A 56,995-nucleotide genomic window follows, 5' to 3' on the forward strand; every position below is an offset into this window, starting at 1 on the left:
GCAGGGCCACCCGGGAGTGGGCGAGCGGCGCGACGGCGTCGAACACCTTGCTGTCGAACTGCTCCTCGCTCCAGGGGGCGCGGGGGGCGTGCAGCCAGGGCCCGCATGCCTCGGTGAACTCGGGCACGCTCAGCGCACGGATGTACTCGCCGTTGAACGCGGTGAGCTTCTTGATGTCGAAGAACGCCGACGAGGAGTTGATGTCCTCGACCCGGAACCGGCGCACCAGCTCGTCGAACGGGAGGATCTCCTCGTCGTTGCCGGGGGCCCAGCCGAGCAGCATCAGGTAGTTGACCATGGCCTCGGGCAGCACGCCCTCGTCGAGGTAGTCCTCCAGCGCGACCTTGTCGCGGCGCTTGGAGAGCTTCTGGCGCTTCTCGTTGACGATGACGGGCATGTGCGCCCACTGCGGCGGGGTGTGGCCGAGGGCCTCCCACAGCAGCTGCTGCTTGGGCGTGTTGGGCAGGTGCTCCTCGGCACGCATGACGAGGGTGATGTTCTCGTCGATGTCGTCCACGACGTTGGCCAGGAGGAAGACCGGCGAGCCGTTGCCACGCGCGATGACGAAGTCCTCGAGGTTCTTGTTCGGGAACGTGGGGTTGCCGCGGATCAGGTCGACCACCCGCGTCTCGCCGTCGTCGGGCGTGCGGAAGCGCAGCGCGCGGCCCTCGGCGTACTCCAGGCCGCGGTCGCGGCAGAAGCCGTCGTAGCCGGTCTGCTGGTTGCCGGTGCGCGCCATGACCGCGTCGCGGGTGCAGTCGCAGTAGTACGCCTTGCCCTCGGCGAAGAGGCGCTGGGCGGCGTCCTTCTGGATGCCCGCGTTCTCGGACTGGAAGTACGGCCCCTCGAACGCCGGGTCGTCCTTGGTGATCCCCAGGGCCTCCATGGCCGACAGGATCCCGTCCACCCACTCGGGCTGGTTCCGGGAGGCGTCCGTGTCCTCGATGCGCAGCACGAAGGTGCCGCCCTGCTGCTTCGCCACTGCCCAGTTGAACAGCGCGGAGCGGGCGCCGCCCACGTGGAACATGCCGGTCGGGGACGGTGCGAAGCGGACGCGGACGGGCGCGTTCGCCGCCGGGTCGGTCGAGGTGTCGGTTGCTGAAGTCACGGGCCCCAGCCTAGGCGGTGGGGCTGACGGCGGCGTCACGCGCGGCCCGGTTCCGCCGGTCACCGATCAGCAGGCCGACGGCGAACGTGAGCCAGGTGGGGATCTGCACCCCGGCGGCCGTCATGAGCAGGGACATGTTGAACCCTGGGTCGCCGGGCTGCATGGACATGGCGATGCCCGCGTAGATGATGCCCAGGACGACGACGACCAGGCCGAACGCCAGGCCGAGCGCGGCCCAGGCACTCCGGACACCCGCCAGGCGCAGCACGCCGACGGCGACCAGGACCACCGCGAGGACGACGGCCGCCGCCAGGAACGCCACCACGAGGGCGAGGCCGGTCTCCAGGAGCCCGAAGTCGCCGCTGCCGGCCAGGACGTAGGAGCCCAGGAACACCGCCGCGCCGACGACGAGCGCCACCGGGGCCAGGACGAGGAACCGCCGCACGATCTCCATGGCTCATGGTGGCTGGTCCGCGCCGGAATAGCCACGAAACGCCGCAGCGCGGGTCGCCTGCCCGGTCAGGTCGCGCTGCGGCCCGCTCGACGCACCGAGCGGGCCGCCAGGCCCACGGGCTCGGCCAGCTCGGGGTTCGGCAGTGCGCCGACGTCCCACCAGCGCAGGTCCAGGGACTCCGCCGAGATCACGGCCTCGGCGTCCGGGGCCGCCACGGCCACGAACCGCACGTCCAGGTGATGCACGGGGCGTGCGGCGTCGCCGGTGCCCGGCCGGCAGAACGGCACCACGTGCTCGTCCAGGTGCACCGGCACCGGGTCGAGCACGAGCCCCGGGATCCCCGACTCCTCACGCGCCTCCCGCTCGGCGGCGCCGGCCAGCGTGGCGTCTCCCGTCTCCAGGTGTCCGCCGAGCTGGAACCACCGCTTCGCCTTGTGGTGCAGGGTGAGCAGCACCCGCGCGCCGTCGTGCGACAGCACGACGGTCGACGCCGTGAGGTGGTCGGGTACGCAGGCCCGGAACACGCCGTCGTCGTGCGCCTCGAGGTGCCGCACGTACCGTGCCCTGAGCCGCTCCTGCTCCGGCGTCGGGCCGGTCCACGAGCGCAGCACCCGGGACGCGTCGTCGTGCAGCGACGCGTGGTGGTCCTCCGTCACCTCAGCGGCGCCGCATGACCGGGTTGGCCAGGACGCCGAGGCCCTCGACCTCGCACTCGACGCGGTCCCCGTGGTCGATGCGGCCGACGCCGGCCGGGGTGCCCGTGAGGATGACGTCACCCGGCAGCAGGGTCATGGCCTCCGAGATGTACGACACGAGGAACGGCACGTCGAACACCATGTCCCGGGTGCGGCCGTCCTGGCGCGGCTCGCCGTTGACGCGCGAGCGCACGCCGACGTCCTCCGGGTTCAGGTCGGTGTCGATCCAGGGGCCCAGCGGGCACGAGGTGTCGAACCCCTTGGCGCGGGCCCACTGCCCGTCGGTGCGCTGGGCGTCACGTGCCGTCACGTCGTTCGCGACCGTGTAGCCGAGGATGTACGACCGGGCGTTCTCCGGCGTGACGTCCTTGCACACCTTCGAGATCACGACGGCCAGCTCGGCCTCGTACGAGACCTCCTGCGTGAAGTCCGGCAGCACGATCGGGTCGTCCGGGCCGACCACCGACGTGTTCGGCTTGAAGAACAGCAGCGGGCTGGGCGGGACCTCGCCGCCCATCTCCTTGGCGTGGTCGACGTAGTTCTTGCCCACGCACACCACCTTGGAGCGCGGGATCACGGGGGCCAGCAGCCGGACGCCGTCGCCGAGCTCGACACGCTCGCCGGTCGGCATCGCCGGCATGTACAGGGGGTCTCCGCCCAGTACGGCGAGGAAGGTCTTGTCACCCTCCTGCTGCACGAGGGCGAAGCGGGGGTCGTCTCCGGTGGTGAATCTCGCTATACGCACGGGCCCAATCTACGTCCCCCGCGTCGTCTCGGGGTCAGGCGCGGGCCAGGACCTCGCCGTTGAGGACCGCGAACCAGCCGTCCGGAGCCGCCGCCCACTCGCGCCAGCCCTGGGCGAGCTGTTCGAGGGCCACGTCGTCCGCGAGCGCCGAGTCCTTGGCCTGGACCGCGAAGTTGGACTGGGTGCACCGCTCGGCCCACAGTCCGCCCCACCAGGTGCGGTCGTCGGGGGTCGCGTAGCACCAGACGCTCGCGCCGGGCTCGATGGTGGCGGGGTCGAACCCGGCGTCGCGCACCCAGGAGGCGAGCCGGCGGCCGGCGTCGGGCTCGAAGCCGTAGGTGTGCGTGACCTCGTGGTAGAGCATGTTCCACTCGGTGAGCTCCGCGGACTCGGGGTACCAGGCCATGGCCTCGTAGTCGGCGTCGCGCACGGCGACGAACCCGCCGGGCTTGGCGACGCGCTTCATCTCGCGCAGCGCGGCCACCGGGTCGGACAGGTGCTGGAGGAGCTGGTGCGCGAAGACGACGTCGAACGAGTCGTCCTCGAACGGCAGCTCGTAGGCGTTGGCGTGCTCGAAGCTGATGTTCCGGGTGCCGTGCGCGTCCGCGAGGCCGCGGGCGGACTCCAGCACGTCGTCGGACGCGTCCACGCCGACGACGCTGCCCTGCGTCAGCCGCTCGGCGAGGTCGACGGTGACGGTGCCGGGGCCGCAGCCGACGTCGAGCAGCGTCATGTCGGAGAGCAGGTGCGGCAGCAGGAACGCGGCGGAGTTGGCGGCCGTCCGCCGCCGGTGCGAGCGCAGCACGGACTCGTGGTGCCCGTGCGTGTACGACTCGGACTCCTTGGACAGGTCCTTCACCGCACCCGGGTTGTTCAGGCCCGACAGGCTGCTCGGGGCGTCGACCGCGTCGATGGGGTCGGTTCCTGCGGGCTGGCCCTGGTCTCGTGCCGTACCCCTGGGTGTCTCCCGGGACAGGTCGATGGGCGTGGTGCTGCGGGCCGTGTCGTGCTCGTTGGCGCTGCCGGTCATGGGCGCACTGTATGTGCGCCGTGCGGGGCGGCACATCTGCGTTCTCATCCTTCGGGACACTTGTCCAGCACTTCGGTCGGGAACGGGCCGACGGCGTGGCTCGCGCGCGGCGGCGTCGGCGACACGGAAGGATGCCCGCATGCCGACGCTCGCCCAGCCGTCCGACCGACCTGCCGCGCTCTCCGGCGGGGCCGATGGCGGCCAGGTCCGCAGGGTCCTCGGCCGGGTCGGCCGCAACCTGACGGGCGGGCCGGGCCGCGTCGTCGGGGCCGATCTCGCCCGGGGAATCGCCGTTCTCGGGATGTTCACGGCGCACGTGGGCATCACCTCCACGGACGTCGGCACGATCGAGGGCTGGCTGGGCCTGGCGCACGGGCGCTCGTCGATCCTGTTCGCGACGGTCGCCGGGCTCTCGCTCGCGCTGGTCACCGGCGGGACCGAGCCGTTCACGGGGGCGGCGATGCGCACCGCGCGGTCCCGGATCCTGGTCCGGGCGGTGCTGCTGCTGGCGCTGGCCGCGGTCCTCGACCTGTTCGGCACGCGTGTGCTGCTCATCCTCGGCTTCTACGCCGCGTACTTCGTGCTGGCCCTGCCCTTCCTGCGGCTGCCGCCCGCCCGGCTCGCCGCGACGGCGCTGGTCATCGCGGTGATCGGGCCGCTCCTCGTGTACTACGGGCCCGAGGCGCTGGTGCGGGCCGGGCTCCGCGCGCCGCACGACGGTTCCGGCGCCGCCACCGACTTCCTGCTCACCGGCCACTACCCGGCCCTGGTCTGGATGGCGTACGTGCTCGCGGGGCTCGCGGTGGGGCGTTGCGACCTGCGGTCGCCGACGCTCCACCTCGGCCTGGTCGCGGGCGGGTTCGCGCTGGCCACCGTCAGCTCGATCGGCTCGGCGATCCTGGTGGCCGACGCCGGGGGCGCGACCGCCATCGAGGGACAGATCGCCGTGACGACCGCCGAGAACATCGTGCCGCCGCCCACCTGGTCGGACCCCTGGCCGTCACCGGCGGGCCTGTACCTGGAGGGGCCGCACCACGACACGATGTTCGAGGCCCTGGGGTCCGGCGGGTTCGCGCTCGGGGTCCTCGGGCTGTGCCTGCTCGTCGGGTCCGTCGTCACCGGCGGCGCGGGTGGCCGTGGCGGGGCCGGACGGCTCGCGCAGGTCCTGCGGCGCGTGCTGCTGGTGGTCGTCACACCGCTGGCCGCGGTGGGCGCGCTGGCGCTCACCGTCTACTCGGTGCAGATCGTCACCATCTGGTGGTGGACCCGCACCCACTGGGACCTGCTCGACCCCGCGACCAACGAGCCCCTCGGCTGGATGGTGCTCATCACCCTGTCCGTCGCGACGCTCTGGCGCGCGCTGCTCGGCCGGGGCCCGCTGGAGCGGCTCTTCGCCCGGGTGGCGCGGAAGGCATTTCCGGCGCCGGACGGGCCAGCAGCCTAGGGCCGCTCCGACCATCCGCGGGCGGGGCGAGCACGCGCGTCCGGGAGGCCAGGAGGTGACACCACGTCTGCGGAGTGTGTTGCCCTGGGTAGACCGTGTCTACGGAGGGCAACACACCCCGCAGACGTGGTGTCACCTCGGGCCCTGCTCGAGCCGCACGCCGATCGCGCTCGGGCTCCAGGGCCTCCAGCCGCGCGGCCTCCCCGAGCTATCGTGCAAACGGTCCTAGAACGCCACCTGACCGACGATCGTCGTGCCGGTGGCGCCGCCCACCCACACCTCGCCGTCGGGGCCCTTCTCGACGTGCACCCGGCCCGTGCGTCCCAGGACCGTGCCCTGGGACGCGACGTACGACGACGGCAGCACGTCCCCCGCGAGCCACTGCCCGAGACCGGCGTTCAGGCTGCCGGTGACCGGGTCCTCCCCCACGCCGATGGACGGCACGAACGCCCGCACCTCGACCGCCGGCGCGTCGGCGCCCGGCCCTGCCGCACCGGCACCGGCACCAGCACGCCCGTACTCACCGACCACGCCGAGCTTCAGGTCCCCGACCGCCACCAGGTCGGGCTCCAGCGCGAGCACCGTGTCGGCGTCGCGCAGCTGGACCGCCACCCAGCCGGGGCCGTTGTCGACCCACGCCGAGCGGACGACGTCGGACGCCTCGATGCGCAGCGCCCGCACGATCTGCGCGAGGTCGGCGGCGTCGACCGGGCCCGAGCGCCGCAGCGGCGGGGCGGCGAACGCCAGGCGCTGCCCCTCCCCGACGGCGTCGCGCCGCAGCCGCACCAGGCCCACGCCGCACTCCTGGACCACGCCCTGCCCGCCCGGCTCGCCGCCCGCCTCCAGCCACGCGTGGGCGGTGCCGAGCGTCGGGTGGCCGGCGAACGGCAGCTCGCCGCCCGGCGTCCAGATCCGCACGCGGTAGTCGGCTCCGCCGGCGCGCCCTTCCTCGGTCGGAGCGAGGAGGAACGTCGTCTCGGAGAGGTTGGTCCACCGCGCGAAGGCGGCCATCTGGTCGTCGGTGAGGCCGTCGGCGTCATGCACGACGGCGACGGGGTTGCCGCCCGTCGGGACCGGGGAGAAGACGTCGACCTGGCGGAACGGAAGGCTCATGCGGCCCACGCTACCGACCCGACGGGTCAGGCCGGGAAGATCTCGTCCAGCTCGGCGAGGTCCTCCGCCGTCGGCGTCCAGGACCACGCCTTGGCGTTGGCACGCACCTGCTCGGGCCGCGTGGCGCCCGCGATCACCGAGGACACCTCGGGACGGGACAGCAGCCACGAGAACGCGACCACGGTCTCGGTGACGTCGCGCTCCCGGCAGAACGCGCCGAACCGGTCCAGCGCCTCCCACGGAGCCGTCTCCAGCAGGTGCTGCTTGGCGACCACGAGCCGGGAGCCGTCGGGCCGGGCGCCACCGGAGTACTTGCCCGTGAGCAGGCCGTTCGCCAGCGGGAAGTACGGCAGCACACCGATGCCGTATGCCCGCGCGGCGGGCAGCACCTCCCGCTCGATGCCGCGGGACAGCAGCGAGTACTCGTTCTGCGCGGAGACGAACCGGGTGCCGGTGCCCAGCGACCGCGCGACGTGCTCGGCGTCGGACACCTGCCAGCCCTGGAGGTTCGAGTGGCCCACGTAACGGACCTTGCCGGAGCGGACGAGGTCGTCGAGCGCGGCGAGCGTCTCGTCGACCGGGGTCGCGGGATCGGGCGTGTGCAGCTGGTAGAGGTCGATCCAGTCGGTGCCGAGCCGGCGCAGCGACGCCTCGGCGGCGCGCACGATGTAGCGGCGCGAGCCGCGCGCCCCGAAGTCGGTGCCGTTCGCACCACCCATGTCGAGGCCGAACTTGGTGGCGACGAGGACGTCGTCCCGGCGGCCCTTCAGCGCGGCACCGAGCAGCTCCTCGGAGAGCCCGGGCCGGGCGCCGTACCGGTCGGCGGTGTCGAAGAACGTCACGCCGGCGTCGATCGCCGCGTCGACCAGGGCGGTCGCGCCCTCCCCGGTCTCGGTGACGGTGCCGGTCCGGCCGAGGTTGTTGCACCCCAGGCCGATGACGGGGACGGACAGGCCGGAGCGCCCGAGGCGGCGCAGAGGAAGATCGGACATGTTGGCACCCTACGACGACGTCCCGCGGACGTGACTCCCGGGCCGGCGGGCGGCTCCGACGGCTCAGTTCGGCTCAGCCGGCCGCCTTACCCTGGACGGGTGACCGCAACCCTCGACAGTCCGACCGTGCCCGGTGCGCGCGACGGCGTCGCCTCCCCCGCCGGGGCGGCCGCGCTGCGCCCCGAGCAGTGGCGGCCCCTCGCGGACGCGCACGCCGAACGAGCGGACGCGCTGACCGCCGTCTGGCGCGAGGCGCGCGCCGCCGGCCGCAAGCACGCGATCGAGGACTTCCTCTTCACGTACTACCCCACCCGGCTCACGCACCTGCGGCGCTGGCACCCGGGCGCCGGCGTCACGCTCCTGCTGCCCGACGGCGGGGGCGCCACCGCCGAGGACACCACGCCCGACCCGGAGGACCGCCGCACGTGGCGGTGGCACGCGACCACCCGGAGCGAGGCCGGCGACGCACGCACCCGCGACACGGTCACGCTCGACACGGTCACGCTCGACACAGTCACGCTCGACCTCGACGCCTACCTCGCCGACCGCGGTGACACCGTGCGCTACGTGCGCGAGCTGCTGTCGGCAACGGCGTCGCGCCCCGGGACGTTCGGCTGCTTCGGGCTCCACGAGTGGGCGATGGTCTACCGCGACCGCGAGGCGGGACGCGACCAGCGGCACCCGCTGCCGCTCCGGCTGGGGCACGCGGGCACCGACTCCGTGGTCGAGGCGAACCCCGTGCGCTGCTCGCACTTCGACGCGTTCCGGTTCTTCACGCCGGAGGCCACGGGGCGCAACCAGCTGCAGCCCACCCGCGCCGCCCAGGTCGGCATGGAGCAGCCGGGCTGCCTGCACGCCAACATGGACCTGTACAAGTGGTGCCTCAAGCTCGGCCCGGCCGTTCCCGGCGACCTGGTGCTGGACGCGTTCGAGCTGGCCCGCGACATCCGCTGGACCGACATGGCCGCCTCGCCGTACGACGTGTCCGCGTACGGGGTCGACGCCGTCGAGATCGAGACGCCGCAGGGCAAGGCCGAGTACGTGCGACGGCAGCGTGAGTACGCCCAGCGCTCGAACGCTCTGCGCTACCGGCTGATCGAGGTCTGCGACGCGGTGCTCGGCACGGCGCCCGGCGTACCGCCCCGGACGACCAGCGCCGCGACCACCAGCGCCACCCAGCCGAGCACGGTCACAGTCCAGAACGGCACCGGGTCCTGAACCGACGCGTCGGCCAGCAGCTGCAGTGACGAGAGCGGCACGGCGTGGGCGAGCACGGCGGGCCAGACGGTGCCGCGCCGCTCGACCAGGGCGGCGAGGAGCGGCGCCCAGGCCGCGATGCCGAGGGTGGACGCGACGACCTGCTCGCCCGTCAGCACCCCCACCGACAGGTACGTCAGGTGCAGCGGCAGGTGCCAGACCATCCAGATCACGCCCACTAGCAGCGACGACCGCCAGAAGCCGAGCCGGCGCAGCGCCGTCTGGAGCTGGCCCCGCCACAGGACCTCCTCGCCGAAGGTCGAGAGCGCGAACAGGACGGTGCCCAGCACGATCATCGGCACCGCGGCCAGCAGCACACCGGCGGGCTTGAGCTCCGCACCCACCGCCACGCCCGCCAGCGCCGGGGCGACGAGCGCCGGCACCATCACCGCGAGCGCCAGCCCGTAGGAGGCGAACAGCTCGCGTGGCGACGCCGGCCGCAGCCGCCAGAGCCGGACCAGGTGCCCGCGCCCGAGCACCGCGAGGATCGCGACCAGGCTCGCGAGGGCCGGGACGTAGCGGCCGGCCAGGACGACGGCGGTCGGCACGTCCTGGTCGGTGAGCAGGAACGGGACGCACAGCGCGGTCATCAGGACGAACGCGGTGACCACGGCCACCACGGCGGCACGGGACTCGGAGCGGGAGGGCATGGTGCCCAGTCTTCTGCCGGCCCGGCGCCGTCAACATCGGGGACTTCCCTGTGCTGTCCCTGATCTCCCGCGCGGCCGGCGGACTAGGTAGCCGGCTGCCCTGTGTAGGTAGTTGCCCCAATTGTCGTGCGGCCGCTCGCTTCCTAGCGTCGATGACGTCGCACCCCAGCACACAGGAGTACCTCAGGAACTTTCCAACTTCACACACCGAGGTGAGCCCCATGAGAGTCACCGCACTGCGTACGCCCGTCGCCAGAGTCCTGCTCGGCGTTCTCGCCGTCCTGGCCCTGACCCTGACCGCGCTGGTCGCCGCCCCGAGATCCATGACACCGAGTGCCGAGGCCCACGGCTGGGTCGTGTCGCCGCCCAGCCGACAGGACCACTGCGCCAAGCGGACCGTGAGCTGGTCCTGCAACGGTGTCGAGTGGGAGCCGCAGAGCGTCGAGGCCCCGAAGGGGTCGATGCTCTGCTCCGGAGGCAGCCGGTTCACTACCCTCGACAACGGCTCGCTGGCCTGGCCGCGCACGAGCATCGGCAGCACGCACACGTTCCAGTGGACGCTGACCGCCTTCCACCGCACGGCCAGCTGGGAGTACTTCGTGGACGGCCGGCTCTTCAAGACGGTGAACGACAACGGCGCCACACCGCCCCCGACGGTCACCCACACGCTGTCGGGTCTGCCGAGCGGCAACCACACGATCCTCGCCCGGTGGAACGTGTACGACACGGCCATGGCGTTCTACGCCTGCATGGACGTGAACGTCCGCAGCGGTAGCTCGGGCGCGAGTGCCGGCACGACGGCGGTCGACACCGAGCCGCGGAGCCTCAGCGGCCGGCAGCTGGTGACGGCTCTCTGACGCGTCCGCGGAGAAGCCGCTGAGCACGGAGAACGAGGAACGGAGCAGCGCGAACGGCTGGTGCCCAACGGCGGGCGCCAGCCGTTCGCGCTGCCGCCCGCGGGTGACGGCGGCCTGCCGGACCGGCCGTCGAGGAGGAAATACGGGGATCCGCGTACGAATTCACCCTCATTGTCAGCAACGCGAACATTTCCTAGGTTCGGGGCACAGCAATTTCACCCGGTACGGCGGGTCCGCTCCACTGGGGCCGCCGACGCCGTCGGCCCGTAACCGCAGACGGAAGGCATCACCGTGAACCGTGCACGTTCCGCCACCTCCCTGACCCGACCCCTGCTCACCGCCCTCGCGGCCCTGGCGCTCGCCGCCGGGTTCCTCGTCGCCGCCCCGAGCGCCGTCCTGCCGCAGGCGCAGGCCCACGGTTGGATCACCAGCCCGCCGAGCCGCGCGGACCACTGCGCCACGGGCACCGTGAGCTTCGACTGCGGCAGTCTCCAGTACGAGCCGCAGAGCGTCGAGGCGCCCAAGGGTTCGACGCAGTGCTCGGGCGGCAGCGGCTTCACCGTCGTCGACGACGACTCGCTCCCCTGGCCGCGCACGACCGTCGGCAGCGACACGACCTTCCGCTGGCAGATCACGGCCCGGCACCGCACGGCCACCTGGGAGTACTTCGTGGACGGCCAGCTCGTCAAGACCGTGGACGACGGCGGCGCCCAGCCCGGCGCGACCGTCGAGCACACGCTGACCGGCCTTCCCGCCGGTGACCACACCATCCTGGCCCGCTGGAACATCGCCGACACCGTGAACGCCTTCTACCAGTGCGTCGACGTCACGGTGACGGGTGCGGCGGCGGCGCCGTCGCAGACCGCTGCCGACCTGGCGCCGGCCGTGCGCGTCGGGGCCGGGCCGAGCGCCGTCTGACCCGAGGGACCGCACCACCCGGAGGCCGAGTGCCCGACGCCGATGCGCGCCGGGCACTCGGCCTCCCGCGTGGCCGCCGACGCCGCCGACGACGCCGCCTCCGCGAGCGCCGTCCGACCACCCTCCCGCCGCCGAGCCGGCCGGCGTTGCGATGTTGTCCAGTACCCCGCGGTACGACGAATCAGGAGCACTTTTTCACCCGCTCTATGGGACGATGGAGTGGTGTCGAACGCGCTCGTCGGCATCAGACCGACGCCCGTCGAAGTGCCGTCCGTCGTACACGCCTTGGCCAACAGGCTGCGGTCCCGGGCGACGGTCGTACCGGTGTGGCGCAACGAGTACGGCGGCCTCACCGTCCGGCTCGAGGAGACGTGCGCGAGCCGGAGCTCGTACCTCAAGTGGGTGCCCGACGGCGCCCCGTGTCCCGACCCGCTCGCCGAGGCCGACCGCCTGCTCTGGGCCGCCTCGTTCACCCCGGTCCCCCGCGTCCTGGACGCCGGCCGCGACGTCCGGGGCTCGTGGCTGCTCACGGCGGCGGTCGAGATCGGCGGCACGGTGGCGACGTCGGCCATCGAGCCCCGCTGGCGCCGCCTGGCCGAGCGTGCGGCCGTGGCGATCGGCATCGGCCTGCGCCGCTTCCACGAGACGCTGCCCACCGACACCTGCCCGTTCGTCCGCACCGCCGAGACCCGCGTGGCGGCCCTGACGGCGGCGCCGACCGCTCCGCTCGGCACCGCGGAGCGCGCGACGACCCCGCTCCCCCTCGAGTCCCCGCCACCGGTCGACCGGGCGGTCGTCTGCCACGGTGACGCCACGGTGCCGAACACCCTCCTCGACCACGTGGGCCGGTTCGTGGCGCATGTCGACGTCGGAGACATGGGGGTCGCGGACCGCTGGTCCGACATCGCGGTGACCACGCGGAGCGTCACGCGCCGCTACGGCCCCGGGCTGGAACCGCTGGTGCTCGCCGCCTACGGTGTTGCGCCGGACCACGAACGCACCACGTACTACCGCGCGCTGTGGGACGCCGAGGAGGCGCGCCGCCCGTCGTAGACGCGGTGCATCAGCAGCTCGATGGGCCCGCGTGGCCACCGCCGCAGCCAGAGCGGCGCCAGGATCATCAGCGCGAGCGAGATGCCCGCCCAGATGGCCACCGCCTGCCAGGGTCCGCCACCGGCGAGCCCCAGACCCCAGTCGTAGCAGAGCGCCGAGGCCAGCACGTTCTGCAGCACGTAGCACGACAGCGCCGTCCGCCCGACGCCCTCGACACCGCGGCGGAGCAGGGCCCCCGGTCCACGGCCCGCGGCCTGCGCCGCCCCTTGCGGGCGCGCCTCGGTCCGCGTCTGGGCCCTGCTGACGAGCGTGGTGCCCAGCGCCAGGATGCCGAGGGCCACCAGCGGCGGGACCAGGTACCGGTCCACGAGGAACCAGTCCGGCCCGGCCCACGCGGTCAGCGCGTTGAGCGGCACGCCCACACCCAGGCCCACCCACGCGAGCCGACGGCGCAGGCGCGATCCGCCCTCGGTCGTCGTGAACAGGCCCGCGCGCACCAGCCGTGAACCCACCAGGAAGAGGACGGTCGCCGACGGCACGATCAGGATCAGCTCGATCCGGAACACCTCCATGTGCGCGAGCCGCAGCAGCACCTGATCGAACCAGCTGGTCGTCGACAGGGTCGCGGTGTCGGCCTGGGCACCGGCCGCCTCGGCCCCGCCGGTCCCGTCCGACCCGCCGGTCCCGTCCGACCCGCCGGTGGCGACGAGCAGCGCCGTGACACCGACGATCCCGGCCACGAACACCCCCGCCAGCGCCCCGCCCCAGGCGCGCACCACCCGGTCGCTCCGCCCGATCAGGTAGGCGGCCAGCACGGACGCGATCGCGTAGCCCATCAGGACGTCGAACTCGAAGACGAGCACGTAGTGCAGCAGGCCCTCGACGAACAGGATCCCGGCGCGCAGCACGTACCGGCCCGGCCACGGCATGCCACGACGGACCATCGACCGGTACTGGAGCTCGAGGCCGACCCCGAACAGCAGGGTGAGCAGCCCGAGGAACTTCCCGTTGGCCAGCGCCTGCAGCACCCGCTGCACCGGGTCCGCGGTGGCGAAGCCGTCGGAGATCCACTCCGCGGGGCCGCCGGGCGTGGTGAAGATCCAGATGTTGCTGGCGAGCGTGCCGATGATCGCCACCCCGCGCAGCACGTCGAGCGCGGCGATCCGGCCTCCGGTGCTCGTGGGCGTGGCCGCCGGCTCCGACGTCGGCGCGGGTGACGTGCTCGGTGGTGTGTTGGCAGGCATGGCCTGACCCTCGCGCGGCCGGGTCGCCGCGTCGTCGGCCGGACGGGCGATCTCGCACTGGGGGGTGTACATCGTTCGGAGGACGCGGGCGCACCCCACCCTGTGCGCCCGCTCCGGTTCCGCCCCCGGAAAACGCGTCGTGGCCCCGGCACCGGGTCTGGCACGCTGGCGCCATGACGATCCCCACCGACGCGATCCCCGTCCCCGACGTCGTGCGGGAGCTCGCCGGCGAAGGCGTCGTCACGCCGGTCTGGAGCAACGAGCTGGGTGGCCTCACGTTCCGTGTCGACCCCCGTGTCGACCCCCGTGTCGACCCCCGAGCGACGCACAGGAACGCCTACTTCGTGAAGTGGGCGCCGCGCACCGAACGGGCCACCATCGAAGGTGTCGACCTCGCCGACGAGGCGGCACGGATGCGGTGGGCAGCGCCCTACACGCCGGTTCCGCACGTGCTCGAGGTCGGCGCCGACGAGCAGGCGGAGTGGCTGGCGACGGAAGCGATCGAGGCGCGCTCCGCCGTCGACCCCCGCTGGCTGGGCGAGCCCGAGACCGCCGCCCGCGCGATCGGGGCCGGGATGCGCGCGCTCCACGACGCGCTCCCCATCGACGAGTGCCCCTGGTCCTGGAGCATCGGCGACCGGATCGCCGTCGCCGAGGCCCGGGCCGCGGGCGGCCACCCGTCCGACGGCTGGTCGGCCGAGGCACGTGCCCGCCTCGACGACGCCCCGGACCACGACCGGCTCGTCGTCTGCCACGGCGACGCCTGCGCACCCAACACCCTGCTGTCCGACGACGGCAGCTGGGCGGGTCACGTCGACCTGGGCGCGCTCGGTGTCGCCGACCGCTGGGCCGACCTGTCGATCGCGACCTACAGCCTGGGCTGGAACTACGGCCCCGGCTACGACCACCTCGTCTACGAGGCGTACGGGATCGACGAGGACCGGGACCGGGTCGCCTACTACCGGCTCCTGTGGGACCTGGGCTGAGTGCGGTGCCCGGCTGAGCGTGGGACCTGCGCCGACTGCTGGACCGGGCCGAGCGTGCGGACCCGCTACGCCTTCGAGTCGTGCGCCCGGCGTGCCCGGTGGGCGGCCTGGGCGTTGCGGTTGCTGCACGTGCTCGAGCAGTAGCGGCGTGAGCGGTTGCGGGACAGGTCCAGGACCAGCCCCTCGCAGTCGCTGTCGGCGCACACCGCGAGGCGGGACAGCTCGTCATCCCTGATCACGTCGATCATCGCCATGGCGGTCTCCACCAGGATGCGGGTGGCGAACGGAGCGTCGTCGGGCACGGCGTGGATGTGCCAGTCGACGGGCGGGTGCCGCACGAGCTGGGGCACCGCCCCGGCCGCGGACAGCATCTCGTTCACCAGGCGCGCGGCCGGGTCGCGGTCGGCGGTCAGCAGCTCGCGCAGGCGGGGCCGGAGCGCCAGCACCTCGCTGAGCTCGGCCTGCGTGCCGTCCCGCCGTCCCGTGTAGACGTGCTTGACGAAGAACGCCTCGAGATCCGCGACCGTCGCGATCGTGACCGGTGGCTCGCCGCTGTTCACCAGCTCGACGGCCGACTGGAGGGCACCCTCGGTGTCATGAGTGAAAACCACGTTGACACATTACCCCCACCCCCATACTGTCAGGACCTATGAGCGCTGTGACACCTGACGCCGGAGCGAGCACCGGTGCGCCCCTCCCGGCCACCGGCAGATCCGCCGCCGTCCGGACGCCGCCCACCCGCCGCCTGACCACCGGGCTCGTGCTCGCCGGTGTCTCCGCCGCGGCGTTCAGCCTGTCCGGGGTGTTCGCCAGCGGCCTGCTCGACACCGGCTGGAGCCCCGGCGCCATGGTGCTGGTCCGCGTCGCGCTGGCGGCGGTCGTGGTGCTCCCGCTCGGGATCATGTCGCTGCGCGGGGACTGGAGCCCCGTGCGGCGCAACCTCGGGCTCATCGGCATCTACGGCGCGGTCTCGGTGGCGGGCTGCCAGTTCGCCTACTTCTCCGCCGTGCAGTACATGCCCGTCGGCCCGGCCCTGCTCATCGAGTACACGGCACCGGCGGCCGTGGTGCTCTGGTTCTGGCTGCGGCACGGCCAGCGCCCGACGCGCGCCACCATCGCCGGCACACTCCTCGCCGCCGTCGGCCTCGTCCTCGTGCTGGACCTGGTGTCCGGCACGCAGGGCGCCGTCGATCCTCTCGGTATCGCCTGGGCGCTGGTCGCGATGCTGGCGGTCTCCACCTACTTCGTCATCAACGCCAACGCCGACACGGGCCTCCCGCCGCTCGCGCTGGCAGCGGGCGGCCTGACCACGGCCTCCCTGGCGCTGGGACTGCTCGGCGCGACGGGGATCATGCCGCTGACCTACAGCACCGACTCGCCGGTCTACGCCGGCACGGAGGTGGCGTGGTGGCTGCCCCTGGTCGGCCTCGGCGTCGTGACAGCGGCGCTGGCCTACGTGGCCGGGATCGCCGCCGGGCGCCGGCTCGGCCCGCGGCTGTCCTCGTTCGTCGGGCTGTTCGAGGTCGTCGCGGCCATCGGGTTCGCCTGGCTGCTGCTCGGTGAGCTGCCGCGGCCGGTCCAGCTCGTGGGCGGCGTCCTGATCCTCGCCGGGGTCATCGCCGTCCAGGCCGGCGAGAAGCGGTCGGCCGCCCCGTCCTGACCGCGCTTCACCCGCCTGCAAGAATGGGCAGCACCATGACGGCGCCCTCCTCGACAACCTCGACCTCCGCGACAGCCTTCTCCGCCACCAGCGAGCCCAGACCGGCGTCGGCCATCCCGAAGCCCGCCGGGACACTGATCCCGTACCTGCCCGCACCCACGGGCAAGGACCCTGATCCGGACGTCCTGTTCGAGAGCTTCAGCGAGTGGGCCTCAGCGGGCGGGCGCGCGCTCTACCCGCACCAGGAGGAAGCCCTCCTGGAGGTCATGACGGGCTCCCACGTCGTCCTCGCGACGCCGACCGGCTCCGGCAAGTCGATGGTCGCGATGGGCGCGCAGTTCGCCGCCCTGGCGGCCCACCGCTCCGGACGGGGCGGGCGCACCTACTACACGGCCCCGCTGAAGGCGCTGGTCAGCGAGAAGTTCTTCGACCTGGTGGCGGCGTTCGGCTCGAAGAACGTCGGCATGATGACCGGCGACTCCGCGGTGAACCCGGACGCCCCGATCATCTGCTGCACCGCCGAGATCCTCGCGAACGTCGCGCTCCGCCGCGGTGACAGCAGCAGCGGCAGCGGCGTGGACGCCGATGACGACGCCATCTCGCAGGTCGTCATGGACGAGTTCCACTACTACGGCGACCCCCAGCGCGGCTGGGCCTGGCAGGTCCCGCTGCTGGAGCTCACGGACACCCAGTTCATCCTCATGAGCGCCACCCTCGGCGACACGTCCCGCCTCCGTGAGGACATCGAGGAGCGCACGGGCCGTCCCGTCGCCGAGGTCGCGGGCGCCGAGCGCCCGGTGCCGCTCACGTTCTCCTACGTGGTCGAGCCGCTCACCGACGTCATCCAGGAGCTCGTCACGACCCACCGCGCCCCGGTGTACGTGGTCCACTTCACGCAGAAGGACGCCGTCGACCGGGCGCAGTCCATGCTGTCGATGAATGTCTCCTCGAAGGCGGAGAAGGAGGCGATCATCGCGGAGATGGGCGCCTTCCGGTTCGGCACGGGGTTCGGCAAGACGCTCAGCAAGTTCCTGCGGCACGGCGTCGGCGTGCACCACGCCGGCATGCTGCCGAAGTACCGCCGGCTCGTGGAGCGCCTCACCCAGAAGGGCCTGCTCAAGGTCGTGTGCGGCACGGACACCCTGGGCGTCGGCATCAACGTGCCGATCCGCACGGTGCTCCTGACCAGCCTCGTGAAGTTCGACGGCGAGCGCATGCGCCACCTGAGCGCGCGCGAGTTCCACCAGATCGCGGGCCGCGCGGGCCGCGCCGGGTACGACACCGTGGGCGAGGTGCTCGTCATGGCGCCCGAGCACGTCATCGAGAACCGGAAGATCCTGGCGAAGGCGGGCGACGACCCGAAGAAGCTCAAGAAGATCGTCCGCAAGAAGGCGCCGTCGGGCTCCGTGAACTGGACGGACGCGACCTTCGAGCGCCTGCGCGACGCCGACCCCGAACCACTCGTGTCCCAGTTCCGCGTGAACCACGCGATGGTGCTGAACGTCCTGGCCCGCGCCTCGGTCCGCTCCGCCGGTCACGGCCCGTCGGGCTCGGCCACGGGTATCGACCCGGTGGACGCGATGCGCCACCTCCTGACGGCCAACCACGACACGGAGACGCAGCAGGCCGAGCACGTGCGCCAGGCGTTCCGGATCTACCGTTCCCTGCGGATCGCGGGCGTGGTGGAGAAGGTCCGGGTGCCCGACGCCGACGGCCGGCTCCGGCCGTCGGCCCGTCTCATGGTGGACCTCCCCCGCGACTTCGCCCTGAACCAGCCGCTCTCGCCGTTCGCCCTGGCGGCCATGGACCTGCTCGACGTCGAGAGCGCGACGCACGCGCTCGACGTCGTCTCCGTCATCGAGGCCACGCTCGACGACCCCCGCCAGGTGCTCATGGGCCAGCAGAACCGCGCGCGCGGCGAGGCGGTCGCCGCGATGAAGGCCGAGGGCCTCGAGTACGAGGAGCGTATGGAGCTGCTCGAGGAGGTCACGTGGCCCAAGCCGCTGGCCGATCTCCTGGAGCCCGCGTTCCAGACCTACCGACGCACCAACCCCTGGGTGGCGGACGCCGAGCTCTCCCCCAAGTCGGTGGTACGCGACATGGTCGAGAAGGCCATGACGTTCGCCGAGATCGTGAGCGTGTACGGGCTGGAGCGCACCGAGGGCGTGGTGCTGCGCTACCTCGCCGACGCCTACCGGGCCGTGCGCCAGGTGGTCCCCGACGAGCACCGCACCGAAGAGGTGCAGGAGATCATCGAGTGGCTCGGCGAGCTCGTACGCGGCGTCGACTCGTCGTTGCTCGACGAGTGGGAGCGCTTGGCCAACCCCGTGGACGACGATGCCGACCTCGTGACGAACGGCGAGCTGGCCGACGCCGGAGCCGAGGCCCCCGCCCGCCCCGTCACCGGCAACCCGCGGGCGTTCCGCCGGCTGATCCGTAACGCGATGTTCCGCCGCGTCGAGCTGATCGCGCGCGAGTCCTACGGCGCGCTGGCCGCGTTGGGCGGCGGCTGGGACGCGGACGCCTGGGCCGACGCCCTGGACCCGCTGTTCGAGGAGCAGGGTGACGACGCCGTCGGCATCGGCCCCGAGGCGCGGTCGGCCGCCCTGCTGACGATCCTCGAGCCGGGCGCCGAGCTGCCGGGCAGCGCCGGCGGGGACGCCGCACGCGTCGAGCCCGGAACCTGGTGGGTGCGGCAGGTGCTCGACGACGCCGACAGCAACCGCGACTGGGCCTTCACCGCACAGATCGACCTGGCGGCGAGCGACGAGGCGGGCGAGGTCGTGCTCACGGTGCTCGGCGTCGGTCAGATCTAGGACCCACCCCACCGCCCTCACACCACGGACGCCCGGTCATCCCGAGGACCGGGGCGTCCGGCCGCTCCCCGCGCGCGAATTAGATTTGCCACTCGTTTACCTTTTTACTCCATTGGCGTAAACTTCCTTTATTAGAGTTCCGGTCAGCAGCGCCACCAGCGCTGCCTGGACACAGGAGTGCCAATGACGACGCACCTGCGCAACCGAAACCCCGACCGCCGCCTCCGCCACCTCACCCCGCTCGTGGCCGCCTGCCTCAGCGTGTTCGGCCTGCTCGCCGGCCTCGTGCTCACGACGACCCCCGCGTCCGCCGCACCACTCGCGGCCGACGGTCCCGGCGTCGGGACACCGTGGGTCGTCACACTCGGTGACTCCTACATCTCCGGGGAGGCCGGCCGCTGGGCCGGCAGCTCCAACGCCGACCACCGGCGCGCCGACGCTCTCGGCTCGCACGCCTACCACGACGACCCCAGCGGCACGCGCGAGGTCATCGCCCGCTGCCACCGCGCGTCCTCCGCCGAGGCCCACATCGGCGGCGGCGTGAACGGCCTGAACCTCGCCTGCAGCGGGGCGACGACCGCCACCTCGACCGGCACGTACTTCAAGCCCGGCATCGACTTCTACGACGGCTCGGCGGGCAAGGGCCAGGCCCTCCTGCTGCAGGAGGCCGCCGCCACCCGGAACGTCCGGATGGTCGTGGTCTCGATCGGCGGGAACGACTTCGAGTTCGCGAGCGTCGTCCAGTCCTGCGTCGTCAACTTCCTCACCTCGCCGTCCTGGTGGAAGAACTACTGCCACGACGACAGCTCCGTCGCGAGGAACTTCAGCGCCGCGAACGTCGCCGCCGTCCGGACCCGCGTGGCGGAGTCGCTCGGGAACGTCGCGACCGCCATGAGCAACGCCGGGTACCGCACCGACCAGTGGACGCTCGTGGTCCAGACCTACCCGTCACCCGTGCCGAACGGCTCGGGCTTCCGGTACTCCGAGTCCGGTTACACGCGCCAGTCCGTCGGCGGGTGCGGCATCTGGAACCGGGACGCCGACTGGGCCAACGCCACGGCGCTGCCCACGATCAACGGTGCGCTGCTCGGCGCCGCGGCCGACGTCGGGCTGCCCAACGTCCGCACCCTCGACATGACGCACGCGTTCGACGGCAAGCGGCTGTGCGAGAACGGCGTCGGGCTGTACGAGGAGGTGGGCCTGCCCAGCTGGCAGTCACCCGGCGCTGTCGACCGGACCGAGTGGGTCAACCAGATCCGCACCGTCTCCACGATCGGCGGCTCGCCGTACTCCGTCCAGGAGTCCCTGCACCCGAGCTACTGGGGGCAGCTCGCGATGCGCAACTGCCTGCGCCAGGTCTGGAACGCCGGCGACCCGCGCAGCGGGAGCTGCACCGTCGGGAACCTCGGGGCGGCCAGGCTCACGCCGTCGGGCGAGCCGTCCATGGTCCTGGGCCCGCTCGACCAGGGCTGACCGACACCTGGTTGTGAGCGTCAGAGGGCGAGGAGGCCGCGCGTCAGCGTCGCGAACCCGCCGACGTAGGCGAGCGTCACGAGCACCTTGCGCGTGGCGCTCGCCGAGATCCGTCCCACGAGCAGCTCGCCCAGCCCGACCGACGCCACGAGGGCGACCAGCACCACCGCCCACTCCCAGACGGCCAGGTCCGGGAACGTGGCGTCTGCGACCAGGAGCTTCGCCGTCATCGCCGCCAACGCGTTGGTCAGGAAGATCGGCTGGACCGTTGCCGCGAACACGCGCGGGTCCCAGCGGTCGAGCACGGAGTAGACCGCGATGGGCGGGCCACTGATCCCTGCCGCGACGCTGCCGAACCCGGCCGCCGCACCCGTGATCAGCAGCGGCAGGCGAGCCTCCGGCGCGAACGCGCGCTCCGCGCCGCGCAGGCGCGAGGTGATCTGAGCGAGCAACATCGCGACCACCACGATGCTACCCATGCTGATCTCCAGCACGGACGTGCTCGCGTCCCGGATGAGAAGAGCGGCCGGCACGGTGACGACGATCGACGCTGCCACCAGCCAGCGATACCGGCGCCAGTCGACACTGCGGATCGTCCGCCCGAGCACCAGCAACGCCATCACCGCGCCGGCGAGGTTGACGAAGAGCACTCCCTCGACAGGGCCGATGAGCAGCACGATGAACGGGCCGGCGACGAGCCCGAAGCCCATCCCCGCGACGCGTTGCAGTGAGCCCCCGACAAGGATGGCGAGGACCAGGAGGGCGAGCACGCCGCCCACGCTAGCTGATTGCCCCGGAAAACATTGCGCCGCCCCGGGCGCCGACGGGCACAATCGCAGGGTGGTCAAGAAGACAGCACGCGCCAGCCACGGGACCCCCGCGATCGTGGCGCTCGAGAAAGCCGGTGTGCCGCACACGCTGCACCCCTACGAGCACGACCCGTCGAGCGACCTGAGCTTCGGCATGGAGGCCGCGGAGGTGATAGGTGTCGACGCCCCACAGGTGTTCAAGACACTGCTGGCCGACGTCGACGGGAAGCTCGTCGTCGGCATCGTCCCCGTGGACCGCAAGCTCGACCTCAAGGCCCTGGCCCGGGCGGCGGGCGGCAAGAAGGCCGCCATGGCCGAGCCCGCGGCGGCCGAGCGCGCCACCGGGTACGTGGTCGGCGGCATCTCGCCGCTGGGGCAGAAGGCGCGGCACGTCACCGTGCTGGACGAGTCCGCGGAGGCGTACGACATCGTCTACGTCTCCGGCGGCCGGCGCGGGCTCGACGTCGGTCTCGCGCCGGCCGACCTGCTGACACTGACAGGCGGTACGACGGCGCCGATCGCCCGCGACTGAGCCGGGCCCGACCGGGTCGGCTCCCGACCCGGTCAGGTCCCGACCCGGATCAGGCCTCGACGGCCTTGCGGTAGGTCGGCAGCAGGGCGTCGCTGGACACGATCTGCTTGCCGAGCGGCATGAGCGAGACCGGGATGAGCTTGAGGTTCGCCCAGGCCATCGGGATGCCGATGATCGAGATCACGAGCGGGATGGCCGTGACGATGTGCCCGAGGGCGAGCCACCAGCCGGCGACGATCACCCAGATCACGTTCCCGACCAGGGCAAACGCTCCCGAGCGCGGGCTCTCGACGACCTCACGGCCGAAGGGCCACAGGGCGTACCCCGCGATGCGGAAGGACGCGATGCCGAACGGGATGGTGACGATGAGCAGGCAGCAGATGATCCCCGCGAGCATGTACCCGAGCCACAGCCCGAATCCCGCGAAGATGACCCAGATGATGTTCAGCAGCGTCTTCATAGGTCCCATCCTTCCGTAGGGAGCAGGTCCTCGGAACCGGGAGACCCCCTGATCCCACCCTGAGCCGCCCCCGGGCCGACGTGCAACCGCACGGCCCCGCCGAAATAGACTCGCTGCGTGTCCGACCAGCCCCAGTCCCCCGCGCCAGAACTCTCCACCGTCGGTTCGGTCGCCGCCCGGCTGGCCGTCGTCCGCGACCGGATCGCGACGGCCGCCGTCGCCGCCGGCCGCGACCCGCACGAGGTGCGCCTGCTCGTCGCGACCAAGACGCAGACGCCGGAGGCCGTGCTCGAGGCGCTGACGGCCGGTGTCGACCTGATCGGCGAGAACCGGGTGCAGGAGCTCGTCGCGAAGGCGCCCGCCGTCGCCGACCGGGTGGCGGAGGGGACGCTGCAGGTCCACATGATCGGCCACCTGCAGCGCAACAAGATCAACCAGGTGCTGGCCACGGCCACGGGCCTGGAGACGCTCGACTCGCTCGACCTCGCCCGGGCCATCTCCGACCGCTGCGTGCGCGACGGCCGCACCGGGGACCGCGCCCTGGAGGTGATGGTCCAGGTCAACGTCACCGGTGAGGAGAGCAAGTCCGGCGCCGCGCCCGACGACGCCGGCGAGTTCGCCGCCGCGGTCGCCGCTCTGCCGGGCCTCAGGCTCACCGGATTCATGACCATCGGCGCACGCCTGGACGGCTCCGCCGGAGACAGCGCCGAGGGTTCGCCCGAGGACACGGTCCGCGCCGGGTTCGCCCGGCTGCGCGCGATCCGTGACGAGGTGCTGGCGTCCGGGGCACCGGGGACAAGCACGGCGACCGAGCTCTCGATGGGCATGACCGGCGATCTGGAGCTGGCGATCGCCGAGGGCGCGACCATCGTGCGGGTGGGCACCGCGGTGTTCGGTCCGCGAGTGACCGCCACCACTGTTTGACGCAGGTCACAGACCTGCGGGGGCGAAACGGCTAAAGTCGCTGGTTCCCCCACCAACTCCCTTGGAGTGATCGCGCCATGCCCACGGCCACCCTGCTGCGCCCCGCCACTGACGCCGACGTCTCTCGCCTGGTCACACTCAACAACGCCTCGATCCCCGCCGTCCCCGACACCCCGGCCGACGACATGGTCGAGCTGCTCGACGCCTCGTCGCTGGCCCTGGTCGCTGTCGACCCGGAGACCCCGGAGGACCCCCTCGGCTTCGTCGTCGCGCTCGACGGCGGCGAGGACTGGTCCGGCGAGAACTACGCCTGGTTCGAGGAGCGTGGCCTGGACCACCTGTACGTGGACCGCATCGTGGTGGGCGAGCAGGCACGGGGCCGCGGCATCGGCCGCCTCTTCTACGACGCGGTGTTCGACGCCGCCCGCACCGCCGGGCACGACGTCGTCACCTGCGAGGTCAACCTGAACCCACCGAACCCCGGTTCGCTGCGCTTCCACGGCCGCCTCGGGTTCGAGGAGCGCGGGCAACAGCTCACCAAGGGCGGCGACATCCTGGTCGCGAAGCTGGCCGCCGAGGTCAGCAACGCCCACGCCCCGACCGGTCCCGCCCTCCTGACGGTCCCTGCCTGACCCACCGCGGGCCGGCGCCCCCGCTACGCCGGCTCGATACCCAGCGTCGCCAGCGCCTCGCGTACGGACGGCCCGCCGATCCGCCCGGGCTCGACGGCCAGGGCACGCGTGGCCGCGGCCCGGTCCACACCCGCCACGAGCATGACGAGGGCGGCCCGAAGGTCGCCGTCGGTGGCCGCAAGGGCGTTCTCGCACACGTCCGGCTCCAGGTCCGTGGCCTGCGTCAGCAGGCGGACCAGCCGGCGGCGCAGCTTGGCGTTGGTCGCGAGCACCTCGACCATGAGGTTCGAGTAGGTCTTCCCGAGCCGCACCATGACCGCCGTCGAGAAGGTGTTGAGCACCATCTTCTGGGCGGTGCCCGCCTTCATGCGGGTCGACCCCGTGATGGCCTCGGGCCCGGTGTTCACCAGGATCGGGACGTCCGCCTTCGGGGCCAGCGCGGCGAAGGGGTTCGAGGCGAGCAGCACGGTCCGCGCCCCGCGGGCACGGCCCCTGTCGAGCGCTCCCCCGACGTACGGGGTGCCACCGCTGGCGGCGATCCCGAACACGATGTCGGCCGGCCCGACGTCGGCGACGAGAGCCCCGCCCGCCTCGATGTCGTCCTCCGCGCCCTCCGCTGCCTTCTTGAACGCGTTCAGCCCGCCCGCGAGGTGCGGCACGAACATCTCCTCGCCCACGCCGTAGGTGGGCAGCAGCTCCGCGGCGTCGAGCAGGCCCATGCGGCCCGAGGTGCCCGAGCCCACGTAGTGCACCCGCCCCCCGGCGCGGATCCCGTCCACCGCGAGGTCGATCGCCTCGACGATGCGCGGGTGCGCCGCGCGTACCGCGGCGATGACGGCGGCGTCCTCGTCGGTGATCATGCGCACCATCTCGGCCGTGGAGACCACGTCGATGTCACGTGTGCGCGGGTTGCGCTCCTCGGTGGGTGAGACCGGGCGCGGCGCCGACTGTGCGTGCCGTTCGAATCCCGCCTCCGCGATCATCGGCGAGCCCCCTTCCCGTTGCCTGCTCTGTGCTGTCGGTCTGTGTGCTGCTGTCGGTCCCTGTCCTGCTGTCGGTCTCGGTCCCTCTTCTGGAACCCGTACTGCTCGTCGCTCATGGCTGCTCTCACTGCTCGCTGCTGCGCTGTTCTTCGCTGTCCCGCCGGTCCACGGGGCCGCGGAGACGCTCGACGGCGGCCGCCGCGTTCGCTCGTCCGGTCCCGCACGCCACCACGACAGCCGGGCCACCACCACTCAACGTCCCGAACCAGTCCTCCACCGGACCGGGAGGGCCCGTGTGGACCACCACGAGATCCGGCCGGACCGCCCAGAGCCGTTCCAGCCTGGCGCGTTCTGCCGAACCCGGGACGGGTTCACGGGTGATCACGACGAGTGGTTCGGAGCGGGACGCGACCCGGGGAACGCCCCCAGGAAATTCTGCGCCACGATTCATGCCCATTCTGTCGAGATCCGCCGATACACCGTACCGGGTGAATCGGGCAATAAGCACCGCAAGTCCATGTTCATCCGGACCAAGTTCGCCCGCCACGGCTTCGGCGCCCTCGCCGTCAGGTACTTCGCCGCCCTCGGCCGGAGTCACCCTGGCCCCTGGCCACGTCGCGATGACGGCGGCCTGCACGTGCCGTGCCTTGCGTCCGGCGGCGTGGTCCAGCCGGGTCCGGAGGTCGACCACGTCGGGCTCGGCCTCGGTCGGGAGCGGCACGAGCCGGCCACCCCGCACGTGCACGACGGCGTCCGCGATGTGCGCCCCGACCTCGGACAGGTCCGCGAGCGCCTCCTTCGCGACGTCGACGCTCGTCGCCGCCCCGGCCGCTGACCGCCGGACCCGGACCGCGGCCACGAGCGCCTGCGTACGTGTCCGGGACTCCTCGAGCCGCTCGACGGTCAGGCGGCCGGTGGCGACCGCCCGGCTCAGCGCGTCGTACGACTCGGTGTACAGGGCCGGGTCGAGCCCGAGGCAGAGCAGGTCGGCGCCTGCCTCGACGGCGCGGACGGCGGCCTCCCCCACGGAGCCGGTGAGCTGGCGCAGGGCGCCCATGTCGAGGGCGTCGGTGATGATCGGGCCGGTGTGGCCGAGCTCGCGGAGCAGCCGGGTGGCGGCGGGCTCGACGGAGGCGGGCGCCGGGCCGAGCGCGGGGAAGAGCACGTGGGCGGTCATGACGGCGTCGAGCACGGACTGGCCGGCGTCCCGTCCCTCGGGCCGTAGGGCGCGTGCGAACGGGAGCAGGTCGCGTGCCCGGACGACGTCGAGCGGCTCGTCCACGACGGGTAGTCCTACGTGCGAGTCGACGGTGGTGGCGCCGTGGCCGGGGAAGTGCTTGCCGCAGACGCCGACCCCGGCGCTGCGCACGCCGCGGGCGAACGCCGTGCCGTGCCGGGCGACGTCGTCGGGCGTGGTGCCGAAGGCGCGCACGCCGATCACCGGGTTCTCCGGCTCGGAGACGACGTCGAGCACCGGGCCGAGGAGGAGGTCGATGCCGGTGGCGGCGAGCAGGCGGCCGAGTGCCCGGCCGGCGTCCAGCGAGACGGCCGCTCCGCCGGGGTGGGCGCCGAGCGCCGCCGCACCGGGCAGGGAGGAGCCGGTGACCGCCTCGAGCCGTGACACGTCGCCGCCCTCCTCGTCGACGGCGATCAGCAGGTCGGGCGAGATCGAGTGCAGGGCGGTGGACAGCGCGGCGGTGGTGGCGACGTCCGGCGTGTTCCGCGCGAAGTAGACGACGCCGGCCAGGCCGGCGCGGGCGGCGTCGGCCAGCTGGTCCGGGACGCGCGTGCCCTCGAAGCCGGGCAGGAGCACGCCGTTGACGGCGCGCTCCGTACGATCCGGCCCGGTGGGCTCCGCGGTCATGCCTTCACGGCCCCCGCGGTGAGGCCCGACGCGAGACGGCGCTGGACCAGGATGAAGAAGATCATCACGGGCACGGTGATGATCGTGGACGCCGCCATGATGGCGCCCCAGTCGTTGGAGTGGACGCCGAAGAACGACCGGAGGCCGATCGCCACCGTGTAGTTCTCGGTGGCGCCGCCGAGCATCGTCATGGCGAAGATGAACTCGTTCCATGCGGTGATGAAGCTGAAGATGCTGGTGGCGACCAGGCCGGGCGCGACAAGGGGCAGCAGGACCGACCAGAACATCCGGCCCCAGCTGGCGCCGTCGAGGTAGGCGGCCTCCTCGAGCTCGATCGGCACCGCCGCGACGAAGCCACGCAGCATCCAGATGCCGAACGGCAGGGCGAGCGCCACGTACACCACGACGAGGCCGATCAGGGTCTCGAGCAGCTGCAGGTCGCGTACCTGCACGAACAGCGGGATCACGAGTGCCTCGAGCGGCACCATCTGGACGATGAGCACCAGCATGAGGATCTGCGTGCGCATCCGGAACCGGAAGCGGGCCACCGCCACGGAGGCCAGCAGGGCGAGCGCGGACGAGATGAGGACCGTGCCGAGCGCCACGAGCAGCGAGTTGCGCAGGAACGTGCCGAACCCGCCCTCGGTGAGCACGAACCAGTAGTGGTCGAGCGTCGGCTCGGCGGGCCAGAAGCTGTTGGTGTGGCCGGCCTGCGCGTCGAGCGAGCTGTTCAGCATCCAGTAGACGGGGAACAGCGTGAAGGCGAGCAGGAGGGCGACGAGCACCCCCTTGCCGAGCTGGCGCAGCGGCGAACGGCGCGACGTGCGGCGCAGCGGGCGCAGGGCCGGGGCCGTGCGGGTGGTGCTCATCGTTCCTCCTCCGCCAGCACGGTGCGGACGTAGACCGCGGTGATCACGAGCAGCAGCAGGGTCAGCAGCACGGCGATCGCCGACCCGAAGCCGTACCGGTTCTGCCCGAACGACTCGACGTACGACCACACACCGAGGTTCAGCACCGAACGGTTCGAGCCCGCGCCGCCGGGCATGAGGTACACCTGCGCGAACACCTTGAAGTCCCAGATGGTCGACAGGATGATCACGACGGCGAACACCTGCCGCAGCTGCGGGACGATGATCGAGAAGAACCGGCGGAACGATCCGGCGCCGTCCATCTCCGCGGCCTCCAGCATCTCCTTCGGCACGCCGAGGAGGCCGGCGAGCACCGTGACCGCGACGAACGGGAAGCCGTGGTGGATCACGTTGAGCAGGACGATGGCGTAGAACGTCCAGCGGTCGGTGAACCAGTTGGTGGGGTCGTCCAGCAGGCCGAGACCCATCAGGACGTCGTTGAAGACGCCGCGGTCGGCGTCGAAGATCCAGACCCACACGTACGTCCCGGTGACCGCCGGCATGGCCCAGGCCGCCATGATCGCGCTGGAGGTGACGGTGCGCCAGAAGGTCCCGAGCGATGCGAGCAGCACCGCCACCCCCGTGCCGAACGCCACGGTGCCCGCGACGGCCAGCACGGCGAACCCGACGGTGTTGGGCAGGACGACCGTCCACAGCTCCGGCGTGGACAGGATCTCGGCGTAGTTGTCGACGCCGGTCCAGTTCGGCTCGCCGGTGGTGATCTCCCGCAGGCCGTAGTCCTGCAGGGAGAAGAGGAACACCCGCACCAGCGGCCACAGCAGCAGCACGGCCAGGACCAGCAGTGCGGGGGCGAGCAGCAGCCAGGGCCGCACGAAGGCGGCCCTGGCCCGACCGATCCGCGGCGGTGCCGCGGTCAGCTGCTGAGTCACTCAGACCCGTTCAGGATGGTCGTCATCTCCTCGGCGGCGGCCGCGCTCGCCGTCGCGACGTCGGCGTCACCCGCGAGGATCGACTGCATCATGGTGCTCGTGGTCGCCTTGGCCTGCACCGCGCCGTAGGTGGGCGCCGCCGGCACGGACGCGCCACCGTCGACGAACTGCTCGGCGAACGGTGCCACCAGCGGGTCGGTGCTCTCGAGGGTCTCGTCCAGCAGCGAGACCTGACCCGGGAAGTACCCGGACTGCTCGCCCCACTTCTGGGCGAACTCGCCCGTGGTCATCATCTCGATGAACGCGAAGGCCAGGTCCTTGTCCTCGGCCGTCTCGAACATGCTCAGGTGCGATCCGCCCAGCACGGACGGGGACATGCCGCCGTCCTTGCCCGGGATCGGCACCGCCGCGAACTTGCCGTCCATGTCGGGGTTGGCGTCGACGATCGCGCCCGGTGTCCACGAACCCATGACCGCCATGCCGACGTCGCCCGCCGCGAACGAGTCGAGCACGTCGGTCTCGCGCCAGGTGGTCGCACCGGCGGACGAGTAGCCGCCCTCGGTGGCCAGGCCCGTCCAGAACTCGATGCCCTCCTGCGACTCGGGGCTGTCGAGCTGCGAGGTCCAGGTGTCGCCCTCGAGCGTGGCGACCTCGCCGCCCGCGCCCCACACCCACGGGTAGACGGTGAACTCGGCGTCACCGGGGACCGCCACGGCGATCTTGTCCGGGAACTCCTCCTTCAGCGCGGCGGCCGCGTCCTCCAGCTCGGCCCACGTGGTCGGCGGCTCGACGCCGGCCTGCTCGAACATCTCGGTGTTGTAGACCAGCGAGCGCACCCCGGCGTACCAGGGCATGCCGTAGAGCTGCCCGTCGTACGTCCCGGCCTCGACGAGCCCCTCGACGAGGTCGTCCGTGACCCCGGCGCCCTCCACCTGCTCGTCGAGCGGCGCGAGCGCGCCGGCGTCGGCGAACTCGGGGGTCCAGGTGGTGCCGGTCTCCGCGACGTCCGGGGTCGTGCCGCCGGCGATGGAGGTGACGAACCGGTCGTGGGCGTCCGCCCACTCGACGAACTCCACATCGAGCGTCGCGCCGGTCTCCTCCTCGAACGCGGTGGAGACCTCGTCGAAGAAGTCGTCGGCGTCCGGGTTCGTGCCCTGCATGATCCAGACGTTCAGGGTGCCGTCACCCTCGCTCGCGTCGTCGCCGCTGCCGCCGCCGCAGGCGGCCGTCGTGGCCGCGACAGCCAGTGCACCGATGGCTGCCGCTATGGGCCGCCGCATCGCTCGAGTCATCGTTCGGCTTCCTTCCGCTCGGTGCCGCGAGAGTAGCCAGATGAATATCTGAGAAATGAACTTCCCAATACGCGGCATTGCGTGGAGATTACTGACGGAGTCAGGTATCTGCTAGGGGTGTTACCAAACCGTGATTGCTCATCATCACATGGCGCCTAGGGAACGCGCGCGGTCCATTCCGGCGTACCGAACTTCGACTCGACCAGGCGCTCCGCCAGCGACCACTCCGCCGAGGTGATCTCGCCGGTCACCGTGCGGTACCGCGCACGGAACGACGCCTCGAGCGCGTCCATCACCGCGGTGCGGCCGAGCCCGGTCTGGGAGCGCAACGGGTCGACCCGCTTGTTCGCGCTCCGGGTGCCCTTGTCGCTGAGCTTCTCGCGCCCGATGCGCAGCACGTCGGTCATCTTGTCGGCGTCCATGTCGTAGGCCATCGTCGCGTGGTGCAGGACGGCGCCCCCGGCCAGCCGCTTCTGGGCGGCCCCGGCGATCTTGCCCGCGGGCGAGGCGATGTCGTTGAGCGGCACGTACGCGGCGTCGATGCCGAGCCCGTGCAGCGCGCCGATCACCCAGTCGTCCAGGAACGCGTAGGACCGTTCGAAGCTCAGCCCGTCCACGAGCGAGCCGGGCACGTACAGCGAGTACGAGATGGTGTTGCCGGGCTCCATGAACATGGCGCCGCCCCCGGAGATCCGCCGGATCACGCGGGCCCCGTGCCGCGCCGCGCCCTCGACGTCGACCTCGTTGCTCAGCGACTGGAACGATCCGATGATCACCGCGGACTCGTCCCACTCCCAGAACCGCAGGGTCGGCCCGCGGCGCCCCGCACCGAGCTCCTCGGTCAGCACCTGGTCGAGCGCGACGTTGAGCAGGGGCGACACCGCGGGGGTACGGATCACCTGGAACTCGTGGTCCTCCCAGGCGGTCGCGTGGCCCAGCGCGCGCCGGGTGGCCACCGCCACGGCGTCGGCGTCGAACCCGACGGCGGTCGCACCCTCCAGCGCCCCTCGCACGGCCTCGGCGAGCTGCGCCTTGGAGGCGTCGGCGGGCAGCTCGTCGAGGGCCTCCCCCATCGCCTCGAGGGCCTCGTCGGGTTCGAGGAAGAAGTCCCCGCTCACCCGCGTGCCCGTCAGCCGGCCGGGCGGGCCGTCGGCCTCGACCACCTCGGTCTCGACACGAACCAGCTTTCCGTGTGGAACCTTGAACTCTCCTCGCACGTGTTCACAGTAGGCGACGGTGCCTGCGGTGCCCGACGCCGGAGTCCGACCTTTGGTACGGAAGGTACGACTCCGGCGTCTGGCACATCCGAAATTTGGCCAGATGAGGTCGTAGAACAGACCAGAATTTCCTCCTCTCTTTAGACAACCTTGCCCTGGTTTCGTGTCAGAATGACCTGGTGTCCGAACTCGCACAGGGTATTGATGAGATGGCGGTCGACGCCTGGGTCGTCGCTCTCGACGTAGGCGGCAGCGGCTCGCGCCTTGTCGCTGAATTCGGCAACTCCACCCACCCCGAGCGCATCAGCCTGAGCGGACGCGCCGTCAAGGTGAACCACCACGGCAGCGACGCTCCGGCGGTCGTCGCCTCACTGTGCCAGTCGTTCAACGCATGGGCCGCCCGCATGGGCCACGACGGGATGAGCGACGGCAGCACCGCCCCCGTCGCCTCCGCCGCTGTCGGCATCACCGGCCTGACCTCGCTGGTCGAGAAGCCGACCGACGTGCACGACATCCTGGCGCGCGAGCTGCGGACCAACCGCACCGCCGTCGCCGGTGACGCGCTCACCGCCCACCTCGGTGCCCTGGCCGGCCGTGCCGGAGCCGTGCTCTCGGTGGGCACCGGCGCCGTGGCGTTCGGCTACGACGGCGTGAGCCGCTGGCGCCGCGCCGACGGCTGGGGCCACCTGCTCGGTGACCTGGGCGCGGGCGTCTGGGTCGGCGGCGAGGCGCTGCGCGCCGCAGGCCGCTACCACGACGGTGCCTCCCGCGGTGCCTCGAAGCGCCTGCTGGAAGCAGCGGTCGCCAAGTTCGGCCTCATCGAGAGCTGGCCCAACCAGTTCTACAAGAACGCGGAGCGCGCCCGGCAGCTCGCCTCGATGGCCCCTGAGGTCATGATCGCGGCGGCCGAGGGTGACCCGACGTCGATCCGCATCCTCGAGGAGGCCGGGCGACACCTGGCCGACACGCTGTCGAGCGCGCTCGGCCGCGGCATCCCGCCGCTCGCGTCGACGACCGGCCGCCTGGTGCAGGAGGAGTCGCCGCTCACGGTGTCGCTCACCAAGCACCTCTCGGAGGACCGGCCCGACGTCTCGCTCGTACCGAGCGCCGGTTCGCCGCTCGACGGAGCGCTCAAGCTGGCCCAGCGCCTGCGCGAGACGCCGCAGTCGGTCGCAGGCTTCCGGCCGTGGCTCACCGTCCGGGTGGACGGCCACCACACGCTCCACGAGGCCGCCGAGGACATGGGGGCCGCGGACATCCTCACTGCTGAGCTCTCGGCGACCGAGCTGCCCGGTGACGAGCTTCAGTGACGGACGGTCGTTCACCGACGCGTTCCTTCACTACTCCGTCGTGCCCGAATCCCCGGTACGGGTGTAAGTTCTCGACCCCTAGACCCCCCACCCCATCCCGGGAGATGCGACATGACAGGTGACGTCCTCGTCCGACTCAGGCGCGCACTACCGACGCTGCGACCAGCGGAAGCCAGAGTGGCGCAGACGGTCCTCGACGACCCGAACACGGTCGTCCAGTCGACCATCACGGAGCTCGCCGGTCACGCGGACACGTCACAGGCCACCGTGGTGCGGTTCTGCCGTGCCGTCGGCTACGCCGGCTACCCCGAGTTCCGGATCGACCTGGCGCAGGCGACCAGCCGGCGCGAGGTGGAGATGGAGCGCTCCGGCATCGCCGAGGGCGAGATCAACCAGACCGACGACATCGAAGCCGTCGTCTCGAAGATCGCGTTCCACGAGGCCCGGACCATCGAAGAGACCGCTCGGATGATCGACACCGACGCGATCGAGCGGGTCGCCACGGCCATCTCGGAGGCCAAGCGGGTCGACGTCTACGGCGTGGGTTCGTCCAACCTCGCCGCCGCCGACCTCGCGATGAAGCTGCAGCGCATCGGCGTCTTCGTGTTCAGCTCGCCCGACCCGCACCAGCAGCTCGCCTCGTCGGCGCTGCTCGAGCCGGGCCACGTGGCGATCGCCGTCTCGCACTCAGGACAGACGCGGGAGACCAACCAGGCGCTGGAGATCGCCCGCAAGCGCGGCGCGCTCACCGCGGCGATCACGAACTTCCCGGACGCGCCGATCGGCCTCGTGTCCGACGTCGTCCTGGCCACCACGGCCCGCGAGACCCAGTTCCGGGTCGGCGCCATGTCGAGCCGCATCGCCCAGCTCACCGTCGTGGACTACCTGTTCGTCCGCGTCGCGCAGCGTACGTACGACCGCTCGTCGATCGCCATCAAGGCGACGTACGAGGCGGTGCGCGACCAGCGCCTCGACCTGGGGAACAGCAAGACGGACCGCCCGGCGGCCCCGGCCGCCCCGGTCGGCTGACCGGACTCCCCCTTCCGGCTACGTTCTCTGGCGAGGAGGTCTCGGCAGGTTCGACCAGCGGTGGTCGAGCCTGCCGAGACCTCCTCGCCAGAGTTCTTTCCTCGGTGTCCTCAGGGGCGGGGCTCCACGCCTGACTTCAGCAGGCCGTAGACGTACGCCTCGGTGACCGCCTCCCAGGCCGCCTCGACCACGTTGGGGCCCACACCGACGGTGGACCAGGAGTGCTCGCCGTCGGTCGTCTCGATCAGCACCCGGGTGATCGCATCGGTGCCGAGCTCCGTGTCGAGGATGCGCACCTTGAAGTCGATGAGCTCGAACCGGCTGAGCTCCGGGTAGACCTGGGACAGCGCGGTGCGCAGCGCCTGGTCCAGCGCGTTGACGGGGCCGTTGCCCTCGCCCGTCGTCACGATCCGCTCGCCGCCGGCCCGGATCTTGACGGTCGCCTCGGCCACGGCGACGGCGTCGGGCGCGTGGACCGCCGGCGGCGCCGCGCCCGCGGGGACGGTCTCGATGATGGTCCGCCACGACTCGACCGTGTAGAACTCCGGACGTCGGCCCAGCTCGGACCGCAGCAGGAGCTCGAACGACGCGTCGGCGGCCTCGTAGGTGTAGCCGGCGGCCTCGTCCGCCTTCACGCGGTTCGTGACCCGGGACAGCAGCTCGCCCTGGCCGGCGAGGTCGAAGCCCAGCTCACGGCCCTTGAGCTCGATCGAGGCACGGCCTGCCATGTCGGAGACGAGCATGCGCATGTCGTTGCCGACCAGGGTGGGGTCGGTGTGCTGGTACATGTCCGGGTCCACGCGGATGGCGCTGGCGTGCAGCCCACCCTTGTGCGCGAACGCGCTCGCCCCGACGTACGGCTGGCGCGCGAACGGCGAGATGTTCGTGATCTCGCTGATGGCGTGCGCGATCCGCGCGGCCTCGCGCAGGCCGCCGTCGGCCAGGAGCGACATGCCGCCCTTCAGCTCGAGGTTGGCGACGACGGTGACGAGGTCGGCGTTGCCGGTGCGCTCGCCGTACCCGTTGACGGTGCCCTGCACGTGCGTGGCGCCCGCCTCGACGGCGGCGAGCGAGTTGGCGACGGCGCAGCCGCTGTCGTTGTGCGCGTGCACGCCCAGCAGCTGACCGGCCCCGGGCGTGATCGCGCCCTTCAGCTCCCCCACGATCTCGCCGATCCAGGTCGGCAGCATGCCGCCGTTGGTGTCGCAGAGCGTGACGACCTCGGCACCCGCCTCGAACGCGGCGGTGACCGCGCTCGTCGCGTACTCGGCGTCGTGCCGGTAGCCGTCGAAGAAGTGCTCGGCGTCGAGCACCACGCGGCGGCCCTCCGCGACGAGGAACGAAACGGTGTCGGCGATCATCGCGAGGTTCTCGGCGCGGGTGGTCTTCAGGGCGCGCTCCACGTGCCGCACGTCCGACTTGGCCACGAGCGTCACCACGGGCGTCGCGGCGTCGAGCAGTGCCCGCACCTGCTGGTCGTCGCCCGCCCGGACCCCCGCCCGCCGGGTCGCCCCGAAGGCGGCGAGCACCGCGTTCTTCAGGGTGAGCTCGGTGGCGGCCCGCGCGAAGAAGTCGGTGTCCTTGGGGACCGCGCCCGGCCAGCCGCCCTCGATGAAGCCGACACCCAGCTCGTCGAGAAGAACCGCGATCGCGAGCTTGTCGGAGACGGAGAGGTTCATCCCCTCCTGCTGCGCGCCGTCGCGCAACGTCGTGTCGTACACCTGGAACGAGGCGGCGGTCAACGAGGAGGTGGTCATCGATGCTCCCAACGATGTGGCTGACGAGAGGGCTGACGATCCCGCTGGGGCAGGGACCGCCAGACCAACAAAAAAAGACCCTCCGGGTGTGGAAGGTCTGCGCGTCCGGTGGGGTGTCTCCGGACGCGCTACGAAATGATGATCGCCTGTCGCAGGGTGAAGCGCGGGGTCATGCGGGTCATCGTGCCACAGGCGGCCGGACGACGGAAGTGGTGACCAGCAGGCGGACCGGCCTCGCCTGGCGCACTTCACCCGCCTCTCCGCCGGCTCTTCCGTTGACAGCAGATACTTACTCGGTAACTATCAGTGCGAGAGGTAGTTACCCAGTAAGCAACCGACAGGGAAGTGAGCCGCCTCGTGTCCATCCGCCAGGGGTTCCTCGCGCTCCTCAGCGAGCAACCCATGCACGGCTATCAGCTGCGCCAGGAGTTCGAGCGCCGCACGGGCGGTGCCTGGCCGCTCAACATCGGGCAGGCGTACACGACGCTCGCGCGCCTGCAGCGCGACGGTCTCGTCGAACCCGTCGCGGAGGGCACGGAGGACTCGCCCGAGCAGTTCCGCCTCACCGAGTCCGGCGCCGCCCAGGCCGAGGCCTGGTGGGTCACGTCCGTCGGACGCGAGAAGCCGGGCCGTGACGAGCTGGCCATCAAGCTCGCCCTCGCGGTGACCGTGCCCGGGGTGGACGCCACCGCCGTGGTGCGGCGGCAACGGGACGAGACGCTGCGCGCGCTGAGAGCCCTGACGAAGCAGAAGCGCGACCTCGATCCCGCCGTCGACCTCGCCCACTCCCTCGTGCTGGAGTCCCAGGTCTTCGCCGCGGAGGCCGAGGCGCGCTGGCTGGACCACGTCGAGGCCTCGGTCGCGGCATACGGGCCGGCCGGGGCCGGCGCAGCGGGTAGCGACCACAGGACGACCCGGCCCACCGAGGCACTGACCGAGGCAACGACCGATGCAACGACCAAGGAGATGACGCGATGACCGTCCCGCTCGAGATGAAGGGCGTCACCCGCGTCCACGGCCGCGGTGCGGGCGAGGTGCATGCCCTGCGCGGCATCGACCTGACGGTCCGGGTCGGCGAGCTGGTGGCGGTCATGGGGCCGTCCGGCTCCGGCAAGTCCAGCCTGCTGAACGTCGCGGGCGGTCTGGACACCCCGACGTCGGGCAGCGTGCGCGTGGCAGGCACGGACATCGCACGCCTGGGGGCGCGCGAGCGCGCCGCCGTGCGACGCCGTGACGTCGGCTTCGTGTTCCAGGACCTCAACCTCGTGCCCGCACTCACCGCCGTGGAGAACGTGGCGCTCCCCCTGGAGCTGGACGGTGTGCGGCCGGGCACCGCCCGTGCCGACGCCGAGGCGGCGCTCACCGAGGTCGGGCTGCTGGAGGCGGCGGACCGGTTCCCGGAGGACCTGTCCGGCGGTCAGCAGCAGCGCGTGGCGATCGCCCGTGCCCTGGTGGGGCCCCGGCGGCTGGTGCTCGCGGACGAGCCGACCGGTGCGCTCGACTCCGTGACCGGCGAGGCCGTGATGCGTCTCCTGCGGGCACGGGTCGACGCCGGTGCGGCGGGCCTGCTCGTCACGCACGACGCGCGGTACGCGGCGTGGGCGGACCGGACGGTGCACCTGCGCGACGGCCGCATGGAAGGCGGCGGGTCCCGCTCCGACGTCGACGGCGCAGGCCTGGACGAGAGCGGCGAGCTGCAGGGAGCTGACGCGTGAACGCCAGGATTCCGGGCACCGACCGGCCGACGGCAGGGCTCTGGTCCCTGCAGGTGGTCGGCCGCTGGCGGCTCGCGCTCCGGCTCGCGCGGCGCGACCTGCTCCGGAATGCGGGTCGCGCCGTGCTCATCGCGGTGATGGTGACACTGCCCGTGGCCGCGGGGTCGTTCGTGATGACCACGCTCGAGTCCAACGAGCCGTACGCACCCGCGGACACCGAGGCCGAGCTCGGACCGGGCCTCCAGGCGAAGATCGAGGGCATCGGCGGGCCGATCGAGCAGTTCTGGCAGGGAGACAGCCCACGATGGTTCTGGGACGCCGCGGGCTGGACGAAGTACGACACGGCGACAGCGGTCTCGATGCCGTACCAGGACCTCGAGCAGAGCATCGAGCGCCACCTGCCCGACGACGACCAGCTGGTCCGGGCGCTCAAGGGCACGGTCCGTCTCGACGACGGCGAGGGTGCCGCCATGTCGGTCGCCGTGCAGACCGACTTCGCCGAGCCCGACGTCGCGGCCCGGTTCCCGGTGCTGCAGGGGCACCTGCCCGGCGACGGTGAGATCGCCGTGACCGAACGGCACCGGGACCTGGGGCTCGAGCTCGGCGACACCGTCGAGGTCGAGCTGGCCGACGGCACGACCACCACCGCGACGGTCAGCGGCGTCGTCCCCCGCACCATCGACATGATCTCGCCGGTGCTCCTGCCGGAGTCGGGCCCGCTCACGCCGCCCCAGGAGGTCACCTCCGGCGGCTTCGACTACCCGCTGTGGTACGTGGTCGGTGACGCCCCCGTCACCTGGTCCGACGTCCAGGACATCAATGCTGCCGGCGCGTTCGTGACCAGCAGGGCCGTGCTCCTCGACCCACCGGCGCCCGCGGACACCGGGAGCACGTGGTCCGGCTACGTCGACTGGGCGGCCCTCTCCGTGATCGTCGCGCTGGTGGTGGTCGGGCTGCTGGAGGCGGTCTGGCTCATCGGGCCCGCCTTCGCGGTCGGCGCGCGGCGAGACACCCGGTCGCTCGCGCTGCTGGCCGTCAACGGGGCGCCTGCGCCCGCCCTGCGCGCCGTCATGCTCGCCCGCGGGCTGCTCACCGGGGCGGCAGGATCACTGGCCGGGGTCGCTCTCGGGGTCGCGGCGACCGCGGTGCTCGCCCAGGTCATCCCTGACCGGCTCCCCGCGCTGCGCCTGCCGGTGGGCCCGCTCGCCGTGATCCTCGTGGTCGGGGTGCTGCTCGCCATCCTCTCCGCCTGGCCGCCGGCCCGGCGCGCGGCACGCGCCGACGTCGTCACCGTGCTGGCCGGGCGACGGCCCGAGGTCTCGACCCCCCGGTGGCCCACCGTCGTCGGCGCGAGCGCCGCGGTCGGCGGTGTCGTCCTCGCCGTGGTGGCCGGCGCCCAGCACTGGGCCGTCGGGCTGTCCGCGGGCATCGTGGTCGCGGACCTCGGCCTCATCCTCGCCTGCGGCGGCATCGTCGCCCTGCTCGGCCGTGTCGCGCGCCGACTGCCGTGGACGTGGCGGTTCGCCCTGCGCGACGCCGCACGCTACCGGGCCCGCACCGTGCCCGCCGTCGCGGCAGTGCTGGTCGCCATGGCCGGGGCAACAGCCGGGTTGACCTACTTCGACGCCGAGAAGGTCGTGGTGGAGGAGGCGTCGTGGTACAGGCCATGGGCGTCGACCGGGACGGTCGCCGTAACGCAGGGATACGGGCACGTCTTCGCGGAGGACGAGTCCGAACGCCTGCAGGACCTCGTCGACGAGGCGCTCCCCGACGCCGGGCCGCTCCTGACCCTCCCGGTCGCCGTGGTCCCCGCATCCGCCGACAACGATTCGGCTCCTCGCCGAGAGCTGCTCGACCTGGCCGTCCTGCCGGTCGATCCGGCCGGCCTCGACGTCAGCCTGTCCGCCAACTACGACCGCTGGCCCGGCCCCGTGGTCACCGACGGGTCGGACCGACGGTTGCTGCACGCGCTCGGCATCCCCGAGGAACACCTCGACGACGTCGCCACGGCGCTCGCCGACGGACGCCTGCCTCTGCCGTCCTCACACGTCGACGCCGACGGCAACGCGACCGTGACGGTCCGGGCGTACCTCGACGACCGGCCCGTGGAGGACAGGGTGCTCCCTGCCGCCGTCGTGGGAACCCCCGGAGAACCGATCCCGAACCTCCCGATCCTGCCGGAGGCGCTCCTCGACGAGCTGGGTGCGGAACCGGCGGTCGGGGCGTACCTGGTCGAGAACCCGACCGTGCCGACCTCCGAGCAGGAGGCGCTGCTGCAGACCCGGGTCGACGCAGAGCTCGTCGGGTTCGCCTCGGACAGGGCACTCGACGTCAGGGTCGAGGCGGGCAGGCAACCCGGCCAGGGCACCGACAGCCTGCTGGGGACGCTCTCCACGCCGTGGAGCGGCGATGCTCGGCCCGTCGTGGGCCTGGCCATCGCGCTCGCGGCGGTGTTCCTCGCGCTGGCCGGGACCTGGTCGGCGGTCGCCCTGTCCGCGGTCGACGCGCGGCCCGACCTGGCGACGCTCGCCGCGGTGGGCGCGGCGCCGTCGGCCCGACGGCGGGTGGTCGCCGCGCAGGCCGCGACGATCTCGGTGATCGGGTCGGTTCTCGGCCTTGTGGCGGGCGTCGCGGTCGGCATCGGATGGACGCTGCTGTCCGGGTATCCGGTCGCGGTTCCCTTGCTCCAGGTCACCGCGCTCACCGTCGTCGTCCCGGTCCTGGCCACCATCGCGGCCTGGACGGTGACCCGCTCCCGCCTCACCCTGACCCGCCGCCGTTCCTGAACCGAGGAGGACCGATGAGGCTCGCACGCCGCGTCACCTACGGCACGCTCAGCATGCTGCTCGCCGCCGGCGTGGCGCAGGTCGACTTCTGGCCGCTGTCCGCGTACAAGCTGTTCAGCGGCGTGCGCACCGACACCGTCACGGCCACCCGGCTTGTCGCCACCCTCGACGACGGGCGGGAGACCGCGGTCGGCAGGGGCACGGACCCCGTGCTGGGGCCCACCCAGAACTTCCTCCCGGAGCTCGACGACGCCGACCCTGCCACCCGCCAGGTCATGCTCACGACCTGGCTGGAGCAGGCCGGCCTGGACCCGGGTGCGGTCCGGGACCTGCGCACCGAGCGGGTGCGCCGGGTGGTGGACCCCGCGACGCTCGCCTGGTCGGAGACGGTCGAGGACGTGGTGTGGACGGGTGGGCTCACCGCGGGGAGCGAGCTGTGACCGCCCTGCTCCGCAGGGCGCTGGCGCTGCTCCGGAGGCTGGACGCCGCGCTCGTCGCGCCCGGGCCGGGCGGACGCGTCCACAACCTGCGGACACTGCTGGCGCTCCTGTTCGGCCTGCGGCTCGCGACGCGCGACTGGACGCTGATCGCGCAGCGGCCTCCCGAGCTCACCGAGCACCTCTGGCTCCTCGGCTGGCTGCCGGGCCCCGTCCCGGCGCCGATGCTGACCGCGCTCCAGATCGCCGGGCTCGCGGGCGTCGCGCTCGTGCTGACCCGGAGGTCGCCGCACGCCGGCTTCGCCCTCGCCTGGGGTGCGCTGCTCGTGCTCGCGGGGCTGTGGGGTGCGTCCGGCAAGTTCACGCACAACGACCTCCTGGGTCTCACGGTCGCGTTCCCGCTCCTGTTCGCCGGGACGCCGGACCTTCCGCCCGACGCGCGGGAACCGGGTGGGTCGGGTGGGCCGGGTGGGCCGCACGGACCCTCTGCCGAGGCCGCGGACCCGGCCTGGGGCTGGCCACCCCGCGCGGCGCTCGGTGTGCTGGGCTGCGTCTACTTCCTGACCGGAGCGCAGAAGGTGGCGCACGGCGGCTCCGACTGGGTGCTCGGCGACTCGATGGCGTGGATCCTGCGTCAGGGCAGCTCGCCCTTCGGGGACGGGCTGACCCACCTCGTCGCGGACACCCCCCTGCTGCCGAACCTGCTGGCCGGCGGCGCCCTCGCCCTCGAGCTGTCGGCACCTCTGTGGCTCGCCTGGCAGCCGGCCCGGCTGCCGTTCGCCGCCGCGGTGACCCTGATGCACGGCAGCATCTGGGCGTTCCTCGGCATCGACTACGCCGCGTGGGTGCTGACGGTCTGGGCGGTGGTCCTGGCCACGGGAGTCCCGGCGCACTGGTCCACGGCTCGGGCGACGGCCGACACCGGCGGGCGGGCTGCCGCCGGGCGGCGACGGACTCCGGCCGGGACCTCCGGGACGGCACGGATCGCCGGGACCGTACCGAGCGCCGGGATCACCGGGATGCCCGTGATCCCCGGGGTCGCCGGCAAGGAGCAGGCGACGTGACGGACGCCGTCGTCGTCGGGGCCGGCCCGAACGGGCTGGCCGCCGCCCTCGTGCTCGCCCGCGCCGGCCTGGCCGTGACGGTGCTGGAGGAACAGGATGTCCCGGGCGGAGGGGCACGCACGCTCGACCTCGGCCTCGCGCCCGGGATCGTGCACGACATCTGCTCGGCGGCGCACCCGATGGCCTGGGCGTCACCGTTCCTGGGCGATCTGGGCATCGAGCTGCTGACGCCGGAGGTGTCCTACGCGCAGCCGCTCCCGGGCGGGCGGGCCGGGATCGCGTACCGCTCCCTCGACCGGACGGTCGAGGGACTCGGCGCGGACGGGCGCGCCTGGGAGCGGATGGTGGGGCGGCTGTCCAGGGACGCAGGAAGGCTCGCCGGGCTGGCCCTCGGCGACCTGCCCCGGCTGCCCGGCGCCGTGCTGCGGGGAACGACGAGCGTGCGGGACGTGGCCCTGCTCGCGGCCCTGGGCGCCCGCGTCGGCGCCGCGGGGACGATGCTCCGGCCCGGGAGCGAGCGCGCCCTGGGCTTCCGCGGTGACGTGGCGCCCGCACTGCTCGCCGGCGTCGCCACCCACGGCATCACGCCGCTGCCCTCGGTGCCCGCGGCCGCCGTCGCACTGCTCCTCGCGGCGCTGGCGCACGACGGCGCCGGATGGCCGGTCCCGCGCGGCGGCTCGCGGGCCATCGTCGACGCGCTCGTCGGCGCGCTGGAGGCGGCGGGAGGGCAGCTCGTCACCGGCCACCGGGTGGCGTCCCGCGCGGACCTGCCGCCCGCGCGGGCCTACCTCTTCGACACGGCGCCCGAGGTCGTGGCAGCCGTGTTCGGCGACCAGATGCCGGCAGCGGTCCGACGTCGGCTCGCGGCGCCCCCTCGACGCGGCGCGGCGGCCAAGGTCGATCTCGTGCTCTCGGGCCCGGTCCCGTGGGAGGTGACCGACGTCGGCAGGGCCGGGACGGTCCACGTGTCGGGCACCCTCGTCGACATCGCGCGGGCGGAGGCCGACGTCGCGGCGGGACGGCACGCCGAGCGGCCGGTGTGCCTGGTGTCGGACCCCTCGGTGGTGGACCCGGGGCGGGCGTCCGGCAGGCTGCGGCCACTCTGGGCCTACGCGCACGTACCGCTCGGCTCCGACCGCGACGTGACAGGGGACGTCGTCCGGCAGATCGAACGGTTCGCCCCGGGATTCCGCGACGTGGTCGTGGCCTCCCGGTGCGTGCCCGCCGCACGTATGGCGCACCACAACGCCGCTCTGGTCGGCGGCGACATCCTCGGCGGGGCGCTCACACTCCCCCGCCTCGCGCTGGGACCGGCCCGCCTGCCGGACCCGTACGCGACCGGCGCGGACGGGGTGTGGCTCTGCTCGTCCTCGACCCCGCCCGGCCCCGGCGTGCACGGCTTGTCCGGCGTGCACGCGGCACGGCGGGTGCTGGAGCGGCTCGGCTGACGCACCGTCCCGGGAAGGGCTGGTGGGCTGCCCACGCTTCTTCTCCGCCAGCCCTCCAGCAGCGGAGAATTTCCGGTCGATGTCGGTCATCTCGCTTCTTGCGCGGATCTTTGAACTTTTGTTTGCTAATCGCCATAAGTCCGGGATAGGTTGCTCAGGACGACGATGTCGATCCGGGGAGCGATGATGCACGACGACGCCTCTGCACGCCACAACGCAGCAGAACGCACTGGAATCTGGTTCGTCGGAGCCCGTGGCTCCGTGGCCAGCACCGCAGCCGTGGGACTGGCGGCCATCGCCGACGGGCAGGCCCCGCCGACAGGCTGCGTCACCGCACGGGAGCCATTCACGTCCGCCGGGCTGCCCGAGTTCGCGGACCTGGTGGTGGGCGGGCACGACATCTCTTCCGTCACCATGACGAAGCGTGCGGAGTGCCTCGTCGAGACCGGGATGATCCCGCCGCGGCTGCTGGCCGCCACCCACGACGCGGTCGAACGGGCGGATGCCGAGGTGCGTCCCGGATACGACCCGCGCGCCGACACGGACGACACCTCCCAGCAGGCCGTCGCCGAACGGCTCGCCGCCGACATCACCTCCTTCCGCGAGCGGCACGACCTGGCACGCGTCGTCGTGATCGACCTGTCCTCGACCGAGGCGCCGGTCGCCCTGGTGCCCGAGCACGACGACCTCGACGCCCTGCTCACCGCCCTCGCCGACCCGGCCCGCGCGGTGCTTCCCGCGTCGTCCGTCTCGGCGTACGCGGCGATCCTTGCCGGAGCCGCGTACGCCGCCTTCACGCCGTCGGCCGGCATGGGGATCCCCGCCCTGGCCCAGCTCGCGAGCGAACGCGGCATCCCCGTCGCGGGGCAGGACGGCAAGACCGGCCAGACCTGGCTCCGCACGGTGCTGGCGCCCGCGTTCGCGGCGCGCGGGCTGAAGGTCCTGTCGTGGGCGGGTACCAACCTGCTCGGCGGCGGTGACGGCGCCACCCTCGCCGACCCCGACGCCGTCCGCAGCAAGCTCGCCACCAAGTCCCGGGGACTGACAGCGCTGACCGGGAGCGAGACGACGCCCCTGCACATCGACAACGTGCCCGACCTGGGCGACACCAAGGTCGCCTGGGACCACGTGCACGTCGAAGGGTTCCTCGGCTCGCGGCTCACGCTCCAGACCACCTGGAGCGCCCACGACTCGATGCTCGCCGCGCCGCTCGTCCTCGACCTGGCTCGCCTGCTCGCGCTCGCCCACGCCGCGGGGATCAGCGGCGCGGTCCCGGAGCTGGGCTTCTTCTTCAAGGACCCGTGGGACTCCGACGTGCACGACGCCGCCGACCAGGCCCGCGCCCTCGAGGAATGGGTCCGCCGCACCTCGGCGCAGGTCCGGTCATGAGGCCGGTGCCGGAACCCCGGTTCAGTCCCCGCTTCGACCCTCCGCTGCACGACGACACGCCCCGCCCCACCTCGGGTGGTCCGGCGCACCGGCCCAGTCTCGGCGACCTCGCCGAGCTCGTCCGCGCGCCCGCGGCCCTGAGCGTGGTCGGCGACTCCCTGGCGGGGCTCGCCGCCGCCCGCGCGGGCACGCCGACGGCGCTGCGCGGACGGCACGCCCTGCTGCCGGTCGCCTCCGCCTGCCTCTACCTGGGCGGCATGGCCCTCAACGACTACGCCGACCGGCACCTCGACGCCACCGAGCGCCCCGAACGGCCCATCCCCTCGGGCCGGGTCACGCCGCGCGGCGCGCTCCTGGTCGGCACCGCGCTCACCGCGGGCGGCATCGCGGCGGCCGGAGCCGCCGGCGGCCGCCGGGCGCTCGCGGTCGCCGTCCCGCTCGCCGCATGCGTCTGGACCTACGACCTGGTCGCCAAGGAGCACCCGACAGGACCGTTCGTCATGGCCGCGTGCCGCGGGCTGGACGTGCTGCTGGGCGCGACGCCCGGGCACCTGCGGTCCGCGCTCCCGGCCGCCGCCGGCCTGGCCGCCCACACGCTCGGCGTCACCGTGCTCTCCCGCGGCGAGGTGCACGGCACGACGGCGGGGATCGCGGGCGGTGTCGCCGTCGGGACCCTCGCTGGTGCGGCAGCAGCGGCGGCCACCGCCCCGGCCGCCGGCTCGGTGACCACCGGCCGCCGCTCCGCCGTCCGCTGGACCACCGTCGCGGCCGCCGGCGCCTACGCGGCGACCTGTCTGCCCGCCCAGGTCCGCGCGGCGGCCACGCCGACGGCGGCCAACGCCCGCACCGCCACCCGGTCCGGGATCCAGGCGATGGTGCCGCTCCAGGCCACCTGGGCGGCCCGCTCCGGCGGCCTCGGCACGGCGGCGCTCCTGGCCGGCGTCGCCGCCGTCGGGTACGGGCTGCGGCTGCTCGGCCGCGCCCGCGGCGCGGCGGGGGTGAGCATCACATGAGGCCGCCGTTCCTGCTGGGCTACGGCACCAACGGCTTCGGCGACCACCCCCTGCACACGGCGCTCGACGTGCTCGACGACGTCGGGTACGACGCCGTCGCGCTCACCCTCGGGTTCCCGCACCTGGACCCGTTCGCGCCGCTGGCCGGCGACGACGTCACCGCGGTCCGCGCCCACCTCGGACGGATGCGTGGGGGTTCCGGAGCGGCGGTGGTCGTGGAGACCGGCACCCGGTACCTGCTCGACCCGCTGCACAAGCACCGTCCCACGCTCGTCGACCGAGACGCCGCCCTGCGCATGCGCTATCTCGAACGGGCCATCGAGGTCGCGGCGGACCTCGACGCCCGCTGCGTCTCGTTCTTCTCGGGGATCCTGCCGGCCGACGCCGCTCCGTCCGACGGCTGGGCCAGGCTCCGCGACCGCATCCCCGCCCTGGTCGAGTACGCCGGGGAACGCGGCGTGCGGCTCGCGATCGAGCCCGAGCCGGGCATGCTCGTCGAGACGGTCGACGACGCCCTGCGGCTCCTGTCCGACGTCGGCATGCCGCCCGAGCTGGGGATCACCGTCGACGTCGGACACTGCCTCGTCGTGGAGCGCGGCGGGGTCGAGGGGGCCCTCCGCGCCGCCGCGCCCTACCTGAGCAACGTGCAGCTCGACGACATGCCGCGCACGCACCACGAGCACCGGCCCTTCGGGGAGGGCGCCATCGACCTGCCGACGGTGCTCGCCACCCTCGCCGACGTCGGGTACACGGGCGTCGCCGCCGTCGAGCTGCCCCGGCACTCCCACGACGCGCCCCGGCTCGCCCTCGACAGCCGCGCCGCCCTCATGCGGGCGTGGGCCACCGTCATCGGCACGCCGACCGGAGAAAGGACCGGACCATGAACGCTGACCGTCCTGCTGCGAGCGCCGTGCGGGGAAGGCTCCCGAACGACCTGCCGACCGACCTGGCGGGCTCGGACTGGCTGACCGATGCCCGGGCCGAGGTCGCCCGCGACCCGGACAGCATCACCCGTGCCTTCGCGTTCGCCGCCCGCCGGGTGGGCCGAGCGCCGCGGCGCCCCGACACCGACCCGGCAGGCGTCGTGCACGGCACGGTCGACGACGCGGCCCGGGCCGCACTCGTCGTCTCGCTGGCCGATGCCGTGGGCACCGGCCCGGACTGCGCGGAACGCCTGGTCGCCCTCTACCGGCAGGGTGACGCCGCCGAGCGGCGCGGCGTGCTGCGCGGGCTCGACGCACTGGCGGAACGCGGCAGCCTCGGCGGGCCCGCTGCCGATGCCGACGCCGGATCCGACGCCGGGACCGGCAGCGACGCCTCCGCGCTCGTGGCCGCCGGCCTGGAGCTCGCCGCCGACGCGCTGCGCACCAACGACCCGAGCCTCGTCGCGGCCGCCGTCGGCCCGTTCGGTGCCCGGCACCTGGACCAGCACACGTGGCGGCACGCGATCCTCAAGCTCGTCTTCCAGGAGGTGAGCCTGGAGGCCGCGAGCGGCCTCGCGGACCGTGCCGACGACGAGCTCGACCGCATGGCCCGCGACTTCGCGGCGGAGCGCCAGGCGGCCGGCCGCCCCGTGCCCACCGATCTCGGCCTGCTCACGAACGGCCCGCTCGCGAACACCCGGCTCGGCACCACGCCCAGCACCCCGAAGGAGTGACGTTGCGCATCCTCGACCCGCACATCCACATGACGAGCCGCACCACCGACGACTACGAGGCCATGTACGCCTCGGGCGTGCGGGCGGTCGTCGAGCCCGCGTTCTGGCTGGGGCAGCCGCGCACCAGCGTGAGCTCGTTCACCGACTACTTCGACTCCCTGCTCGGCTGGGAGAGGTTCCGCGCCGCGCAGTTCGGCATCCGGCACCACGCGACGATCGCGCTGAACCCCAAGGAGGCGAACGACCCGCGCTGCCGCGAGGTGCTCGCCGAGGTGCCCCGCTATCTGCTGAAGGACGGCGTGGTCGCCGTGGGCGAGGTGGGCTACGACTCCATGACCCCCGAGGAGGACGAGGTGTTCGCCGCGCAGCTGCAGATGGCACGCGACGCCGAGCTCCCCGTCCTGGTGCACACCCCGCACCGCGACAAGCTGTCGGGGACGCGCCGGACCCTCGACGTCGTGCAGGAGTCAGGGCTCCCGCCCGAGCGCGTACTCGTGGACCACCTGAACGAGACGAACGTCGCCCTCGTGCGCGACGCCGGCGCGTGGGCGGGGTTCTCCATCTACCCCGACACCAAGATGGACGAGGACCGCATGGTCGCCCTGGTCCAGGAGTACGGCACCGAGCGCATGATCGTGAACTCCGCCGCCGACTGGGGCCGCTCCGACCCGCTCAAGACCGTCAAGACCGGGCAGGCCATGCTGGCCGCCGGGTTCTCCGAGGACGACGTCGACCAGGTGCTGTGGCGCAACCCCGTCGCGTTCTACGGGCAGTCCGGCAACCTCGTGCTCGACCCCGTACCCGGGTTCACCGAGGGCGCGCCGCCCACCCCCGGCGTCGAGTTCGAGGGCTCCTCCGTCCTCCGCGGCGCGCGGGCCTGAGGGGATCCGAGATGCTGCTCTCCTACTGCACCAACGTCCACCCGTCCGAGGACCTCGACGGGGTCATCGACCAGCTCGCCCGGTACTCCGGGCCGGTGCGCGAGGCCGCGGGCCTCGACACCCTCGGTGTCGGGCTGTGGCTGCCCGCCGAGCTCGCGCACCGCCTCGACACGTCCGCCGAGGACCGGGACCGGCTGCGCGCGGCGCTCGCCGAGCACCGGCTCCAGGTGCACACCCTGAACGCCTTCCCGTACGGCGGTTTCCACCGCGAGGTGGTCAAGCTCGCCGTCTACTCCCCCACCTGGGCCGAACGCGCCCGCCTCGACTACGTCCTCGCCTGCGCGCGGGTGCTGGCCGACCTGCTGCCCGACGGCGCCTCCGGGTCCATCTCCACCCTGCCCCTGGCGTGGCGCGCCCCCTGGACCCGCGCCGACGACGACGAGGCGACCAAGGCGTTCGCCACGCTGTCCGCCGAGCTGCGCGAGCTGGCCGCACGCACCGGCCGGACCGTGCGCATAGCTGTCGAGCCCGAGCCGGGCTGCGTGCTGGACACGGTGGACGACGTCGTCGCGTGGCTCTCGGCGCGCACCGGCCCGGAGTGGCCGGAGGACCGGCGCATCGACCCCGAGTACATCGGCGTCTGCCTGGACACGTGCCACCTCGCGGTCTCGTTCGCCGACCCGGCGGGCGCCGTCCGCCGGATCACGGACTCGGGCCTGCGGGTGGTCAAGGTGCAGGCGTCCGCGGCCCTGGAGGTCGCGGACCTGTCGGCGCCGGGCGCGCGGGACGCCGTCGCCCGGTTCGTGGAGAAGCGCTACCTGCACCAGGTGCGCGAGCTCACGGCCTCCGGCGACGTGCTGGCCTCGGACGACCTGCCCGTCGCGCTCGGGAACACCGAGCGCCGGCCAGCCCTGCCGGGCCACGGCCCGTGGCGGGTCCACTTCCACGTGCCCCTGCACCACGAGCCCGCCCCGCCGCTCGCCGCGACGACGCAGGTGCTGCGCGACGCCGTCACCGCGGTCCTGGCCGCACCGCACGGCGCCGAGGCGCACCTCGACGTCGAGACCTACACGTGGTCGGTGCTGCCGCCTGACGTGCTGCCCGACGGCGCCGACGAGCTCGTCTCCGGCATCGCCGCGGAGCTGCGCTGGGCCCGGGAGAACCTGCTGACCACGGAAGGAGTCACCGCATGAACCACGACATGAAGCCCGTCCTGCTGCTCGACGTCGTCGGTCTCACCGGCCGGGCGCTGGCCCACATGCCGCGGCTGCGGCGGCTGGCCGCGGCCGGCTGGCAGTCCGAGCTCGCCACCGTGCTGCCCGCCGTGACGTGCAGCGTCCAGTCGACGATGCTGACCGGCATGATGCCGGCCGAGCACGGGATCGTCGGCAACGGCTGGTACTTCCGCGAGCTGGGCGACGTGTACCTCTGGCGCCAGCACAACAAGCTGGTCGCGGGCGAGAAGGTGTGGGAGACGGCCCGCCGGCACGACCCCACGTACGCCGCCGACAACGTCTGCTGGTGGTACGCGATGGGCATGACCACCGACATCACCGTCACGCCCCGCCCGATCTACCACGCCGACGGACGCAAGTCGCCCGACGCGTACGTCCGGCCCGCGGCGCTGCACGACGACCTGGTGGGCCGCTTCGGCGACTTCCCCCTGTTCACCTACTGGGGCCCGACGGCGTCCATCGCCTCGTCGCAGTGGATCGTGAACGTGACGAGGCACCTGCTGCGGACCCGGAAGTCCCAGCTCACGACGGCGTACGTGCCGCACCTCGACTACGACCTGCAGCGCTTCGGGCCGGAGTCGCCCGAGGCGGACCGCGCGGCGGCCGAGCTCGACGTCGTCCTGCGCCCCCTGCTCGACGACGCCGAGGCAGCGGGTGTCACCGTCGTGGTCGTCTCGGAGTACGGCATCGGGCCGGCGAACCAGCCGGTGGACATCAACCGGCTGCTGCGGCGCGAGGGCTTCCTGGAGGTCTACACGCAGGACGGCCGGGAACAGCTCGACCCGTGGACGTCGCGCGCCTTCGCCGTCGCCGACCACCAGGTGGCGCACGTGTACGTCGACGACCCGGCGGACGTGACCCGGGTGGCCGACCTGCTGCGCGGCGCACCCGGCGTCGACGAGGTGCTCGACCGCGAGGCGCAGGCCAGGTACGGGCTGGACCACGAGCGGGCGGGCGAGCTCGTCGTCGTGGCCGAGCCGGGCGCGTGGTTCACGTACTACTACTGGCTCGACGACGACCGCGCACCCGAGTTCGCCCGCGGCGTCGACATCCACCGCAAGCCGGGCTACGACCCCGCCGAGCTGTTCTTCAACCCCGCCGACCCGCTGGCCAAGGCGAAGGCAGGCCTCAACCTGGTGCGCAAGAAGCTGGGACTGCGGTACGCAATGAGCACCACCCCGCTCGACGCGTCGTACGTGCGCGGGACGCACGGACGCCTGCCGGACTCGTCGGCGGACACACCGCTCGTGCTCTGCTCCGACGACCGGGTACCGGCGTCGGTCGCCCGCTGGGTCGAGGACGACGCCGGCCAGGTACCGGCGACCGCGGTCAAGGATCTGGTCCTGGACCTCCAGGGCGCTCGCTGATCCTCGCAGGATCCCGGTTGTGAGCCCTGTTGTGCCGTGCGGCCTGGGCAGATGTGTGGTGGAGTGGACATAGGGCTCACAACCGGGAGGTACCGCGATGAGTGACCCGAACCGACCCTACGACGCCGACTACGGGGAGCAGCCGCCGCCGGCGGTCTATCCGCCGCCGGCACAGACTCCTGGGACTCCGACGCAGCCCGTGGGACGGACTGCCGACGGTGCAGCCGTCCAACCCGTCACGTCCGGCACCGAGAATCCTCGGCTCGGCCTCGAGGTAGGCCGCTTCTGGGCCGGAGCGCTCGCGACGACGCTCGTGGCCGCCCTGATCGGGCTGGCGGCGAACTTCATCCTCGGGGAAGTGCTGAACCTCGAGATCCGGGCACAGGCCGACCTGTTCGGCACCGGATCCGACATGATGGCCTGGGTGGTCGCGGGAGCGCTGTTCGCGCTCGCGGCGGCGGCCGTGCTCTATCTGCTCGTGATGAGCACGCCCCGGCCCCGGTCGTTCTTCGGCTGGGTGGTCGCCCTCGCGACGGTGATCCTCGCCGCGGTGCCCTTCGCGGGCCAGTTCGAGCTGGTGCCCGCCATCCTCGCCGCGATCATCTGGATCATCATCGGCTCCGCGGTCTACTCCCTGCTCACGGGGACGCTGAGCCGCACGGTGGTACGCCGCACGCCGACGGCCTGACCGTCCGGCGTCGGGCATACGGCTACTGCCGGGTCAGCACGTGCTGACCCGGCAGTAGCCGTATGCCCGACGAACGCGTCAGGGGGCGCCCGTGACCGTGGTGCCGCTCTTGGTCAGGGTGTAGCGCACCGTGTCGCCGCTCCAGAAGTGGAACGTCAGGTGGACCGTCCCGTCGTTGACCTCGGCGAAGAGCTCCGGGGTGAGCGAGATCGTGCCGGCCTCGTAGTCCGGCCGGAACGTCACGTCGAACTCCTTGTACGACGTCCAGTTCTGCGGCCCAGCGTTCGACCCGTCGGCGTAGGTCGCCTCCATCGTGGCGAGCTGGTCGCCCGTGAACGACGTCGGGATCTCGAACGACGCCGTGGTCCCTGAGGCGGCCCCCAGCACCGGCGTCTCCTGGTTGATGACGTGCACCGTCCACGGCACGCCGCCCGAGAACCGGGCCACCAGCTCGTCGGCCGGACCGGGCGTCCGGTCGCCCGCGAGCCGTTCCAGGAGCGCCGTGGACAGCGTGAGCCGATCGCCCGTGAGCGTGTAGTCGGTCCCGGCCGCCAGCTCCGCGCCGTCGTGCAGGAGGGCTTCGAAGGTGGTCCCGTTCGGGTTGAGCGTCAGGCTCTGTTCCGTGATGTCACCCGAGGCGGGCACGAACACCAGGTCCGACGACGCCGTCCCCGAGCGCTCCGTCCAGCTCGACGAGATCTGGTCGAACAGCGCCTGGTCCCGCCAGGTGTACGCCGTGCGGTCGAAGTGCTGGCCGTTGTCCCAGAGCATGGTCGTGAAGCCACGCTCCCGGGCCGCGTGACCGAAGAACTCGAAGAACTTCAGCTTCTCGCCCTGCTCGACCGTCCCGGTGTGCCGGTCGAACCCGAGCAGCCCGTACTCCCCGATGACCACGGGCACGCCGCGGGCGGTGAACGCGGCGTGCACCAGGTCGAACTGGTCGGTCAGGCTCTGCTGCACCTCGGCGTCGAAGCGGGTGTACCCGGCGATGTTCACGCTGAACGGCCAGAACCCGTAGTTGTGCACGGTGGCGATGAGGTTCGGGTCGTCCAGCGCGGCGATCTCCGCGGCGAGCGCGTCGAGCAGGGCCGGATCGGACCCGGTGTGCAGCGTCGGCAGCACCAGCGGCCGGGTGGCGTTCCCGCCGCCGGAGCCGCGCACGATCTCGTGGAACACGCTGTTGAGCTCGGCCAGCAGCTCGAGCTCGGCGGCCTCGCCGGAGCTGTTCGCGAACTGCGGCTCGTTGACGCTCTCGAACTGCAAACGGGCGTCGGCGTCGCGGAACCGGTCGGCGATCTGGGTCCAGGTGTCGCTGTAGCGGTCGAGGACGGCGTCATGGTTCGTGGGCATCGTGTTCACCCACTGCCAGGAGTCGTGGTGGATGTTGATCATCACGTGGAAGCCGTCGTCGAGCGCCCAGTCCACGACCTCCTCGACGCGGTCCAGATACGCCGGGTCGATGGTGTGGTCCGGAGCGGTGCCCTGGTGCTGGCCCCAGGTGACGGGGATGCGGATGCTCTTGAAGCCCTGGGCGCGGATCTGGTCCAGGAACTCCTCGGTGACGCGCGGGTTGCCCCACGACGTCTCGTCACTGCCGGTCGCGTCGAACGTGTTGCCCAGGTTCCACCCCGGCTGCATGTCCGCGGCGATGTCCGCGATGGTGGTCCTCGGCTTCGGCTTGTGCTTCGGCTTGTGCTTGTCCTTGGCTTGCGTCTGGCCGGCTACGCTGCCGGGCTCGGGGGCGCTGGTCGTTGCGGCTCCGGCCGCCGGGGCGACCGTAGCGAAGGTCAGTGCGAGGCCGGCGACTATGCCGGCCATGGTGCGCGCAGTTCTCTGCATGACGAGGCCTTTCTCGTGTGCACCTGTGGGAACGCTCCCATGCTGGGGGCGCCCGAGGGTGAAGTCAAGGGTCGGACGCAAGCGCTTCGATGATTTAGGCGAGGCCCGCGTCACGGGCCGCGATCGCCGCCTGGACCCGGGACGTGACGCCGAGCTTGGCGAGCACCCGGGACACATGGGTCTTCGCGGTGGCCTCGCTGATCATCAGCTCGGTGGCGAGCTCCGCGTTCGAGAGGCCACCCCCGAGACCGGCCAGGACGTCCAGCTCCCGCGGCGTCAGGTCCGCGGGCAGGGGCCGCACGGGACCGCCGCGGTTGCCCCCGCCGTTCCGGTCGCGCGGCTGTGCCAGCTCCGCGATGAGCCGCCGGGTCACCTCGGGCGCCACCACGCCGTCGCCGGCGGCGACGTGCCGCACGGCGTCCACCAGCGCCGTTGCCTCGGCGGTCTTCAGGAGGAAGCCCGCCGCCCCCGCACGCAGCGCGCCGAACACGTACTCGTCCAGGTCGAACGTCGTCAGCACCAGGACCTCCGCCAGGCCCTCCTCGACGATCTGTCGGGTCGCCGTCACGCCGTCGGTCCCCGGCATCCGGACATCCATGAGCACCACGTCGGGGCGCAGCGCCCGCGCGTTCGCGACCGCCACCGCACCGTCACCGGCCTCGCCGATCACCTCGATGTCGCCGGCCGTGGCGAGCAGCATGCGCAGGCCGGCGCGGATCGCCGCATGGTCGTCGGCGAGCAGGACGCGGATCATGCGTGGAACCCCGGGACGGTCTGGCCCGACCGCGCCGGCTCAGCCGGTTCCGTCTCCCGGTCCGACGGCGAGGGCTCGTCCGCCGCCGGGTCCGCGACTCGGTCCGGCACCCGGTCGGGCAGCGGCAGGACCGCCCGGACCAGCCAACCGGCGTCGTCCGGACCGGCGTCGTCCGATCCCACGACGGCGCGGCCTTCGGACCCGGCGCTCGCCGGTCCCGCGGCGAAGGAGCCACCGAGCGACTCGACACGTTCGCGCATCGACACCAGCCCGAGCCCGGTTCCGCCGCCGACCTCGGCCGGGTCGGGGGGAGCACCGCCGGGGCGGACGCCGTCGTCGTGCACCTCGAGCTCCAGCGCGTCGCCCGCGGCGACCCGCACCTCCGCGCGGGCGCCACCGTGCTTGAGCACGTTCGTCAGCGACTCCCGCACGACGCGGTACACAGCATGGTCCACCGCCGCGGGCAGGATCGTGCCGCCGTCCAGCACGCCGCCGGGGTCGGTCACCTCGAGGTCGAGGCCCGCGAGCCGCACCTGTTCCAGCACGGGTCCCAGCTGGGCGACGCGCGGCGCGGCCAGCAGGTCGGAGCCGCCCCCGCCGGACGTTCCGGGCCGGACCGATCCGGACGGCGTCCCGCCGTCCGCACCGGCGCCGTCCGCTCCGGCGCCACGCTGCCCGGTCTCCGCGGAGAGCACCCGGATCATGGCCTGCATGTCCTGCAGCGAGGCCAGGCTCTCCGCCCGGATGCTGCGCAGCGCCGCGCGGTCGCGCTCGGGTTCGGCCGCACCCGCGAGAGCGGCGCCGGAGGTGATGGTGATCGCGGAGAGGTGCGAGGCGATGACGTCGTGCAGGTCGCGGGCGACGGCGGTGCGCTCGGCGCGGACGGCGTCGTGCCGGGCCGCCTCGGAGAGCCGGAGGAGCGCCGTGCTGCGTTCCCGTTCGAGCCGCGCCCGCTCGTGGGCGGCGGCGGTGAGCTCGCGGCCCTGGCGAACATTCGCACCCCACCACATCGGCATGACCAGGAGGGTGACCGCCTGGAGCCCGGCAAGGATCGCGAACCTGATCTCACCCGTGATCTCGCCGATCACGATCATCGCGGCGAGCGAGACCGCGCCGACGCCGACCACGGTGACCCGGCGCGCCACCGGGCGGCCGTAGAGGTGCACGCAGTACAGCGCCTCCCACAGGACGACCAGCAGGCCCACGCTGCCGCCGAGCGCCACGTCCGCGCCGAACGCGACGAGGACGACGAGGAGCGTTCCGAGCGGGTGGAACCGGCGCCAGACGAGCGCGGCGCAGCCGACGGCGGCGGGCACGACGAACCACCAGGACGACACGTCCGGGAGGCCGCGCCACGAGGTCCGGATCAGCCCGAGCGCGTCGAGCGCGAGCGCGATGGCGAGGATCCCGACCGCCGTGATGACGTCGCCGCGCCGGTCCTCGGCCATGATCGCCTTGGTGACCGTACTCGTGACCGCCTTGATGACGGGCGCGATCAGGTCGGCGGGGCGGGACATGCCACCATCTCAGCACGAGGAAGAGCGGTGCGGGTCATCCAAAAGATGTATCGGGTTCTCGGCGCTTCGGACGATGCGCGCACACATGGCCTGCGCGAGGCTGTGCCGCATGGACCTCCTCTCCGGCGAGCTCACGGGCGCGGCACTGATCGGCGCCCTGGCAGTGCTCGCGCTCATCGACTCGACGAGCTTCGGCACCCTGCTCATCCCCGTGTGGCTGCTCATGTCCCCGGGACGCGTACGGGTGGGGCGGATGCTGGTCTATCTCGGCTCGATCGCCGGGTTCTACGCGCTGGTGGGGCTGGCGATCCTGCTCGGCGCCGGCGCGCTGAGCGACACCCTGGGCGCGCTCTCCAGCAACCGGCCGTTCCTGATCGCGCAGCTCGTCGTCGGCGTGGGCCTCTTCGCGTGGAGCTTCAAGCTGGACCCGGGCAGCGCCAAGAAGCGGGCGGAGTCGGCGGCCGGCGCTGCCCCGGTGGGTGCTCCGGCGGCGGGCGGGACGGCAGCCGGTGTGCTGGCGGGTACCGCAGCCGGTCACGCGACGGCGCCGTCCACCACCGTGCCCGGCCGGGCGGGGCGGCTGAGCCGCTGGCGCGAGCGGGTGCTGGGCAGCGAGTCCGGCAGCGGAGCGGCGCTCGCGACGCTGGCGGTCGGGGCCGGCCTGGTCGAGGTCGCGACGATGCTTCCGTACCTCGCGGCGCTGGGCCTGATCGGGACGCAGGGTCCGGGCTGGCCGATGTCGGGCGTGTGGGTGCTGGGGTACTGCCTGGTGATGACCGCGCCGGCGCTCGTACTGATGGCGGCGCGGCTGTTCGCGGCGCGGCTCGTGGAACGGCCGCTCGGGCGGCTGGACCGCTGGCTCACCAAGAACGCGGCGAGCACCACCTCGTGGGTGGTGGCGATCGTGGGGTTCCTCGTGGCACGGGACGCGATCGGCCGGCTCTGGAGCTGAGCCAGGTCGCTGGCCGGGCTGGTCGAGACCTCGTGAGGGGTCTCGACCAGCTCGACCAGCAGATGTGGCTCGACCAGCGGTGTGGCTCGACCAGCGGGGCCGGTCAGGCCAGGCGGCGCATCCAGCCGTGGCGGTCCGCGGCGCGACCGTACTGGATGTCGGTGAGCTCCTGACGGATCGCCATGGTGAGCTCGCCGGGCTCTCCCCCGTTGACCTGGTGGTCGAACGAGCTGCCGGCGAGGCGCCCCACGGGCGTCACGACGGCGGCGGTGCCGCACGCGAAGAACTCCTTGACCGTGCCGGACACGAGGCCCGACACGACCTCGGTCAGCGGGATCCGCCGCTCCACGACCTCGTACCCGCGGTCGGCCGCGAGCTGGAGGACCGAGGCGCGGGTGATGCCCTCGAGGATCGAGCCGAGCTCCGGCGTGTGCAGCGTCCCGTCATCCATCACGAGGAACACGTTCATGCCGCCGAGCTCCTCGAGGTACGTGCTCTCGCCCGCGTCGAGGAAGCACACCTGGTCGAAGCCGTGCTCCTGCGCCTCGCGCTGCGGCAGCAGGCTCGCGGCGTAGTTGCCGCCGAACTTCGCGTCGCCGGTACCTCCGGGCGGTCCTGCCCGGTGGTACTGCTCGGAGACGTAGATGGACACGGGCTTGACGCCGCCCGCGAAGTACGGTCCGACCGGCGAGGCGATCACCAGGTACTCGGCCTCGAGCGACGGTCGCACACCGAGGAACGACTCGGACGCGAACATGAAGGGCCGCAGGTACAGCGAGGAGTCCTCGCCGTCGGGCACCCAGTCGATGTCGGTGCGGACCAGGGCCGCGAGCGACCCGATGAAGTCGTCCACGCTGAGCGCGGGCAGGGCCAGCCGGTGCGCCGACCGGGCGAACCGCGCGGCGTTCTGGTCGGGCCGGAACGTCCAGATCGAGCCGTCGGCGTGCTTGTACGCCTTGAGGCCCTCGAAGATCTCCTGCGCGTAGTGGAGCACCGCCGTCGCGGGGTCGAGCTGCAGCGGACCGTACTTCTCGATCCGCCGGTCCTTCCAGCCGTCGGCGCTGGTCCAGGAGATGCGCGCCATGTGGTCCGTGAACACCGTCCCGAACTTCGGCGCGCTGAGCGCCTCGGCGCGCTCGGCGTCCGGCGTC

General features: G+C 72.7%; 51 protein-coding genes and 1 pseudogene (2 of these 52 running past the window's edge). 29 read left to right on the forward strand and 23 right to left on the reverse strand.

From position 1 onward, the window contains the following. The 5 genes from gltX to LUU90_RS09475 form a co-directional block, all read right to left on the reverse strand. A protein-coding gene (gene gltX, locus LUU90_RS09455) for a glutamate--tRNA ligase (protein WP_275003127.1) crosses the window boundary here: on the reverse strand, positions 1 to 1,108 show its 5' portion. It extends 359 nt beyond the left edge of the window; 1,108 of the gene's 1,467 nt are visible here — the first part of the coding sequence; the start codon lies at positions 1,106 to 1,108; its stop codon lies beyond the left edge, outside the window. A 10-nt stretch (positions 1,109 to 1,118) separates the two neighbouring features. Continuing rightward, a complete protein-coding gene (locus LUU90_RS09460) occupies positions 1,119 to 1,562 on the reverse strand; it encodes a hypothetical protein (protein ID WP_275003128.1) in 444 nt (147 codons plus the stop codon). Between the two features lie 65 nt (positions 1,563 to 1,627). Next, the gene (locus tag LUU90_RS09465) at positions 1,628 to 2,218 is read right to left on the reverse strand and encodes an NUDIX hydrolase (protein WP_275003129.1); all 591 of its coding nucleotides are present in this window, start codon (positions 2,216 to 2,218) and stop codon (positions 1,628 to 1,630) included. 1 nt (position 2,219) lies between these two features. Beyond that, positions 2,220 to 3,002, reverse strand: a complete 783-nt coding sequence (locus LUU90_RS09470) for a fumarylacetoacetate hydrolase family protein (protein WP_275003130.1) — start codon at positions 3,000 to 3,002, stop codon at positions 2,220 to 2,222. 34 nt (positions 3,003 to 3,036) lie between these two features. After that, entirely contained in the window at positions 3,037 to 4,032 is a 996-nt protein-coding gene (locus tag LUU90_RS09475; RefSeq protein WP_275003131.1) for a class I SAM-dependent methyltransferase, read from the reverse strand. Between the two features lie 139 nt (positions 4,033 to 4,171). On the opposite strand from LUU90_RS09475, the gene LUU90_RS09480 reads away from it, so the two are divergent. Beyond that, entirely contained in the window at positions 4,172 to 5,476 is a 1,305-nt protein-coding gene (locus LUU90_RS09480; protein WP_275003132.1) for a heparan-alpha-glucosaminide N-acetyltransferase domain-containing protein, read from the forward strand. 225 nt (positions 5,477 to 5,701) lie between these two features. Here LUU90_RS09480 and LUU90_RS09485 read toward each other — a convergent pair whose 3' ends face one another. Continuing rightward, entirely contained in the window at positions 5,702 to 6,589 is an 888-nt protein-coding gene (locus LUU90_RS09485) for a PhzF family phenazine biosynthesis protein (RefSeq protein WP_275003133.1), read from the reverse strand. 26 nt (positions 6,590 to 6,615) lie between these two features. After that, positions 6,616 to 7,581, reverse strand: a complete 966-nt coding sequence (locus LUU90_RS09490; RefSeq protein WP_275003134.1) for an aldo/keto reductase — start codon at positions 7,579 to 7,581, stop codon at positions 6,616 to 6,618. A gap of 99 nt (positions 7,582 to 7,680) precedes the next feature. Between LUU90_RS09490 and LUU90_RS09495 the strand changes: the two genes are divergently transcribed. Further along, positions 7,681 to 8,799, forward strand: coding sequence for a 3-methyladenine DNA glycosylase (locus tag LUU90_RS09495; protein WP_425596216.1), 1,119 nt, complete (start codon positions 7,681 to 7,683; stop codon positions 8,797 to 8,799). A 50-nt stretch (positions 8,800 to 8,849) separates the two neighbouring features. Here LUU90_RS09495 and LUU90_RS26410 read toward each other — a convergent pair. Continuing rightward, positions 8,850 to 9,488, reverse strand: a pseudogene (locus tag LUU90_RS26410) (CPBP family glutamic-type intramembrane protease); the annotation flags it as partial. A gap of 221 nt (positions 9,489 to 9,709) precedes the next feature. On the opposite strand from LUU90_RS26410, the gene LUU90_RS09505 reads away from it, so the two are divergent. The 3 genes from LUU90_RS09505 (at position 9,710) to LUU90_RS09515 (ending at position 12,316) form a co-directional block, all read left to right on the forward strand. Next, positions 9,710 to 10,345, forward strand: a complete 636-nt coding sequence (locus tag LUU90_RS09505; protein ID WP_275003135.1) for a lytic polysaccharide monooxygenase auxiliary activity family 9 protein — start codon at positions 9,710 to 9,712, stop codon at positions 10,343 to 10,345. A gap of 291 nt (positions 10,346 to 10,636) precedes the next feature. Further along, positions 10,637 to 11,263, forward strand: a complete 627-nt coding sequence (locus LUU90_RS09510) for a lytic polysaccharide monooxygenase auxiliary activity family 9 protein (RefSeq protein WP_275003136.1) — start codon at positions 10,637 to 10,639, stop codon at positions 11,261 to 11,263. Between the two features lie 324 nt (positions 11,264 to 11,587). Next, entirely contained in the window at positions 11,588 to 12,316 is a 729-nt protein-coding gene (locus tag LUU90_RS09515; RefSeq protein WP_275003137.1) for a phosphotransferase, read from the forward strand. On the opposite strand, the gene LUU90_RS09520 is transcribed toward LUU90_RS09515, so the two are convergent. Beyond that, positions 12,271 to 13,560 carry a DUF418 domain-containing protein gene (locus tag LUU90_RS09520; RefSeq protein WP_275003138.1) on the reverse strand — a complete coding sequence of 430 codons (1,290 nt, stop codon included), beginning with the start codon at positions 13,558 to 13,560 and terminating at the stop codon, positions 12,271 to 12,273. The two genes, LUU90_RS09515 and LUU90_RS09520, sit on opposite strands and share 46 nt — an antisense overlap. A gap of 173 nt (positions 13,561 to 13,733) precedes the next feature. Here LUU90_RS09520 and LUU90_RS09525 point away from each other — a divergent pair, with 173 nt between their 5' ends. Beyond that, positions 13,734 to 14,546 (forward strand): aminoglycoside 3'-phosphotransferase, encoded by an 813-nt coding sequence (locus tag LUU90_RS09525; protein ID WP_275003139.1) that lies wholly within the window; start codon positions 13,734 to 13,736, stop codon positions 14,544 to 14,546. A gap of 65 nt (positions 14,547 to 14,611) precedes the next feature. On the opposite strand, the gene LUU90_RS09530 is transcribed toward LUU90_RS09525, so the two are convergent. Then, positions 14,612 to 15,157, reverse strand: coding sequence for a CGNR zinc finger domain-containing protein (locus LUU90_RS09530; protein WP_275003140.1), 546 nt, complete (start codon positions 15,155 to 15,157; stop codon positions 14,612 to 14,614). A 38-nt stretch (positions 15,158 to 15,195) separates the two neighbouring features. Here LUU90_RS09530 and LUU90_RS09535 point away from each other — a divergent pair, with 38 nt between their 5' ends. From LUU90_RS09535 to LUU90_RS09545, 3 genes are all read left to right on the forward strand, one after another. Then, a complete protein-coding gene (locus LUU90_RS09535) occupies positions 15,196 to 16,206 on the forward strand; it encodes an EamA family transporter (RefSeq protein ID WP_275003141.1) in 1,011 nt (336 codons plus the stop codon). 35 nt (positions 16,207 to 16,241) lie between these two features. Next, positions 16,242 to 19,022: a DEAD/DEAH box helicase gene (locus tag LUU90_RS09540; RefSeq protein ID WP_275003142.1), complete on the forward strand. Its 2,781-nt coding sequence runs from the start codon at positions 16,242 to 16,244 to the stop codon at positions 19,020 to 19,022. A 183-nt stretch (positions 19,023 to 19,205) separates the two neighbouring features. Next, positions 19,206 to 20,495 carry a hypothetical protein gene (locus LUU90_RS09545; protein WP_275003143.1) on the forward strand — a complete coding sequence of 430 codons (1,290 nt, stop codon included), beginning with the start codon at positions 19,206 to 19,208 and terminating at the stop codon, positions 20,493 to 20,495. Positions 20,496 to 20,515: 20 nt separating this feature from the next. Here the strand turns inward: LUU90_RS09545 and LUU90_RS09550 are convergent, their stop codons facing one another. Continuing rightward, complete coding sequence (locus LUU90_RS09550) at positions 20,516 to 21,265, reverse strand: sulfite exporter TauE/SafE family protein (protein ID WP_275003145.1); 750 nt, start codon at positions 21,263 to 21,265, stop codon at positions 20,516 to 20,518. 70 nt (positions 21,266 to 21,335) lie between these two features. Here LUU90_RS09550 and ybaK point away from each other — a divergent pair, with 70 nt between their 5' ends. Further along, the gene (gene ybaK, locus LUU90_RS09555; RefSeq protein ID WP_275003146.1) at positions 21,336 to 21,836 is read left to right on the forward strand and encodes a Cys-tRNA(Pro) deacylase; all 501 of its coding nucleotides are present in this window, start codon (positions 21,336 to 21,338) and stop codon (positions 21,834 to 21,836) included. Between the two features lie 49 nt (positions 21,837 to 21,885). Here the strand turns inward: ybaK and LUU90_RS09560 are convergent, their stop codons facing one another. After that, positions 21,886 to 22,296: a YccF domain-containing protein gene (locus LUU90_RS09560; protein ID WP_274992733.1), complete on the reverse strand. Its 411-nt coding sequence runs from the start codon at positions 22,294 to 22,296 to the stop codon at positions 21,886 to 21,888. Between the two features lie 117 nt (positions 22,297 to 22,413). On the opposite strand from LUU90_RS09560, the gene LUU90_RS09565 reads away from it, so the two are divergent. Both LUU90_RS09565 and LUU90_RS09570 read left to right on the forward strand, forming a co-directional pair. Continuing rightward, a complete protein-coding gene (locus LUU90_RS09565; protein WP_275003147.1) occupies positions 22,414 to 23,220 on the forward strand; it encodes a YggS family pyridoxal phosphate-dependent enzyme in 807 nt (268 codons plus the stop codon). Positions 23,221 to 23,297: 77 nt separating this feature from the next. After that, positions 23,298 to 23,852: a GNAT family N-acetyltransferase gene (locus tag LUU90_RS09570; protein WP_275003148.1), complete on the forward strand. Its 555-nt coding sequence runs from the start codon at positions 23,298 to 23,300 to the stop codon at positions 23,850 to 23,852. Between the two features lie 23 nt (positions 23,853 to 23,875). Here the strand turns inward: LUU90_RS09570 and murQ are convergent, their stop codons facing one another. From murQ to LUU90_RS09600, 6 genes are all read right to left on the reverse strand, one after another. Further along, entirely contained in the window at positions 23,876 to 24,835 is a 960-nt protein-coding gene (murQ, locus tag LUU90_RS09575) for an N-acetylmuramic acid 6-phosphate etherase (protein ID WP_275003149.1), read from the reverse strand. Between the two features lie 124 nt (positions 24,836 to 24,959). Beyond that, a complete protein-coding gene (locus LUU90_RS09580; RefSeq protein ID WP_275003150.1) occupies positions 24,960 to 26,699 on the reverse strand; it encodes a glycoside hydrolase family 3 N-terminal domain-containing protein in 1,740 nt (579 codons plus the stop codon). After that, positions 26,696 to 27,568, reverse strand: a complete 873-nt coding sequence (locus LUU90_RS09585; RefSeq protein ID WP_275003151.1) for a carbohydrate ABC transporter permease — start codon at positions 27,566 to 27,568, stop codon at positions 26,696 to 26,698. Before LUU90_RS09585 ends, LUU90_RS09580 begins: the two co-directional genes overlap by 4 nt. Then, positions 27,565 to 28,497: a carbohydrate ABC transporter permease gene (locus LUU90_RS09590; protein ID WP_275003152.1), complete on the reverse strand. Its 933-nt coding sequence runs from the start codon at positions 28,495 to 28,497 to the stop codon at positions 27,565 to 27,567. Before LUU90_RS09590 ends, LUU90_RS09585 begins: the two co-directional genes overlap by 4 nt. Further along, positions 28,494 to 29,789 (reverse strand): sugar ABC transporter substrate-binding protein, encoded by a 1,296-nt coding sequence (locus LUU90_RS09595; RefSeq protein ID WP_275003153.1) that lies wholly within the window; start codon positions 29,787 to 29,789, stop codon positions 28,494 to 28,496. The genes LUU90_RS09590 and LUU90_RS09595 overlap by 4 nt, the downstream gene beginning before the upstream one ends. A 155-nt stretch (positions 29,790 to 29,944) precedes the next feature. Then, a complete protein-coding gene (locus tag LUU90_RS09600) occupies positions 29,945 to 31,006 on the reverse strand; it encodes a lipoate--protein ligase family protein (RefSeq protein WP_275003154.1) in 1,062 nt (353 codons plus the stop codon). A 179-nt stretch (positions 31,007 to 31,185) separates the two neighbouring features. Between LUU90_RS09600 and LUU90_RS09605 the strand changes: the two genes are divergently transcribed. Both LUU90_RS09605 and LUU90_RS09610 read left to right on the forward strand, forming a co-directional pair. Next, positions 31,186 to 32,316 carry an N-acetylglucosamine kinase gene (locus tag LUU90_RS09605; protein WP_275003155.1) on the forward strand — a complete coding sequence of 377 codons (1,131 nt, stop codon included), beginning with the start codon at positions 31,186 to 31,188 and terminating at the stop codon, positions 32,314 to 32,316. 111 nt (positions 32,317 to 32,427) lie between these two features. Next, on the forward strand, positions 32,428 to 33,345 hold the full coding sequence (locus LUU90_RS09610) for a MurR/RpiR family transcriptional regulator (RefSeq protein WP_275003156.1): 918 nt from the start codon (positions 32,428 to 32,430) through the stop codon (positions 33,343 to 33,345). Positions 33,346 to 33,455: 110 nt separating this feature from the next. Here LUU90_RS09610 and cimA read toward each other — a convergent pair whose 3' ends face one another. After that, entirely contained in the window at positions 33,456 to 35,102 is a 1,647-nt protein-coding gene (gene cimA, locus LUU90_RS09615) for a citramalate synthase (protein WP_275003157.1), read from the reverse strand. A gap of 357 nt (positions 35,103 to 35,459) precedes the next feature. Between cimA and LUU90_RS09620 the strand changes: the two genes are divergently transcribed. The 14 genes from LUU90_RS09620 to LUU90_RS09685 all read left to right on the forward strand — a co-directional run bounded on the left by LUU90_RS09620 (position 35,460) and on the right by LUU90_RS09685 (position 50,782). After that, on the forward strand, positions 35,460 to 36,080 hold the full coding sequence (locus tag LUU90_RS09620; protein WP_275003158.1) for a PadR family transcriptional regulator: 621 nt from the start codon (positions 35,460 to 35,462) through the stop codon (positions 36,078 to 36,080). After that, entirely contained in the window at positions 36,077 to 36,817 is a 741-nt protein-coding gene (locus LUU90_RS09625; protein ID WP_275003159.1) for an ABC transporter ATP-binding protein, read from the forward strand. Before LUU90_RS09620 ends, LUU90_RS09625 begins: the two co-directional genes overlap by 4 nt. After that, positions 36,814 to 39,603, forward strand: coding sequence for an FtsX-like permease family protein (locus LUU90_RS09630; protein WP_275003160.1), 2,790 nt, complete (start codon positions 36,814 to 36,816; stop codon positions 39,601 to 39,603). The genes LUU90_RS09625 and LUU90_RS09630 overlap by 4 nt, the downstream gene beginning before the upstream one ends. A gap of 14 nt (positions 39,604 to 39,617) precedes the next feature. After that, positions 39,618 to 40,043 (forward strand): hypothetical protein, encoded by a 426-nt coding sequence (locus tag LUU90_RS09635; protein ID WP_275003161.1) that lies wholly within the window; start codon positions 39,618 to 39,620, stop codon positions 40,041 to 40,043. Further along, complete coding sequence (locus LUU90_RS09640) at positions 40,040 to 41,104, forward strand: hypothetical protein (protein WP_275003162.1); 1,065 nt, start codon at positions 40,040 to 40,042, stop codon at positions 41,102 to 41,104. Before LUU90_RS09635 ends, LUU90_RS09640 begins: the two co-directional genes overlap by 4 nt. After that, positions 41,101 to 42,552 (forward strand): phytoene desaturase family protein, encoded by a 1,452-nt coding sequence (locus LUU90_RS09645; protein ID WP_275003163.1) that lies wholly within the window; start codon positions 41,101 to 41,103, stop codon positions 42,550 to 42,552. The genes LUU90_RS09640 and LUU90_RS09645 overlap by 4 nt, the downstream gene beginning before the upstream one ends. 186 nt (positions 42,553 to 42,738) lie before the next feature. Next, positions 42,739 to 43,941, forward strand: coding sequence for an inositol-3-phosphate synthase (locus LUU90_RS09650; protein ID WP_275003239.1), 1,203 nt, complete (start codon positions 42,739 to 42,741; stop codon positions 43,939 to 43,941). After that, on the forward strand, positions 43,938 to 44,954 hold the full coding sequence (locus LUU90_RS09655; RefSeq protein ID WP_275003164.1) for an SCO3242 family prenyltransferase: 1,017 nt from the start codon (positions 43,938 to 43,940) through the stop codon (positions 44,952 to 44,954). Before LUU90_RS09650 ends, LUU90_RS09655 begins: the two co-directional genes overlap by 4 nt. After that, positions 44,951 to 45,838, forward strand: a complete 888-nt coding sequence (locus tag LUU90_RS09660; protein WP_275003165.1) for a sugar phosphate isomerase/epimerase family protein — start codon at positions 44,951 to 44,953, stop codon at positions 45,836 to 45,838. Before LUU90_RS09655 ends, LUU90_RS09660 begins: the two co-directional genes overlap by 4 nt. Beyond that, positions 45,835 to 46,611, forward strand: coding sequence for an EboA domain-containing protein (locus LUU90_RS09665; RefSeq protein ID WP_275003166.1), 777 nt, complete (start codon positions 45,835 to 45,837; stop codon positions 46,609 to 46,611). Before LUU90_RS09660 ends, LUU90_RS09665 begins: the two co-directional genes overlap by 4 nt. After that, complete coding sequence (locus LUU90_RS09670) at positions 46,608 to 47,492, forward strand: TatD family hydrolase (protein ID WP_275003167.1); 885 nt, start codon at positions 46,608 to 46,610, stop codon at positions 47,490 to 47,492. Before LUU90_RS09665 ends, LUU90_RS09670 begins: the two co-directional genes overlap by 4 nt. Positions 47,493 to 47,503: 11 nt before the next feature. After that, on the forward strand, positions 47,504 to 48,685 hold the full coding sequence (gene eboE, locus LUU90_RS09675; RefSeq protein ID WP_275003168.1) for a metabolite traffic protein EboE: 1,182 nt from the start codon (positions 47,504 to 47,506) through the stop codon (positions 48,683 to 48,685). Then, positions 48,682 to 50,094: an alkaline phosphatase family protein gene (locus LUU90_RS09680; protein ID WP_275003169.1), complete on the forward strand. Its 1,413-nt coding sequence runs from the start codon at positions 48,682 to 48,684 to the stop codon at positions 50,092 to 50,094. Before eboE ends, LUU90_RS09680 begins: the two co-directional genes overlap by 4 nt. A 97-nt stretch (positions 50,095 to 50,191) precedes the next feature. After that, positions 50,192 to 50,782: a hypothetical protein gene (locus tag LUU90_RS09685; RefSeq protein WP_275003170.1), complete on the forward strand. Its 591-nt coding sequence runs from the start codon at positions 50,192 to 50,194 to the stop codon at positions 50,780 to 50,782. Between the two features lie 78 nt (positions 50,783 to 50,860). On the opposite strand, the gene LUU90_RS09690 is transcribed toward LUU90_RS09685, so the two are convergent. From LUU90_RS09690 to LUU90_RS09700, 3 genes are all read right to left on the reverse strand, one after another. Then, a complete protein-coding gene (locus tag LUU90_RS09690; RefSeq protein ID WP_275003171.1) occupies positions 50,861 to 52,621 on the reverse strand; it encodes a cellulase family glycosylhydrolase in 1,761 nt (586 codons plus the stop codon). 94 nt (positions 52,622 to 52,715) lie between these two features. After that, positions 52,716 to 53,375, reverse strand: a complete 660-nt coding sequence (locus LUU90_RS09695) for a response regulator (RefSeq protein ID WP_275003172.1) — start codon at positions 53,373 to 53,375, stop codon at positions 52,716 to 52,718. Further along, positions 53,372 to 54,892 carry a sensor histidine kinase gene (locus tag LUU90_RS09700; RefSeq protein WP_275003173.1) on the reverse strand — a complete coding sequence of 507 codons (1,521 nt, stop codon included), beginning with the start codon at positions 54,890 to 54,892 and terminating at the stop codon, positions 53,372 to 53,374. Before LUU90_RS09700 ends, LUU90_RS09695 begins: the two co-directional genes overlap by 4 nt. A 109-nt stretch (positions 54,893 to 55,001) precedes the next feature. Between LUU90_RS09700 and LUU90_RS09705 the strand changes: the two genes are divergently transcribed. Next, entirely contained in the window at positions 55,002 to 55,844 is an 843-nt protein-coding gene (locus LUU90_RS09705; RefSeq protein WP_275003174.1) for a GAP family protein, read from the forward strand. A gap of 103 nt (positions 55,845 to 55,947) precedes the next feature. Here the strand turns inward: LUU90_RS09705 and LUU90_RS09710 are convergent, their stop codons facing one another. Then, positions 55,948 to 56,995, reverse strand: the 3' portion of a protein-coding gene (locus LUU90_RS09710) for a branched-chain amino acid aminotransferase (RefSeq protein WP_275003175.1). The gene runs 83 nt beyond the window's last position; the window shows 1,048 of its 1,131 coding nt (coding positions 84–1,131); its start codon lies off the right edge, out of view; the stop codon is at positions 55,948 to 55,950.

Source organism: Promicromonospora iranensis, assembly GCF_028994775.1.
GTDB lineage: Bacteria > Actinomycetota > Actinomycetes > Actinomycetales > Cellulomonadaceae > Promicromonospora > Promicromonospora iranensis_A.

Excerpts from the sequence above, each read along its gene's own strand:
- LUU90_RS09665 (WP_275003166.1), top strand. The coding sequence starts at position 45,835 with ATGAACGCTGACCGTCCTGCTGCGAGCGCCGTGCGGGGAAGGCTCCCG.
- LUU90_RS09535 (WP_275003141.1), top strand. The coding sequence starts at position 15,196 with ATGAGCGCTGTGACACCTGACGCCGGAGCGAGCACCGGTGCGCCCCTC.
- eboE (WP_275003168.1), top strand. The coding sequence starts at position 47,504 with ATGCTGCTCTCCTACTGCACCAACGTCCACCCGTCCGAGGACCTCGAC.
- LUU90_RS09680 (WP_275003169.1), top strand. The coding sequence starts at position 48,682 with ATGAACCACGACATGAAGCCCGTCCTGCTGCTCGACGTCGTCGGTCTC.
- LUU90_RS09595 (WP_275003153.1), bottom strand. The coding sequence starts at position 29,789 with ATGACTCGAGCGATGCGGCGGCCCATAGCGGCAGCCATCGGTGCACTG.
- LUU90_RS09505 (WP_275003135.1), top strand. The coding sequence starts at position 9,710 with ATGAGAGTCACCGCACTGCGTACGCCCGTCGCCAGAGTCCTGCTCGGC.
- LUU90_RS09635 (WP_275003161.1), top strand. The coding sequence starts at position 39,618 with ATGAGGCTCGCACGCCGCGTCACCTACGGCACGCTCAGCATGCTGCTC.
- LUU90_RS09660 (WP_275003165.1), top strand. The coding sequence starts at position 44,951 with ATGAGGCCGCCGTTCCTGCTGGGCTACGGCACCAACGGCTTCGGCGAC.
- LUU90_RS09570 (WP_275003148.1), top strand. The coding sequence starts at position 23,298 with ATGCCCACGGCCACCCTGCTGCGCCCCGCCACTGACGCCGACGTCTCT.
- LUU90_RS09655 (WP_275003164.1), top strand. The coding sequence starts at position 43,938 with ATGAGGCCGGTGCCGGAACCCCGGTTCAGTCCCCGCTTCGACCCTCCG.
- LUU90_RS09545 (WP_275003143.1), top strand. The coding sequence starts at position 19,206 with ATGACGACGCACCTGCGCAACCGAAACCCCGACCGCCGCCTCCGCCAC.
- LUU90_RS09685 (WP_275003170.1), top strand. The coding sequence starts at position 50,192 with ATGAGTGACCCGAACCGACCCTACGACGCCGACTACGGGGAGCAGCCG.
- LUU90_RS09610 (WP_275003156.1), top strand. The coding sequence starts at position 32,428 with ATGACAGGTGACGTCCTCGTCCGACTCAGGCGCGCACTACCGACGCTG.
- LUU90_RS09580 (WP_275003150.1), bottom strand. The coding sequence starts at position 26,699 with ATGACCGCGGAGCCCACCGGGCCGGATCGTACGGAGCGCGCCGTCAAC.
- LUU90_RS09650 (WP_275003239.1), top strand. The coding sequence starts at position 42,739 with ATGCACGACGACGCCTCTGCACGCCACAACGCAGCAGAACGCACTGGA.
- LUU90_RS09485 (WP_275003133.1), bottom strand. The coding sequence starts at position 6,589 with ATGAGCCTTCCGTTCCGCCAGGTCGACGTCTTCTCCCCGGTCCCGACG.
- LUU90_RS09625 (WP_275003159.1), top strand. The coding sequence starts at position 36,077 with ATGACCGTCCCGCTCGAGATGAAGGGCGTCACCCGCGTCCACGGCCGC.
- cimA (WP_275003157.1), bottom strand. The coding sequence starts at position 35,102 with ATGACCACCTCCTCGTTGACCGCCGCCTCGTTCCAGGTGTACGACACG.
- LUU90_RS09490 (WP_275003134.1), bottom strand. The coding sequence starts at position 7,581 with ATGTCCGATCTTCCTCTGCGCCGCCTCGGGCGCTCCGGCCTGTCCGTC.
- LUU90_RS09480 (WP_275003132.1), top strand. The coding sequence starts at position 4,172 with ATGCCGACGCTCGCCCAGCCGTCCGACCGACCTGCCGCGCTCTCCGGC.
- LUU90_RS09460 (WP_275003128.1), bottom strand. The coding sequence starts at position 1,562 with ATGGAGATCGTGCGGCGGTTCCTCGTCCTGGCCCCGGTGGCGCTCGTC.
- LUU90_RS09525 (WP_275003139.1), top strand. The coding sequence starts at position 13,734 with ATGACGATCCCCACCGACGCGATCCCCGTCCCCGACGTCGTGCGGGAG.
- LUU90_RS09585 (WP_275003151.1), bottom strand. The coding sequence starts at position 27,568 with ATGAGCACCACCCGCACGGCCCCGGCCCTGCGCCCGCTGCGCCGCACG.
- LUU90_RS09690 (WP_275003171.1), bottom strand. The coding sequence starts at position 52,621 with ATGCAGAGAACTGCGCGCACCATGGCCGGCATAGTCGCCGGCCTCGCA.
- LUU90_RS09705 (WP_275003174.1), top strand. The coding sequence starts at position 55,002 with ATGGACCTCCTCTCCGGCGAGCTCACGGGCGCGGCACTGATCGGCGCC.
- LUU90_RS09695 (WP_275003172.1), bottom strand. The coding sequence starts at position 53,375 with ATGATCCGCGTCCTGCTCGCCGACGACCATGCGGCGATCCGCGCCGGC.
- LUU90_RS09540 (WP_275003142.1), top strand. The coding sequence starts at position 16,242 with ATGACGGCGCCCTCCTCGACAACCTCGACCTCCGCGACAGCCTTCTCC.
- murQ (WP_275003149.1), bottom strand. The coding sequence starts at position 24,835 with ATGATCGCGGAGGCGGGATTCGAACGGCACGCACAGTCGGCGCCGCGC.
- LUU90_RS09475 (WP_275003131.1), bottom strand. The coding sequence starts at position 4,032 with ATGACCGGCAGCGCCAACGAGCACGACACGGCCCGCAGCACCACGCCC.
- LUU90_RS09520 (WP_275003138.1), bottom strand. The coding sequence starts at position 13,560 with ATGCCTGCCAACACACCACCGAGCACGTCACCCGCGCCGACGTCGGAG.
- LUU90_RS09560 (WP_274992733.1), bottom strand. The coding sequence starts at position 22,296 with ATGAAGACGCTGCTGAACATCATCTGGGTCATCTTCGCGGGATTCGGG.
- LUU90_RS09700 (WP_275003173.1), bottom strand. The coding sequence starts at position 54,892 with ATGTCCCGCCCCGCCGACCTGATCGCGCCCGTCATCAAGGCGGTCACG.